The sequence below is a fragment of the Sphingomonas sp. Leaf21 genome, from assembly GCF_916858675.1.
Lineage (GTDB): Bacteria > Pseudomonadota > Alphaproteobacteria > Sphingomonadales > Sphingomonadaceae > Sphingomonas.
Genome location: NZ_CAKASM010000031.1, coordinates 1 through 44,332 on the forward strand (window position 1 = coordinate 1; position 44,332 = coordinate 44,332).

Consider the following 44,332-nt stretch of genomic DNA (forward strand, 5'->3'; position numbering starts at 1 on the left):
CTGGCGAACAGCCGTTGCAACTCCTCTTCCTGAAAGGTCTGGCGAGCGGCGCCGCCGGTCTTGGAATAGCCGAGGATCGGCACATCGCGGCCCTCGTTGCGGCTGATCCACTTCTGGCCCTTGGCGAAGCTCAGCAACGCCTGAATCGCGCCCACCCGTTTCTTGAGCGTCGCGGGGCTGATCCGGGGCGTATCGGAATGCCGATGGCGATCGAGGCGGTCGGTAAAGCTCAGCTCGCGATCCGCGCGCGGCATGGAGGCGGGCAGATGGGCCGCTTCGTCGCGATAATCGAGGAGGTCGTTGTTGACGACCTCCTCGACGGGGATGTCGCCGATGAAATCGATGAAATCGCGTGCGGCACCCTCATACTCGTGCGCGCTCTGCAGGGAGGGCTGCATCACCGCCTGCCAGTCCGCGAACAATTCCATCAGGCGCAGGTCGGGGCGTAGGCGGCCCGAGGTCGGACGACGCTTGCGGGCCTTGGGCGTTTCGACCGGGACCGCGTCGAGATAGGTACTGATCGCGGCCTCGATGCCTTCTGGGAGATCCAATGCTGTCGTGTTATTGTGCCGGGCGATCTGGCTGACGATACGGCCAATCTGTTGGTTTCTGGCGTCGGGACGGAAGCGTTCATCGCCCCAGCGCCAGATCGTACCGGGCGCATGGCCTAGAGTCGGCTTGCGTCCAGGATGATCGCGGAACAGTGCGGCGTTGTTCGCCATTTCCCACCATTGCTGGTCATGCAGTGGGGCAGGGGAGCTGCATCCGGTCGGGGTTGCGTTCCACAGCCCCCGATCGAGTTCCAGCCTGGCCAGTAGCAGCCGTTCTTCACCATCCAGTCCGCCAGTCTTGAATTCGGGCCCCTGGAAATAGGCGAATACCATTTCGTCGGCACGGTCGCGCGCGGAAGGGCAGGGGCTGCCCGTTGCCTTGAGCCGGGTCCGTGCCTCTTCGAACCGCTGTTCGAGTGCGGCATTGGCTTGAAGGAATAGCACCGTGGCTTCGTTGCTATTCTTCGTGCCGAGCGAAACCTTCCACAGCGCCTTGCCGTCGAATGCGGGGCGCAGCTTCTCGGGGATCTGTCGGCGCAGGTAATAAACGCCGGTCGCAGGGTGTTTCCAGGGTGTCGCCATGAGGGCCATAAAATGCTCGCTGTACCTATGTGCTGTACCAGCGAGCGGCAAAGAATGGCTTAATCGCGCAATTCTGCGCTCTTGAGCACAGATGGTGACCCCTACGGGAATCGAACCCGTGTTTCAGCCGTGAAAGGGCCGCGTCCTAACCGCTAGACGAAGGGGCCGCCGGGTGGCGTGGAGGGGCCTCTAAGGGAGGGGGTGGATGGGGTCAAGGGCTTTTTTCAATTCCATTTCAGTCGGCCCAGGCGGCGTCCTCCACGTGCAGTTCGGCGACGTCGCGGCCCGACCAGTCGTCGACCTTGGCGCGCCCCGCGAGCCACAGTCGACGTGTGCCGCCCGCGCCCAGGAGAGCCTGGCCCAGAGCGGTGTCGGCCTGGCGGAAGGCCATGGCCTTCAGGCTGCGACCATCGGGGCCGGCGACGATCGCGCGGACGTGATTGGTGCCGACCAGGTCCGCGCGGATGACGCGGAAGGGGCCGGCGGCGACGCGCGGGGCGGGCCAGCCCATGCCATAGGGACCGCCCGCATCCATCGCACCGACCAGCGCCGGGTTCACGCCACCGGGCGCCAGCACCGCGTCGACGAGCAGCGCGCGACCTGCGCTCGCCTTCACCACGGCTTCGGCGAGCCGTTCCTCGAGGAAATCGGCGAGTTCGGCGATCCGTGCCGCCTCGACCGTAAGGCCCGCCGCCATGGCATGGCCGCCGCCCGCGATCAGCAGGCCATGCTCCCTGGCCGAGAGGATCGCGGCGCCCAGATCGACGCCGCTGATCGAGCGGCCCGAGCCCTTGCCGACGCCGTTCTCGTCGAGTGCAATGACGATGGCGGGGCGGTCGAGCTTTTCCTTCAGGCGCCCGGCGACGATGCCGATGACGCCGGGATGCCAGCCCTGGCCGGACACGATGGCGACCTGGCGCGCGCGGTCGACGCCGGTTTCCGCGACGGCCTGGACCCCGGCCTCGATCGCGCGGCGTTCGTCGTTGAAATGGTTGAGCTCTTCGGCGATGGCGCGCGCTTCGGCGGGATCGTCGGTGGTGAGCAGGCGAACCCCCAGATCGGCGCGGCCGACACGCCCGCCCGCGTTGATGCGCGGCCCCAGCGCAAAGCCGAGGTCGGTGCAGGTCGGCGCGCGGGTCAGCCGTGCCGCGTCGATCAGCGCGGCGAGCCCGACATTGCGACGCTGCGCCATCACCTTCAGGCCCTGCGCCACGAAGGCCCGGTTGAGGCCGCGTAGCGGTGCGACGTCGGCGACCGTGCCCAGCGCCACCAGGTCGAGCAGGTCGAGCAGCCGGGGCTCGGGCCGATCGGCAAAGTAGCCGCGCGTGCGAAGCGTCCGGATCAGCGCCGCCCCCAACAGGAAGCAGACGCCGACCGCCGCCAGATGGCCGTGGGCCGCGCCCTCCGTCTCGTCCAGCCGGTTGGGATTGACCACGGCATGCGCACGCGGGAGCTCGGTCGCGCATTTGTGATGATCGACGACCAGTATCTCGATCCCGGCGGCGTGGGCGGCGGCGAGCGGTTCGAAGGCCTGCGCGCCGCAGTCGACCGTGACGATCAGGTTCGCACCCTCGGCCTGCAGCCGCAGCAACGCCGCCTCGGTCGGGCCATAGCCCTCGGTCATGCGATCGGGGATATAGGCGCGGGGGGCGAGGCCGAGGTCGCGGAGCAGCCGGACCATCACCGCCGCCGAGGTCGCCCCGTCGACATCGTAATCGCCGAAGATCGCGACGGCCTCGCGCGCGATCACCGCGTCGGCCAGCCGCTGTGCGGCGCGGTCCATGTCGCGGAAGATCGACGGGTCGGGCATGAAGGCGCGGATCGAGGGCGCGCGATGCGCCTCGACCGCATCGGGCGGACAGCCACGCGCGAGGAGCAGCTGCGCCACGAGGTCGTCATGCGCCATGCCGTCGCGCGCGTCGGCGGCGAGCGCGCGCCAGCGCCAGGGTTGGCCCAGGATCGACTGGGCGATGCCGAGAACCTCGGTCATGGGCGGATCACGAGAAGCGGGAACGTCACGCGAACGCCATGCCATGCGAGGCGGAGTCGCGACAAGGGGGAGGCTTCGGGTGCCGCAGCCGCAGATGGGGCGTGGTTACTGGACCCAATTGCCTTCGCGAAACCATTTGGTGATGACGTACTTGGTGCCTTCGACCACCGGCATCCCCTCGTGCAGCGTCATCTCATTGGGGCTGCCATCGGGTTTCATGTTGTTCCAGGCGAGCAGCAATCCCCGTCGCGGTGCGACGCGGATGCCCGCCTGCGGGAACCAGGTCGCGCCCCCCTCCGCCACGTCGTTGAGGTAGATCATCGCGGTCCAAGTCCGCTGTCCGCCATGGACGCGGACCTTCTCCCAGTATTTCTCGGTTTCATGGAAATAGTCGTGATGCGCGCGAAACTGCTGGCCGGGGGCGTAGCGCTGCCCCTGCATCGTCTCGCCCTGTTCGGGCGAGATGCCGAGCAACGCGGCGATCGACTCGTCGATCGGCTGCACGTCGGGGGACCAGCGCGCCATGTCGCAGCTTTCCGAGGTGCGAAAGCCGTAATCCGGCCGGTCGGACAGCAGGGTCGAGGGCCGACGATTGGAGTCGATCATCGCCATCAGCTTGTCGCACTGCGCGGGCGTCAGGAAGTCGGCGTGGTAATAGATTTGCGCCGCATCGGTCGTCACCCGCGTGACCGCCGGATTGGCGTCGAGATGCTGCGCGACGCTGACCGCGAATCGTGCGCGGACGGGGGAGGCGGCGGGGTTGCCCTTGGGCTTCCTCGAAAAGAACGACATGGCATCGGATGTGCGACGACACAGCGCCAAAGACAAGAGGCTTGCGACGCAGGGGGGGAAGGGGGGGAGGGGGCACGAGACCCCCTCCCACGCGCGCTCACCAGAATATGTCGTAGACCACGTCGACGACCAAGCCGCTGCGCAGGTCGACCAGGATCGCGTCGTTATAATAACGGACCCAGCGATAGGAGCCATAGGCGGGCGGCAGGCGATAGGCGAAGGGATCGTCCAGCCAGTAGCTCTGGCCGAAGAAGATCGGATCGATGATCACCCCGCTGGAGAAGCGTTGATAGTCATATCCGCCATAGGGCGCGTAATAGCGGGGCAGGTGATAGGCACCGCGATTCATCGAGCGCCAGCTCAACCAGTCGTAACGCCGGTCCTGCCGCCAGCCGCGATTCCACTGGTTCGCCCAGGCGCGACGCTCGGCAAAGCCATAGGCCTGGTCCGAATGGTCGCGCCAGTCGCCGAAGCTGCGCTGCCAGCGGTCGCGATCCTCACGCTGGCGGCGGGGGTCGTCGCGCCAGCCGCGATCGACGCGCACGCCGTCCGGACCGCGATCGGGACGGACCTGATCCGGGCGGCCCTGATCCGGGCGGGGCGCGGGACGCGGATCACCGGCATAGCCACCGGGGCGGTTCCAGCCTCCCCGGTCGTCCGGGCGTGGCTGATCCTGGCCGGGGCGGGGGCCGCCGCCAAAGCCGCCGCCACGACCGCCCCATTGCCCGCGATCGCGCCATTCGCCCCGATTGACAGGTGCGGCCTGGGGCGGCGGGGCGGGCTGGGGCGCGCGAGGCGCCTCGGCATGGTCGGGGCGGAAGGCGGGGCGGTTCTCCGGAAAGGCCTCGCGACTGTTGAAGACCGGGCGACCTTCATTGCGCTCCAGACGTCCGGCCGGGCCGCCGGGCCCGCCGCGCGGGGGCCCCTCATGCCGTCCGTGCGGGGCCTGGTCGATCGCCTGCTGCGCCCGCGCCACGGCGGGCATCGCGCCCGCCACCATCGTCGTCGCGGCCAGTAGAGCCGCCATCATGTGCCTGTTCATCTCCGCCATCCCCAAGTGTCGGCGCACGAGCCGACCCCGATCATGCGATGGACCCTGCCATGCTTGCGTTGAGCGGATGCTGAACCCGTCTGTCAGCTTGGTGAAAGAATCGTGGCGATGGACACTCACCGCTCCTCGCGCGGTGCTGGCCGGGGTGCCAGCGCCGGGACGGCGCGCGCGGCGTCGACAGGATCCGTCCCCGGCAGTGGCGCGGCGGGAATGGTTTCCTCGCCGCGAGCAGCCCGCGCGGCGCGCTGGATCGCCTCGACCAGCCGCGGATAGATACCGCAGCGGCAGATATTGGTGATCGATGCGCGGATCACCGCTTCGGAAGGGTCCGGGATATGATGGATCAGCGCGGCGGCAGCCATCACCATCCCGGGAACGCAATAGCCGCATTGGCCGACATTGGCGGCGAGGAACGCCTGTTGCACCGGATGGGAGCGATCGCGCGACAGCCCCTCGATCGTGGTTACGACGCTGCCTTCGATCCGGCCGATCGGCACCTGACAACTCCGCACCGCGCGCCCGTCGACATCCACCGTGCAGGCGCCGCAATCACCGGTGCCGCAGCCATATTTGGCGCCGGTCAGGTTCGACCCGTCGCGCAGCGCCCATAACAGCGGCGTATCGGCGGGAAGGCGATAGCGGACGGGTTGATTGTTGACGGTCAGGCTGGTCATCGCCGCCGGTTCATAGCGGATCACCGCGAGGAAGCCATCTCGCACGGTCGCCGCAACGCAGACGGGGGCCTTTCTCGGGGGGCGTCAGGCGTCTCCGTTGCCCAGCATCGGCGCGGCCTTGTCGAGCGTCAGCCCGGCATCGGAAAAGCGGATGGGCGAGCGTACCCCCGGTACGGCCGAGCCGTCGGGGCGTTGCGGCGCGATGGCGAGGCCCCGCGCGACGATTTGCGGATCGGCGAAGGCCTGTTCCACCGTGTTGATCGGCCCCGCCGGAACGCCGGCCCCCTCCAGCGCCGCGAGCAGATCGTCGCGCCGCCAGCGCTTGGTCGCCGCCTCGATAACGGGCGTCAGCACGGCGCGGTGTTCGCAGCGTAGCGCATTGGTGGCGTAGCGCGGATCGTCGCCCTCGATCCCGACCACCGCTGCGAAGCGCCGGAACTGGGCGTCGTTGCCGACCGCCAGGATGAACCAGCCATCGCTCGCCGGGAATGCGGCATAGGGCACGATATTGGGATGCGCGTTGCCCAGCCGGGTCGGCGTCACCCCCGATGCCAGATAGTTCATCGCCTGGTTGGCGAGCACGCCGGTCATCGTGTCGAGCAGCGCCATGTCGATCTGCTGCCCGCGCCCGGTCCGGTTCCGCATGTGCAGCGCCGCCTGGATCGCGATCACCGCATAGAGCCCGGTCATGATGTCGGCGAGCGCGACACCGATCTTCTGCGGCGCGCCGCCGGGCTCGCCGGTCAGGTCCATGATGCCGCTCATCCCCTGCACGATGAAGTCATATCCCGCGCGCGGGGCATAGGGACCGTCCTGTCCGAAGCCGGTGATCGAGCAATAGACGAGGCGCGGATTGAGCGCCGACAGGCTGGCATAGTCGAGGCCATAGCGGACGAGGCCGCCCAGCTTGAAATTCTCGATGACGACATCGGCGTCGGCGATCAGCGCGCGGACCCTGGCCTGCCCCTCGGGCGTGGTGAAGTCGGCGACGATCGACGCCTTGCCGCGATTGGTTGCATGGAAATAGGCGGCGTCCCGGCTGCCGTCCGGATTGGCGATGAAGGGCGGCCCCCAACGGCGGGTGTCGTCGCCGTCCGGGCTCTCGACCTTGATCACTGTCGCGCCGAGATCGGCCAGCACCTGCCCGGCCCAGGGACCGGCGAGGATGCGGGCGAGCTCGACGACCTTCAGGCCGGTGAGAGGGGATGGGTTCGCCATCTTCAATCCTCCCCATCGTCAGATGGGGAGGGGGACCATTGCGCCAGCAATGGTGGAGGGGCGTGACGGACTGGCCATGCCCCTCCACCACGCCCTGCGGGCGCGGTTCCCCTCCCCAAGCGGTGCTTGGGGAGGATTAGGGACGGCCTCAAAACGCCGGTATCCCGGTGATGGCCCGCCCCAGGATCAGCGCATGAACGTCGTGCGCGCCTTCATAGGTGTTGACCGTCTCCAGGTTCAGCAGGTGGCGCATCACCTGATATTCGCCCGAAATCCCGTTGCCGCCATGCATGTCGCGCGACGCCCGCGCGATATCCAGCGCCTTGCCGACATTGTTGCGCTTGACGATCGAGATCATCTCGGGCGCGAACCGGCCCTCGTCCATCAGCCGCCCGATGCGCAGCGACGCCTGAAGCCCGAGCGCGATCTCGGTTTCCATATCGGCCAGCTTCTTCTGGAAGAGCTGCGTCGCGGCGAGCGGCCGCCCGAACTGCTTGCGGTCGAGGCCATAGCTCCGCGCGGCGTGGAAACAGAATTCCGCCGCGCCCAGCGCCCCCCAGCTGATCCCGTAGCGGGCGCGGTTGAGACAGCCGAACGGCCCCTTCAACCCCTCGACATGCGGAAGCAGCGCGTCCTCTCCCACCGCCACCTCGTCCATCATCACCATGCCGGTGATCGAGGCACGCAAGGACAGCTTGTTGTCGATCTTGGGGGTGGCGAGCCCCTTCATCCCCTTTTCCAGCACGAAGCCGCGGATGGCGCCGCCATGCGCGTCCGACTTGGCCCAGATCACGAAGACATCGGCGATCGGCGAATTGGAGATCCAGGTCTTGGCGCCCGACAGGACATAGCCGCCGTCCACCTTCCTGGCGGTGGTACGCATCCCGCCGGGGTCGGAGCCCGCGTCGGGCTCGGTCAGTCCGAAGCAGCCGATCCATTCGCCGCTCGCCAGTTTCGGCAGATAGCGACGTTTCTGATCCTCCGAGCCATAGGCATGGATCGGATACATGACGAGGCTCGACTGCACGCTCATCATCGAGCGGTAGCCGCTGTCGATGCGCTCCACCTCGCGCGCGATCAGGCCATAGGCGACATAGGATGCGCCGACGCCGCCATATTCCTCCGGAATGGTCGGTCCGAGCAACCCGAGCCGACCCATCTCGCGGAATATCTCGGGGTCGGTATGCTCGTTGGCGAACGCCTCGATGATGCGCGGGGCCAGCCGGTCGTCGGCATAGGCGCGCGCGGTATCGCGGATCATCCGCTCGTCATCGGTCAGCTGGTCGTCGAGCAGAAACGGATCCGCCCAGTCGAACTTGCCCATTCGGGACATCGGTATCTCTCCTTATGTCCCCGCTTCTCCCGAAGGCCGGAGGCTTTGTCCACCCCCGGCCTCGGCAATCGCGTTACAGCTTGAAGCTGAGCGTCGCGCGCAGGTCGCGACCGTTGAGCGGTGCGAAGTCCTTGAGCACGCTGGCATGGCGACGCGCGTCGACATCGAGGATGTTGTTCGCCGACAGGGTCAGCGTCGTCGGATTGCGTGTCCCCCAGGGCTTGAGCTGAACCGACGCGTTGACCAGGGTGAAGCCGTCGGTCGGCGTTTCCAGGCCGAGCACGCGGGTCTGCCTGAAGCTGCGCTCCACCTCGACGCGGGCATTGACGCTGTCCGACTGCGCTTCCAGCCCGCCGAGCAGGCGGAGCGGCGGGATGCGCGGCGCGGGGCCGGTGCCGATGATCTGGGCATGGACGTAATCGCCCAGCAGGTCCGCGTTGATCGCATAGCGCCCGATCGTCGCGAGGCGCAGCGACCCTTCCGCCTCCAGGCCATAATAGCGGGCATCGGCCTGCGCATAGGTGAAGCAGGGCAGGTCGACGTCGCGGCCCGACGGGGCGGCGGCGGCCTCACATGCACCCTGGGTGACCAGCGCGTCATAGATATAGTTGGAGAAGCGGTTGTAATAGGCCGAGGCGTCGAAGCTATAGCCGTCGCCGTGCCCGTGGACGGTCGCCTCGATCCCCCAGCTCGCTTCCTTCTTGAAGTTCGGATCGCCCAGCTCATAGGCCTCGGTCCCGGCATGAGGGCCGTTGGCGAACAATTCCTCGGCGGAGGGGGCGCGTTCGGTGCGCGACAGATTGAGGCCAGCGCGCCAGTCGGGCGCGAAGCCGTAGCTGGCGCCGATCGAGCCCGAAAAGGCGTCGAAGCTGCGCTGGCCCCGGAAGAAGCGGTCGTCGGCCACCGCGGTGCGCGCGGTCAGCGTCGTGTGCTCGAAGCGGGCGCCCGCCTCCATCTTGAATGCGCCGCGATCGAGCTGTTGCAGGGTGAAGAGGCCGACCTGCGCGGTGTTGTTGCGCGGCAGGAACGCCTCGTCCCCGCGCACGTCGAAATCGCGGTTGACGAACTGGACGCCCGATGCGCCCTGCCAGCCGTTCCGCCTGGACTGGATCAGCTCGAGGCGACCCTCCAACCCCTTGTTGTAGAAGGCGGTGCCGATGCCGCCATCCTCTTCCAGCTCGTAATGCCGATATTGCGCGGCGCCCGCGCGCAGGCGGATGCGCTCGAGGAACCCGCCACCCGTCTCGATCTCGCCGCGCAGGTCGAGTCGATTCTGGACGAGGCTGAGGCGCGGGGCCTCGGGCTCTTCGCCGCCGGGCGTCAGCGTGTAGCGGACCGGCACGCCGTAGAGGCTGTCATAATGGCTATAGGCGATGCCGAGCGAGCCCGTATCGGTGATCAGCGCGCCGCCGACGCCCGCCGTCCATGTCTCGCTGGCGGTGTTGGGCAGGCGACCGCGCAGATTGGCGACGCCCGCGAAATCGAGCGGATCGTTGGGCGCCGCCTGTGCCGACGCCAGCGCTTCCGCACGGGCGCGCGGAGAGAGGACATAGCCGCCGATCTTCAGGTCGTCGGTCTTCAGATAGGACCCGTCGGCATGGACGACGAACTGCCGACCGACCGCCACATCGGTTGCCGCCGCGACCGAGCGTTCATTGGCCGCCGAACCATAGGATGCGATGCCCGACAGGCGGTAGCCCTGTTCCGGCACGGTGCGCGGGATGCGCGTGTCGATGACGTTGACGACGCCGCCCACCGCCGACGAGCCGAACAGCAACGCGGAGGGCCCTCGCAGGACCTCGACCCGATCGGCGAGCAGCGGATTGATGACGACCGCATGGTCGACACTGGTGTTGGATACGTCGATCGAGCCGATCCCGTCGGTCAGGACGCGGATCCGCTCGCCCTGGAAACCGCGCAGCACGGGGCGTGAGGCGTTGGGGCCGAAAGATGTCGCCGAAACGCCCGGCTGCCGCGCCAGCGTCTCGCCGATGGTCGGACGGATTGACCGCTGCAGTTCGTCGCCCGTGACGATCGAGGTTCCCGACAGGACGTCGGTTTCCGACTGCCGGACCGGTGCGGTCACCACGATTTCCCGCCCGCGATTGGCCGTCGACGGGGCATTCTGGGCAAGGGCGGGGGCGGCGAACTGGCTGGTGAGCGCGGTAGCCGACAGCAGAACGAACTTGAACACGACAGGGCTCCGATCAGTGAAGCCCTGCCGAGTACAGTAGTGATACAACATATCAAGTGTAAAATGACGCACGGCTGACAGGCGTGTCACCCATTGGCGGCGTCGAGGCAGAGCAGGACGCGGAGGGTCCGGCCGCCCGCGATCCGCTCTGCCGCGATGTCGGCGATCAGGTCGCGGCCGAGCGGTATCTCCGCCTCGGGCAAGCTCTTCAACCAGGCGGACAGGGCGTTGCCGGGAGCGGCGGCCAATCGAAGGGTGACGACCGATCCGGTGAACGTCACCGACGACCAGGGCTCCACATTCTCCACGGTCAGCAGCACCGTGCAGCCCGCGCGTGCCGCATGTGCCGTCAGCGCCCTGGCGAGCCGTCCGCCGCGATCCGACGGGCGACGCAGTGGCGCGAAATGGGGTGCGACATGCCCGGGCCGGTCGCAACGGGTCAGCGGCGCGCTCATGCCGAACGACCCGCGATGAAGCCGGTCACGCGCCGGATCATGTCGGCCCCCGGCTCGCGCCCCCTGCGGAGATCGCCGACCAGCCGCGGGTCGTTGACCGCCAGTCGCCCGAATTTGGTCTCCGGCATCCGGCTCTTCCTCAGATAGCGCTCGATCACGCCCAGCAATTCCATGGACTGTCTCCCATTGTCCGATTCTCGACTGATGTTCATGATCTGTTCTGATTTCCAACTTGTCTAGGAAAAATCCTACGGCTATGGTGAGTGTCATGTCGGAGACGGAAATCAGGACGGTTCTGCAGGAGCTTGCGGCACGGGCGGGGGTCAGCCTCGCGGCGCTGTCACGTATGCTGGGGCGTAACGATGCCTATCTCCAGCAGTTCGTCCAGCGCGGAACGCCGCGCGTCCTCGCCGAACGGGATCGCAAATCACTGGCGGAGTTTTTCGGGGTTCCCGAAACGCGGCTCGGTGCAGCCTCGATAGCGGGGCCGATGCTGGTCCGGCGGCTCGCGGTGGCGGCGTCGGCGGGGCCGGGCGCGACCGTCTATGACGAGGTGATGATCGGGGTGGAGGCGCTGGACCGCCAGCTCGCCCGGCGGCTCGGGCTGAGCGATGGTGCAGCCTCGGTCATACGGGTGCGTGGCGACTCGATGGCGCCGGGGCTGATGGATGGCGATCATCTGGTGGTCGACCAGACGGATGTGCAGCCGGGCGCGCGCGGCGGTCTCTACGTGATCCGGATCGGCGACGCGCTGATGGTCAAGCGGGTGCGCGCGGACAGCGGCGGATTGGTGGCGTCGAGCGACAATCCCGCCGCGCCGCCCTTGCCCGACGGACCGATCACGGTCGTCGGGCGGGTTGTCTGGCAGATGCGGCTGCCGAGCTGATCGCCTATCGTCCGCGCCACCATAGCAGCAGCGCGATCACGACGCCGATCGCCAGGCCGATCAGCACGCCCGGCGTCACCTGTCCGGTCGCGAGCCCCGCGACGATCCCGCCGATCACGCCGAGCGCGATGAAGATGCCACCCGCCGGAGTGGCGGAGCGCGACGGGCGAGGGGGTGGATCTTGGCGCATGTCGCTGGTCTGCCACGCTCGGCGCGGGGAGGCCAGCCACGACGAAATTCTCTGTTGTCGGCGCGCGTTAACCACTTCCGGGGATGGTCTGTTTTCCGATCTGGGCCTAGGGGGCTGGCTTTCGGAACTGGGGCAGGGGCGAACATGCACGATCGCGGCGGTGAGACTTACATGGCGCCCTTCGTCACCGGGACCGATGTCGAGACTGCGGCCGACCTGATCGAGACCTTCGGCGAATCGGCGGGCGGCGAAGCGGCGGCGCGCGCCAGGCGGAGCCGTGACATGGGCAATCACATCCACTTCTGCCGCTGGCGCCAGATCGAGCGGCTGATCGATTTGCTGGCGAGGGAGGCGGCGGTCGGCACGGTCCACTGACGGCGTCCGCCCGAACTCCTTCCTTGCGGTAGACTTTTTGCGGGCCTCCGGTCGCCGACCTCACTGTTCCCCCGCGAAGGCGGGGGCCCAGTGTTCTTCGCGCAAGCGGTTTTCCGCTTGGACCCCCGCCTACGCGGGGGAACGGTGATCATGTGGTCACGGCCGGGATGTTTCCTTGCAGCGGAGGTATGGCGCGCCAAGCCGTCGACCGGGCCCGGAAACGTGAGGCGCACCGGGCCGCGACGAGCGGGCTGGCAAATCTGTTCGATCGAGCATGCTTTGGGGTGTCGCAATCGCCTGCGCACGGCTAGGGATTGGCGATGATGGTCCGCGTCGGGCGGCCGTGCCGCTCGGTCGCCATCTTGGTCTTCGCAATGGGTTTCGGCGGCACGGGGCTGGCCGGGCGTGCGCTCGCCCAGGCGACGGGCCCCGCCACGACGACGCCATCGCCACGGGTGCAGGCCGTGCCCGGCACCGTTCCGCCGGGCGACGCGGAGGATCCGACGATGCTCGATCCGACCGCGCCCCTGGCGCCGCTGCCGGAGATCGGCGTCGCCTGGCCCGATCTGTCGCAGGCGCCGGGTGATCCGGCGGGGGCGATGGCCGCCACCGTCGATGCCGCCGCCGAGCGTCGCTATCACTGGCGGGTCGACGGGATCGATGGCGCGGGGGCACTGGTCCGCCAGCGTTTCGACCAGCTCTCCACGCTCGATGCCAATGACGAGGATCCCGCCAATGCCGCGCAGCTCGACCGCCGCGCGCGCGAGGATGCCGCGCTGCTGACCAACTTGCTGCGCGGGGCGGGCTATTATGACGCGCAGGTCTCGACCCGGATCGAACCCGGTAACGAACCGACCGTCGTGCTGGAGGCGACGCCGGGCAATCTCTACCGCTTCGCCGACGTCACCCTGGCGGGCGTGCAGGCGGCGGGGGCCAAGGCCGCGCCGCTGGAAAAGGCGTTCGGGATCAAGCCCGGCGATCCCGTCAACGCCGACACGATCGTCGCGGGCGAGGCGGCGCTGAAGACCGCCGTCGGCGTCGCGGGTTTCCCCTTCGCCAAGGTCGGCGATCCGCAGATCGTCGTCGACCATGCGACACGGACCGCGACCATCGACCTGTCCGTCGATCCGGGCACGGTGCGGCGCTATGGTCGGATCGTCATGGCCAATGACCGGCTGTTCGACGCCCGCCACGTCCAGGATATCGCGCGGTTCAGGCCGGGGCAGCCCTATGACGCCACCGGACTGGAGGATCTGCGCCGGGCGCTGGTGCAGACCGGGCTCGTCTCGTCGGTGGAGGTCAAGCCCGTGCCGGGCGATACGCCGGAGACGGTCGATATCGCCGTCGCACTGGAACCCGCGCCGCCGCATACGATCGCGGGCGAACTGGGCTATGGCACCGGCGAAGGCGCCCAGGCGTCGGTCAACTGGACCGACCGCAATCTCTTCCCGCCCGAGGGCGCGCTGACCCTTCGCAGCGTGCTGGGGACGCGTGAGCAGCTTGGCGCGGTCGTCTTCCGGCGCAACAATTTCGAGGGCCGCGACCGTATCCTGACCGCGCAATTCTCGGCCGCGCACCTGCTTCGGGACGCCTATGAGGCCAAGACGCTGTCGCTGTCGGGCAGCCTGGAGCGGCAGACCAACATCTTCTTCCAGAAGACCTGGACCTGGTCGCTGGGCGCCGAACTGCTGACTTCGGACGAGCGCGACGTGATCGCGGCGACCGGCGAGCCGCGTCGCCGTACCTTCTTCATCGGCGCACTGCCGACCAGCCTCAATTATGACGGGTCGGACGACCTGCTCAATCCGACCCGCGGGTTCCGGCTGGGCGGGCGGATCAGCCCGGAATTGTCGTTGCAAGGCAGCGTGTTCAGCTATGCCCGAACGCAGGTCGACGCCAGCATCTATCATCCCTTCGGCGACCGGGTGGTGCTGGCCGCGCGGACGCGGCTGGGCACGATCGTCGGTGCGCCGCGCGACGAGATCGCACCGTCACGGCGTTTCTATGCGGGTGGCGGCGCGTCGGTGCGCGGCTACAGCTTCCAGGCGATCGGGCCGCGCGATGCGAATAACGACCCGATCGGCGGACGCAGCCTGGCCGAATTCTCGATCGAGGCGCGGGTGCGCACCTTCGGCCATTTCGGCGTGGTGCCGTTCCTCGACGCCGGCAATATCTCGACCACGCCGCTGCCGCGCCTGACGGGACTGCGCTTCGGCACCGGGCTCGGCGTTCGCTATTACTCCAATTTCGGACCGATCCGCCTGGATGTCGGCACCCCGCTCAATCCGCAGCGCGGTGACAGCCGGGTCGCGGTCTATGTCTCCTTGGGACAGGCATTTTGACCGAGGAAGCGCCGCTGCCCGCGCCAAGGCGTCGGCGCGTTCGCTGGATGCGTGCGCTGGGCGTCGGGCTGGCCATGCTCGTCGCGATCCTGGCGACCGCGCTGGCGATCGTCGATACGTCGATCGGGCACCGCTGGGTCGCCGATCGGATCGGCACCATCCGCACCGAGACGGGATTGCGCTTCACGGTCGGGCGGATCGACGGCTCGCTCTATTCGGACATGCGGCTGGTCGACCTGCGCGTCTATGATCTCGATGGCCTTCTGGTGCAGGTGCCCGTCGCGCTGCTCGACTGGCGGCCGTGGAAATGGACGCAGGGGACGCTGGATATCCGGCGGGTCGAAGCGCCGCTGGCCATGCTCTATCATGTTCCGCGTACCAGGCGCACCGGACGACAGGGGCCGATCCTTCCCGATTTCGACATTCGCATCGACCGACTGACGCTCCAGAAGCTCATCCTCGCCAGGCCCGTGCTGGGCCGGGCGCGGGTGGCGCGGGTCGAGGGGCGCGCGGACATTCATGACGGCCGCGCGCTGGTGACGCTCGACGGGGGCGTGGCGGGGACCGATCGGTTGCGGTTGAAGCTGGATGCGCAACCCGATCGCGACCGCTTCGACCTTGCCGTCTCCGCGCGGGGCAGGCGCGACGGCGTGCTGGCGCGAATGGTCGGCGTCCGCGCGCCCGTCGCGCTCACCGTGGATGGCGAAGGCCGCTGGTCGCGCTGGACGGGCCGCGCGCAAGGCACGGTCGGTACGGCGAACGCGGTCGACCTGTCGCTGTCGGCGCAATCGGGGCGCTACGCCCTGTCGGGTTATGTCGCACCCTCGCTGGTCCTGCGCGGCCGGTTGCAACGACTGACCGGCCCGCGCGTGATCGTCGCCGGACAGGGCGATTTCGCCGACCGGCGGCTGAACGGCGCACTGGTCCTGCGCTCGCCAGCCCTGCGCGTCCGCGCACGCGGGCTGGTCGATCTGGGCGCGAGCCGGTTCGAGGGGCTGCGCGTCGATGCACGATTGCTCCGCCCCGAGGCGCTGTTCGGCAACATGACCGGACAGGCCATCGGCCTGACCATGCGGCTGGATGGCCGGTTCGATCGCGCGGCGTTCGACTATCGGCTCGCGGCGCCGCGCTTCGCCTTCGGGCGCACGGGGTTCGAGCAGGCGGTGGCTCTGGGCAAGGGGCATGTGTCCGGCGGATGGCCGGTGACGCTGCCGTTGCGCTTCACGGCGGAACGGGTGACCGGCGTCGGAGAGGCGGCGGGTGGCATCCTCCACCGGCTTTCCGTCGCGGGCGATCTGCGCATCACCCGGCGCGAGATCGCGGGGCAGGGGCTCAGCTTGCGCTCCGACAAGCTGGCAGGACGGCTCAACCTGCGGATCGACCTGACCAACGGGCGCTATGATGTCGGCCTTGACGGTGCGTTGAAGCGCTACCTGATTCCCGGCCTCGGGATCGTCGATGTCCGATCGCGCCTCAGCGCCGTCCCGGGCGCGGACGGGCATGGCACGCGGATCGTCGGACGGGGAGAAGCGCAGGTCCGACGGCTCGACAACGGCTTCCTGCGATCGCTTGCGGGCGGGTTGCCGCATCTCACCACCGATCTGGAGCGTGGCGCCGACGGGGTGTTTCACTTCCATCGCCTGGTGCTGACGGCGCCGGGCATCCGGCTGACCGGGGAAGCGATTCGCCGGACCGATGGCATGTTCCACTTCGTCGGCGGTGGACGCCAGGCGCGCTACGGTCCCGTGCAGATGGTTCTCGACGGCAAGATCGACCGGCCGACGCTCGACCTGGTGCTGGCCGCGCCCAATGCCGCGCTGGGACTGAGCGATGTGCGCGCGCATCTCGATCCGACCGTGCCGGGCTATGCCTTTCGGGCTACCGGGGGATCGCGACTGGGGCCGTTCCAGGCGGGCGGGGCGATCCTCCTCCCCAAGGGGCAGGACGCGGTCGTCCAGATCAACCCGCTGATCGTCGCGGGTACGCGTGCGACGGGGGCGCTGACGGTGGCGCAGGGCGGGCTGGCCGGTCGGCTCGACGTGGCGGGCGGTGGCCTGTCGGGCGAGCTGCTGTTCCGACCGGTCGGCACCGTCCAGCGGATCGAGAGCCATCTCGCCGCGCGCCAGGCGCAGATAGCCGGGATCACCGTCCGCCAGGGACGGCTCGACCTGATCGCCCTGCTCGATCCCACGGGCGCATCGGTCGAGGGCACCGCCAATGCCCAGGGGCTTCGGCACGGCGCGTTCAACATCGCGCAGTTCGACGGCAGCGCGCGGCTGCGCGACGGCAGCGGTGAGGTGCGGGTCGGCATTTCCGGTTCGCGCGGGCGCGCCTTCTCCATCCAGACGGTGACGCAGGTTACGCCCGGCCGGTTCGCGGTGACCGCCAAGGGGACGCTCGATCGCCGCCCGCTGGAGTTCGTATCGCCCGCGATCGTGACGCGCGAGGGCGATGGCTGGACGCTCGCGCCGACCCAGTTGCGCTTTGCCGGGGGCGAGGCGAAGCTCGCCGGGCGGCTGGACCCCGACGGGACCGAGGTGCAGGCCAGCCTGACGCGGATGCCGCTGGCGGTGCTCGATATCGGCTATCCCGGATTGGGGCTTGGCGGCAGCGCGACGGGCACCTTGACCGTTCGGCAGGGCAAGGGGGCGCCGACGGGCAAGGCGGATCTGACCATCCGGGGGCTGACCCGCGCCGGGCTCGTCCTGACCTCGCGCCCGATCGACATGGGGGTGGCGGGCGTGCTGTCCGCCGATCGGCTGGGCGTTCGGTCGGTCATGGCGTCGGGCGGCCGCATCATCGGGCGGGCGCAGGCCTTGCTGGTCCCCGCCGCGCAGGGAGATTGGGCAAGCCGGATGCAGACCGGGCGGCTGATCGCGCAGCTCCGCTATGCCGGGCCCGCCGATACGCTGTGGCGGCTGACCGGGGTGGAGATGTTCGACCTGTCCGGCCCCGTCGCGATCGGCGCGGACGTCAGCGGATCGCTCAACCAGCCGGTCATTCGCGGCGCGGTGAAGGCGGTCGGCGCGCGGATCGAGAGTGCGACGACCGGCACCGTCCTGACCGATGTGCAGGCAAGCGGGCGGTTCGGCGGATCGCGACTGGTCATCGATCGCTTCGCGGCACAGGCGGGGCGTGACGGCCGGGTCAGCGGCACCGGCCAGTTCGAATTCGCGGCGGCCAACGGCGTCGGGCTGGACCTGTCGCTGCAGGCGAGCAACGCGGTGATGATCGCCCGCGACGATATCGGCGCGACGGTGACGGGGCCGCTGACCTTCCACTCGGACGGCACCGGGGGCACGATCGCGGGCGACGTGGTGCTCAACCGCAGCCGCTATCGCCTGGGCCGCGCGTCGGCGGCGACGGCGGTGCCGCAACTCAACATCCGCGAGATCAACATCCCCGGCGGCGGCGAGGAGGACGATGTCCCCCGCAAGCCATGGACTCTGGCCATCCGTGCCAAGGCGCCGGGCGGCCTCATTGTGTCCGGCCTCGGGCTGAACAGCGAATGGTCGGCGGACCTGAAGATCGGCGGCGCGCCCGACAATCCGGCGATCACCGGACAGGCGACGCTGATCCGCGGTGATTACGACTTTGCGGGCCGCGAATTCGACCTGTCGCGCGGTGTCATCCGCTTTGGCGGCGAGGTGCCCGCCAATCCGGCGCTCGACATAGCGGCCAATGCCAATGTCCAGGGTTTGAGCGCATCGATCCGCGTGACCGGCACCGCGCTCAAGCCCGAAATCGGCTTCTCCAGCACGCCCGCGCTTCCCAATGACGAACTTCTCTCGCGGCTGCTCTTCGGCACCTCGATCTCCAGCCTGTCGGCGCCCGAGGCGTTGCAACTGGCGGCGGCGGTGGCGGCATTGCAGAATGGCGGCGGCGGGCTGAACCCGATCAACGCGGTGCGGTGGGCGGCGGGGCTCGACCGGCTCCGCGTCCTGCCCGCCGACGTGCAGCAGGGGCGCGCCACCTCGGTCGCGGCCGGGAAATATGTCACCCGCAAGCTCTATGCGGAGATCATCACCGACGGGCAGGGCTATTCCGCGACGCAGGTGGAATTCCAGGTCACCCGCTGGCTATCGTTGCTCTCCAGCATCTCGACGCTGGGGCGGCAGAGCGTGAACGTGCGGATATCGAAGGACTATTGAGGCGTTGCCGCCGGAAACCGGACAGGAACACTGCATGGAAAACATCGCCTTCATCGCCCGGACCGGCGGTCCCGAGGTCATCCAATGGCGGGAGGCCCAGCTGCCTTCGCCCGGCGCCGGTGAGGTTCGGATGCGCCACCATGCGGTCGGCCTGAACTATATCGATACCTATCATCGCAGCGGGCTCTATCCGATCGATCTGCCCGGCGAACTGGGCTCCGAAGCGGCGGGCGTGGTCGAGGCGGTGGGTGAGGGCGTCACCGACTTCGCTGTCGGGGACCGGGTCGGCGTGTTCGGTCCGGCGCGGGGCGCCTATGCCACCGCGCGAAACGTCGCCGCCGACCTGCTCGTGCCGTTGCCCGATGGCGTCGACGACCGGACGGCGGCGGCGATCCTCCTGAAGGGCGCGACGACCGCGTTCCTGGTCGAGGATTGCGCGCGCGTGCAGCCCGGCTGGACCGTGCTGGTCCATGCGGCCGCGGGCGGCGTCGGGCATCTGGCGGTCGGCTGGCTCAAGGCGATCGGCGCGACGGTGATCGCCACGGTCGGCAGCGAGGCCAAGGCGGAGAAGGCCCGCGCGGAAGGGGCGGATCACGTCATCCTCAATCGGCAGGACGATGTTGCGGCACGCGTGCGCGAGATCACCGGCGACGCGGGTGTGCCGGTGGTGCTCGACGGGGTCGGCAAGGCGACATGGACCGGCTCGCTCGACAGCGCGGCGCGCCGTGGCCTGGTGGTCAGCTTCGGCAATGCCTCGGGGCCGGTCGACGGGGTCAATATCGGCATATTGGCGGCCAAGGGATCGCTGTTCGTCACGCGCCCGACGCTGTTCGACTATGCGGTGACGGCGGCGGAGAAACGCAGCCTGATCACGCGCGTGTTCGCGATGCTGGAGAAGGGCGCGATCACGCCGGAGATCGGCCAGACCTTCGCACTGACCGATGCGGCGGAGGCCCACCGCGCGATCGAGGCGGGGGAGACGGTGGGGAGTACGGTGCTGATCCCGTGAGCTGCGGGGCGTGGCCTTCGACTTCGCTCGGGCGGTACGGGTTTCAGCACCCGGGTCCGAAAGCCCGGGGATTCACCCCGTCCCAAAACCCCGCTAGCCTGAAAGCCGATCCCAACCGGAGGCCCCGATGATCCCGTTCCTGTCCATCGCCCTGCTCGCGGCCCAGGCCGCCCCCGCCCCTGTCCCCGTGGCGCCCGCGCCAGCCGCCCCCGTCGAAGCCGCAAAGCCCGTCATGGTCCGCGTCGCGATGCAGACCAGCCTTGGCCCGGTCGTCCTCGACCTCGACCGAACCCATGCGCCGATCACCACCGCCAATTTCCTGCGCTATGTCGACCAGCATCGGCTGGATGGGGTGACCTTCTACCGCACGGTCCGGCCCGCCGCCAATTTCGGCTTCGTCCAGTTCGGTATCCAGAACGAACCCAAGCGCATCCTGCCGCCCATCGCGCATGAGCCGACCACCAAGACCGGGATCAAGCATACCGACGGCACGATCTCGGTCGCGCGGCTGGCCCCCGGTTCGGCACGCGGCGACTTCACGATCATGGTCGGGGACCAGCCCTCGCTCGACGCCGATCCGTCCAAGCCCGGCGACAATCTGGGCTATGCCGCATTCGGTCATGTGGTCGAGGGGATGGACGTGATCCACAAGATCCTCGACGCCCCCGCCGATCCCGCCAAGGGTCCGTTCAAGGGCGAGATGCTTGCCGCGCCGGTGAAGATCGTGTCGGCGAAGCGGATAGCCATGACGCCCTGACACGCGCTCAAAAAGAAAGGGGCCTCGCGGCCCCTTTCCCCGTAGTGACATCGGTGCAGGGGCTGGATCAGCCGCTGTAATACATGTCGTATTCGACCGGGCTGGGGGTCATTTCCCAGCGCATCACTTCGCTCATCTTCAGCTCGATATAGCTTTCGATCTGGTCCTTGGTGAACACGTCGCCCTTCAGCAGGAAGTCGTGATCGGCGGCCAGCGAGTCGAGTGCCTCGCGAAGCGAACCGCAGACGGTCGGGACCTGCGCCAGTTCGGCGGGCGGCAGGTCATACAGGTTCTTGTCCATCGCCTCGCCCGGATGGATCTTGTTCTGGATACCGTCCAGGCCCGCCATCAGCAGCGCCGCATAGGCGAGATACGGGTTCGCCAGCGCGTCGGGGAAGCGCACTTCGACGCGCTTCGACTTCGGGCCGGTGCCGTAGGGGATGCGGCACGAGGCCGAGCGGTTGCGCGCCGAATAGGCGAGCAGCACCGGCGCCTCGTAACCTGGCACCAGGCGCTTGTAGCTGTTGGTGGTCGGGTTGGTGAAGGCGTTCACCGCCTTGGCATGTTTGATGATGCCGCCGATGAAGTACAGGCAGGTTTCCGACAGACCCGCATAGCCGTTGCCGGCGAACAGCGGATTCTTGCCTTCCCAGATCGAGAAGTGGGTGTGCATGCCCGAGCCGTTATCTTCCTTGATCGGCTTGGGCATGAAGGTCGCGGTCTTGCCATAGGCATGGGCGACCTGATGCACGACATACTTGTAGATCTGCATACGGTCGGCGGTCTGGGTCAGCGTGCCGAAGGTCAGGCCCAGTTCGTGCTGCGCGGCGGCGACCTCGTGGTGGTGCTTGTCGCAGGGCAGGCCCATCTCGAGCATGGTCGAGACCATCTCGCCACGGATGTCGACCGCCGAGTCGACCGGCGCGACGGGGAAATAACCGCCCTTGGCGCGCGGACGGTGGCCGAGATTGCCGCCCTCATATTCGCGGCCGGTGTTGGTCGGCAGCTCGATATCGTCGATCTTGAAGTAGGAGGACGAGTAGTTCGTGTCGAACTGCACGTCGTCGAACATGAAGAATTCGGCTTCCGGACCGACATAGACGGTGTCGCCGATACCGGTGGTCTTCACGAACGCCTCGGCGCGCTTGGCGGTCGAGCGCGGATCCCGGGCGTACAGCTCGCCGGTCGACGGCTCGACGATGTCGCAGAACACGATCAGCATCGGGGTGGCCGAGAAGGGATCGGTGTACACGGCGTCGAGGTCGGGCTTGAGGACCATGTCCGACTCGTTGATCGCCTTCCAGCCCTCGATCGACGAACCGTCGAACATCAGGCCGTCGGTCAGCTCATCCTCACCCAGGATCGAGGCGACCATGGTCAGGTGCTGCCACTTGCCCTTGGGATCGGTGAAACGCAGGTCGATCCACTCGATCTCCTCGTTCTTGATCTTGCTCAGGATATCGCTGGCCGTATTCGCCATGTGCCGTTCTCTCTCTGCTTAAGGCCGTGCCCCGTAATCCGGGGCCGGTGGAAAAGGTCTAGTCGGGCTGGGTGTCAGCCCGGTGACGATGAGGGGGCGGGTGCGTCAGATCGCCGCGTCGTCGCGTTCGCCCGTTCGGATGCGCAGCGCGGTTTCGACCGGGATGACGAAGATCTTGCCGTCGCCGATGCGGCCGGTCTGCGCGGCGGCGGCGATCGCCTCCACCACGCGTTCGGCCAGCCCGTCCTCGACCACCACTTCCAGCTTCACCTTCGGCAGGAAGTCGACGACATATTCGGCGCCCCGATAGAGCTCGGTATGGCCCTTCTGGCGGCCGAAGCCCTTGGCCTCGGTGACGGTGATGCCGGACACGCCGATCTCGTGCAGCGCTTCCTTCACCTCATCGAGCTTGAAGGGCTTGATGATCGCCTCAATCTTTTTCACGACGTTGACTGTCCCCGATGATGTTCGAACCCTCGCCCGACCGCACGCGTCGCATGGATCGTGCCAATTGCATCACCCTCCTGCGAGGGTAAGATTCCGGTAAGGATCGCGCCCGAAAACAAGGCAGATAGCTGCGCACTGCTCAATTTATGGGCAGCGATCACAATATGCGCCACACGGCTTCCGGGGGCCGACCGATGACGACGCCCTTGTCGGTCTCGACCAGCGGGGGCTCGATCAGGATGGGGTTGGCGGCCATCGCGGTGAGTACCGTCGCGTCGTCGGCTCCCGACAACAGCTTCGCTTCCGCCTCGCCCTTGCGCACGCCGTCACGGGGCGAGAGGCCGGCCTTGGCATAGAGACGCGCCAGTTCGTCGGTGCCGGGGGGCGTCTTGAGATACTCGATCACTGTCACCTCGGCGCCTGCCTCGGTCAGCAGCGCGAGCGCCTCGCGCGACTTGGAGCAGCGCGGGTTGTGGAGGATCGTCGCCTTCATCGCCGGTGCTTGTGCCACGGGCGGCGGGGAATGTGGAGGGGGATTCGGGAAATTTGGGGGGAGGGGGAAGGCCCCTCCACCACCCGGCTTTGCCGGGCGGTCCCCCTCCCCAAGCGCAGCTTGGGGAGGAATGCGTCTTCCAAATCCTCCCCAAGCGAGCTTGGGGAGGGGGATCGCCGGGCGTCAGCCCGGTGGTGGAGGGGCTGAAGGGCTTACGCGCCCTGCTTGGCCAGCCATTCCTCCAGCCACTTGATCGTATAGTCGCCCTTCTGGAACTCGGGGTCGTCGAGCAGCGACTGGTGGAGCGGGATGGTGGTCTTCATCCCTTCGATCACGAATTCCTCCAGCGCGCGGCGCAGGCGGCGCAGCGCACCGTCGCGGGTGGTGCCGTACACGATCAGCTTGGCGATCATGCTGTCATAGTAAGGCGGCACCTTATAGCCCTGGTACAGCCCGCTATCGACGCGGACATGCATTCCGCCCGGCGCGTGGTACATCTTCACCGTGCCCGGCGAGGGGGCGAAGGTCCGCGGGTCTTCCGCGTTGATGCGACACTCGATGGCGTGGCCCCGGAACTGCACGTCCTGCTGGCGAAGCGTCAGCGGATGGCCCTCCGCCACACGGATCTGTTCGCGGACCAGGTCCAGGCCGGTGATCATCTCGGTCACGGGATGTTCGACCTGCAGGCGGGTGTTCATTTCGATGAAATAGAACTCGCCGTCTTCCCACAGGAACTCGATGGTGCCCGCGCCGCGATAGCCCATATCGGCCATCGCCTTGGCGACCACGCCACCCATGCGCGCGCGTTCCTCGGCCGAGATGATCGGCGAGGGGGCTTCCTCCAGCACCTTCTGGTGGCGGCGCTGGAGCGAGCAGTCGCGCTCGCCCAGATGGATCGCCTGGCCGTTGCCGTCGCCGAACACCTGGAACTCGATATGCCGGGGGTTGCCCAGATATTTTTCCATGTAGACGGTGGCGTCGCCGAACGCCGCCTTCGCCTCGGAGCCCGCCTGCTGCATCAGCGTTTCGAGCTGGTCCTCGGAAGACACGACCTTCATGCCACGTCCGCCGCCACCCGAGGCCGCCTTGATGATCACCGGATAGCCGATCTCGGCCGCCAGCGCCCTGGCCTCTTCGAGATCCGAAATCGCGCCGTCCGAACCGGGCACCAGCGGCAGTCCCAGCGCGCCCGCTGTCCGCTTCGCCTCGACCTTGTCGCCCATCACCCGGATATGCTCGGGCTTGGGGCCGACGAAGATCAGGCCGTGCGCCTCGACGATCTCGGCGAACTTGGCGTTTTCCGACAGGAAGCCGTAACCGGGGTGGATCGCGTCCGCGCCGGAAATTTCGGCGGCCGAGATGATGTTGGGGATGTTGAGATAGCTGTCGGTCGCCGCGGGCGGGCCGATGCACACCGCCTGGTCGGCGAGGCGCACATGCATGGCATCGGCGTCGGCCGTGGAATGCACGGCGACGGTCTCGATCCCCATCTCGTGACAGGCGCGGTGGATGCGAAGCGCGATCTCACCGCGATTGGCGATCAGGAGTTTCTTGATCTGCGCCAAGGCGGCTTACTCGACGACGACCAGGGGCTGGTCGAATTCGACCGGCTGGCCATTCTCGACCAGCACGGCGGTGACGGTGCCCGCCGCCGTCGCGGTGATCGGGTTCATCACCTTCATCGCCTCGACGATCAGCAGCGTGTCACCGGCGGCGACCTTCTGGCCGACGGCGGCGAAGGGCTTGGCGCCCGGCTCGGCCGACAGATAGACGGTGCCGACCATCGGCGACTTCACGGCATTGGCCGACACGGCTGGCGCGGCGGCTTCGGCAGGCGCGGCGGCCACGGGGGCGGCGGCGGCCGGAGCAGGCGCGGCAGCGGCGGGCGCATAGGCCATCGGCGCAGCCGGAGCCGCCTTGCGCGCGACGCGGATCTTGCGGTCGCCATGCTCGACCTCGATCTCGGTCAGGGCGGTGGCGTCGAGCAGCTCGGCGAGCTGGCGGACGAGGTCGACATCGACCTTCATCGCTTGTTCAGTCTTTTCGGTCATGGGCAGCGCTCCTGTCAGAACCGGGCGGCGGCTTCAAGCGCGAGCAGATAGGATTGCGCGCCAAAACCCGCGATTGTGCCTTTTGCGGCACGCCCGACATAGCTTTCATGGCGGAAGGGTTCCCGCGCATGGGGGTTGGAGAGGTGAACCTCGATCACCGGCGTCTTCACCGACTTGATCGCGTCGTGAATCGCGATGGACGTGTGGGTGAAGCCTCCGGCGTTGAGCAGCACGGCTTTGGCATCATAGGCCTGCGCCTCGTGCAGCCAGTCGATCAGATGGCCTTCATGGTTGGACTGACGCATGTCGATCGTCAGGTCGAGCGCCGCCGCCCGATCCTCCAGCATCCCCGCGATATCGTCCAGCGTATCATGGCCATAGATATCCGGCTCGCGCAGGCCGAGCAGGTTCAGGTTCGGGCCGTTGAGGACATAGACGGTCGCGGGCATCCGCACTCCCATGGTTGCGGCCCGGGGTGGCCGGGCCTAGATCGAGGCTCCTCCTTAACCGCTTACCCCATCCCGCGTCGAGATTGGCCAGGGAGATCGGGTCGGCGACACCATGGTAAGTGACGATCCTATGCCCCACACCGACGGAACCGTGACCATCACCGTGAATGGCGAGCATCAGCGCGTCGCCGCCGGACTGTCGCTTGCCGACCTGGCGAGCCAGCTGGGGCTGGTGCCCGAAAAGGTCGCTGTGGAGCGCAATCTGGAGGTCGTGCCCCGCTCGACGCTGGCGCAGGTGCAGGTCGAGGATGGCGACGAGATCGAGATCGTCCATTTCGTCGGCGGTGGCGACCATGGCGTCGCGGTGGATGACGATTCGTGGGAGGTCGCGGGGCAGCGCTTTCGTTCGCGCCTGATCGTCGGGACGGGTAAATACAAGGACTTCGCGCAGAATGCGGCGGCGGTCGAGGCGGCGGGTGCGGAAATCGTCACCGTCGCGGTGCGCCGGGTGAACGTGTCGGACCGAAACGCGCCGATGCTGACCGACTATATCGACCCCAGGAAGGTCACCTATCTGCCCAACACGGCGGGCTGCTTCACAGCCGAGGACGCGATCCGCACGCTGCGGCTGGCGCGCGAGGCGGGCGGTTGGGAGTTGGTCAAGCTGGAGGTGCTGGGGGAGGCGAAGACGCTCTATCCCGACATGGTCGAGACGCTGCGCGCCACCGAGATCCTGGCCAAGGAAGGCTTCAAGCCGATGGTCTACTGCGTCGACGATCCCATCGCGGCCAGGCGGCTGGAGGATGTCGGCGCGGTCGCGATCATGCCGCTCGGCGCGCCGATCGGATCGGGGCTGGGCATCCAGAACAAGGTGACGATCCGCCTGATCGTCGAGGGGGCCAAGGTGCCCGTGCTGGTCGATGCGGGTGTCGGCACCGCGTCGGAGGCGGCGGTGGCGATGGAGCTGGGCTGCGACGGCGTGCTGATGAACACCGCGATCGCCGAGGCCAAGGACCCCGTGCTGATGGCCCGCGCCATGCGCGTCGGGGTCGAGGCTGGGCGCATGGCATACCGCGCGGGCCGAATGGGGATGCGCCGCTACGCCGACCCGTCGAGTCCGCTTGCCGGGTTGATCTGAAGTTAATTTCAGGGAACCCGCCGCGTAACGAAGTGTTTTACCTCCGAGTGTTCAACGGGATCATTCGATCCCCTGTAAATGGAGGCCGCGATGGGTGAGCTCACCGACAAGATCAAGGGCAACGTCAACGAGCTGGTTGGCAAGGCCAAGGAAGCGATCGCCGATCACAACCACGACGCCGATCTGAAGGCGGAAGGCCAGGCCCAGCAGGTCAAGGGCAAGGGCCAGGAAATGAAGGGTTCGGTGAAGGGCGCCCTTGGCGACAACATCTGATCCTGCTAGTCGTTTTTGACTAAAGCAATCAGCAACGACTTCGCCGCCCCGGTTAACGCCGGGGCGGTTTTCTTTTGGGCGTGAAACATAAGCCAGGATGCTACTGGTAGCGTTACCTGCGCGTCATTCCGGCAAAGGCGGGAATCTTCGACCTTCCGTTCCAGCCAGGTCGCCGGAGGCCCCAGCCTTCGCTCGAGGCGATGGCTGGGGCGTGCGATCACCGTCCGGCGATGCGCGACAGGGTCGTGGCGGGCGTGATGACCTCGATATCGGTCTTTAGGTGCAGCAAGCGCACGCCCCTCTCCGTCATTGCGCGCACCAGGGCAGGGGCGAAGTCCTCGGTCCGCGTCACCGTCTCGCTCCAGCAGCCATAGGCGCGCGCCAGCGCCGCGAAATCGGGATTGGCGAGGCCGGTCCCCGCCACACGTCCGGGATATTCGCGCTCCTGATGCATGCGGATCGTGCCATAGCCGCTATTGTCCACCACGATCACCAGCATCGCTGCGCCATGCTGTACCGCGGTCGCCAGTTCCTGTCCGTTCATCAGGAAGCAGCCATCGCCAGCCAGCGCGACGACCATCCGCTCGGGGTGGCGCAGCGCGGCGGCGGTGGCGGCGGGCACGCCGTAGCCCATCGCGCCGCAGGTCGGCGCAAGCTGGCTTCGCGGTTCGTAGCGCCAATAGCGGTGCCACCAGCCCGAATAATTGCCTGCGCCGTTGCAGATGATCGAGTCGGCGGGCAGCGTGTCGCGCATCGCCGCGACGCATCGGCCCAGGTCCAGCGTCACGCCCTCGCGCGCGGCGGGATCGGACCAGGCGAGATACTCGGCATGGGCCTCCGCGCCGGACGGACGCGGTTGGCCATCGCCTGCCGGTGCTTCCAAGGAGCCAAGCGCCCGACCGACATCGCAGCACAGGGCCAGGTCGGTGCGATAGACGCTGTGCAATTCCTCCGGGTCGGGATGGATATGGATCAGCGTCTGCCCCGGATGGTCGGGCGTGATAAGGGCATAGCCGTCGGTCGTCGCTTCACCCAGCCGCGCGCCGAGCACGATGAGCAGATCGGCTTCGCGCACTCGCTTCACCAGCGCGGGGTTGGGGCCATAACCCAGATTGCCCGCATAGACCGGGCAGTTCGCCGAAACCGCATCCTGCCGCCGGAACGCCGCGACCAGCGGCACGCCCGCCGCTTCGCCCCATTGCTCGGCCAACGCGACCGTTTCGGCATTCCAGTGGGCGCCGCCGATGATCGCGACCGGGCGTTCGGCCCTGGCGATCAATTCCTGCGCCGAACGGATATCCTCGATCGCCACGTCCTGCACCGGCCGTTCGATCCGGGGGCGGGGGGTGCCATCGACCAGATCGCACAGCATGTCCTCGGGCAGCGCCAGCACCACCGGGCCGGGGCGTCCGCTCATCGCGGTGGCATAGGCGCGCGCGACATATTCGGGGATGCGCGTGGCATCGTCGATCCGCGCGGCCCATTTGGCGAGGGGGGCGAACATCGCCTGGAAGTCCACCTCCTGAAAGGCTTCGCGGTCGCGGGTGCTTCGGTCGACATCGCCGATGAACAGGATCATCGGTTGCGAGTCCTGCTTCGCCACATGCACGCCGATCGCCGCATTGGTCGCACCCGGTCCGCGCGTGACGAAGGCGATGCCCGGCCGCCCGGTCAAAGTCCCGTCGGCGCAGGCCATGAAGGTGACGCCCCCCTCCTGTCGACAGGGGACGAGGTCGATCGCGGGCGTGTCGTGCAGCGCGTCGAGTACCGCCAGGAAGCTCTCGCCCGGCACGGTGAAGATACGGTCGCACCCCTGTTCGAGAAGCGCATCGACAAGCAGGCGTCCGCCGGTGATCTGGGTCATCGCGGCGAGCCTAGCCCCGCTTGCCATCCCAGCGCAAACGCCGGGTTGACCCGGCTCCGTCGCTCCGCCTAACGCTGGCCGCAATCATAGGGAGGACGCCCATGCAGAAGCTTTATCGTGACGCGGCGGACGCGCTCGACGGCCTGTTGTTCGACGGCATGACGATCTGTGCCGGCGGCTTCGGCCTGTGCGGCATTCCCGAGCGGCTGATCGATGCGATCGAGGCGGCGGGGACCAAGGACCTGACCATCGCCAGCAACAATGCCGGCATCGACGGTGTGGGGCTGGGCAAGCTGCTCCGCTCGCACCAGGTCAGGAAGATGATCTCCTCCTATGTCGGCGAGAACAAGGAGTTCGAGCGGCAATATCTGAGCGGCGAGCTGCAGGTCGAGTTCTGCCCGCAGGGCACGCTGGCCGAGCGGTGCCGGGCGGGGGGCGCGGGCATTCCCGGCTTTTATACCAAGACCGGCGTCGGTACGAAGGTGGCCGAAGGCAAGGAAGTGAAGAGCTTCGACGGGGAGGATTATATCCTCGAGCGCGGCATCCGCGCCGATCTGTCGATCATCAAGGGGTGGAAGGCCGACGAGGCCGGTAACCTGATCTTCCGCAAGACCGCGCGCAACTTCAACCAGCCCATGGCGACGGCGGGCCGCATCTGCGTCGCCGAGGTCGAAGAGGTGGTGCCGGTCGGCAGCCTCGATCCGGATCAGATCCATCTGCCCGGCATCTATGTGAAGCGGATGATCGTCGGCGCGCCCTATGAGAAGAAGATCGAATTCCGCACGGTGCGCGAGCGGGCTTGATCGATGGGGCAGGGGGTGGGGCAGGCCCTCCCCCGACCCCCTCCCGCCTGCGGGAGGGGGAGCGTGCTTGGTGGAGGGCATGGCTTTGAGACGCATGAGAATGACGCAGTGCGGTAGCCCCGCAACCTCTCCCCTCCCGCAGGCGGGAGGGGTTGGGGGAGGGCACTTCGGCCTGAGGTCAGCCCTGACTCTAGCCACCACCGCCCTGACCCTATCCGGATGCGTCGTCGCCGTCGGCAACAGCACCCCATCCCCGGCGCCCACGGCCGCGATCAACCCCAAGCTGGCGGCCATGCAATATCTCTACGGCTCGGCCGAGGCCGACGCGATCTCGCGGCAGGCGTGGAATGCGCTGGTGACCTACGCCGCCGACAAGGTCCGCCGCCCGCCGCGCGACAGCGTCGTGCTGGACGAGGACGCGACCCTCGACAATCCGCGCTTCGTATCTTGCGCGGGCAAACGCCCGGCGGCGGTGTTCGATGTCGACGAAACCGTGCTGCTCAATCTCGGCTTCGAACATGACGACCTGACCGGCCGCGCCGACCGCGCGTTTCCCGGCCGCTGGAGCGCCTGGGAGAAGAGCAATGGACATGCCGTCCTGCCCACCCCCGGCGCGGCGGCGGCGATTGCCGAGCTGCGCACCATGGGCGTCACCGTGGTCTTCAACACCAACCGCGACGATGCGGCCGGAACCGCACGTGCGATCGAGGCGGCGGGGCTGGGCCCAGCGGTGCATGGCGACACGTTGTTCGTGCGCACCGACACCAATACCGGTGACATTAAGGACGCACGGCGTTGGCGGATCGCGGATCGCTATTGCGTGATCGCCATGGGCGGCGACCAGCTGGGCGATTTCAGCGAGTTGTTCAACGATCCTGCGAGCGTATCCCAGCGCCGTGCCCGCGCGGACGGTCCGCGCATCGCCGCGCTGTGGGGGCGTGGCTGGTTCGTTTTCCCCAACCCCGTCTACGGCAAGGCGCTGAAAGGCGCCGCCGACGACATCTTCCCCGCCGACCGGCGGTGGCATCCGACAGGAGAGCAGTGACCATGGCCTGGACCCGCGACGAAATGGCCGCCCGTGCGGCCAAGGAACTGAAGGACGGCTTCTACGTCAATCTGGGGATCGGCATTCCGACGCTGGTTGCCAACCATATCCCGCAAGGCGTTGAAGTCACGTTGCAATCCGAAAACGGGATGCTGGGCATCGGGCCGTTTCCCTATGATGACGCGGTCGATCCCGACCTGATCAACGCGGGCAAGCAGACGATCAGCGAACTGCCCCATTCGGTCTATTTCTCCTCGGCCGACAGCTTCGCGATGATCCGGGGCGGGCATATCGACCTGACCGTGCTGGGCGCGATGGAAGTGTCGGAGGGCGGCGACATCGCCAACTGGATGATCCCCGGCAAGATGATCAAGGGCATGGGCGGCGCGATGGATCTGGTCGCGGGCGTCAAGAAGATCATCGTCGTGATGGAGCACAACGCGAAGGACGGCAGCCCCAAGTTCATTCCCGAATGCACCCTGCCGCTGACGGGACGCAATGTGGTCGACATGATCGTCACCGATCTGGCGGTGTTCCAGCGGCCCGATCACGACAGCGCTTTCCGCCTGATCGAGTGCGCGCCGGGTGTGACGGCGGATGAGGTCGCGGCGAAGACCACGGCGAAGTTCGATCGCTGATGACCTACACCCTCGTCACCGCCAACCGGAACTATTCGAGCTGGTCGCTGCGTCCGTGGCTGCTGATGAGGGCACTGGGGATCGTCTTCGCCGACCGGATCGAGCCCTTCGAGGGTGCGGAGAATTACACGGCGTTCCGCGCCTTCTCGCCGACGGGCCAGGTGCCCGTTCTGATCGACGGTCAGCGGACGGTTTGGGATTCGCTGGGCATCGCCATGTATCTCGCCGAGCGGCATCCGGGCGTCTGGCCGGATGACGAGGCGGCGCGCGCCTGGGCGATGTGCGCGGTGGCCGAAATGCATGGCGGCTTTGCTGCGCTTCGGTCCGAGCGGACGATGAATGTCGGCGTTCGTGTCGATCCGAAGCCGGGCTCGGCGCGGCTTGAGCGCGATGTCGCGCGACTGGTCGAATTATGGGGCGAGGGGGTGTCCCGCTTCGGCGGCCCCTGGCTGGCGGGCGAGCGCTTCTCGGCGGTGGATGCCTTCTTCGCGCCCGTCGCCTTCCGGGTGCGGACTTATGGCATCGATGTCGGTCCGGCGGGTGCGGCCTGGGTCGACACGGTGCTGGCGCATCCGGCGGTCAGGGACTGGGAAGCGCAGGCCCTGGCCGAGACGTGGCGCGATCCGGATCATGAGGCCGAACTGCTGGAATGCGGCGGTGTGACGGCGGATCACCGCGCCAAAGGGTAAGGACCGGGGGCGAGCGAGACCTGAGCCCCGCGCCGTCTCCGGCATCACCAGCCGGTACAGCACCAGCCCACCCCCCGCGATCGCCGCGAGCAACCAGAAGGCGGCGTGATAGCCGGCCCCGACGATCATCACGCCCGCCAGCGACGTGCTGAGCGCGCCGCCGATGCCCTGGACCGTCGTCACCGCGCCTTGCGCCACGTTGAACCGTCCCGAACCGCGCATGATCGAGGCGACGATCACCGGGCCCAGCGCGCCGAGGATGCCCGCGCCGACACCATCGAGCAACTGGATCGCGAGCAGCCATGCCGGTGCGTCGGATAGGGTGTAGAGCAGCCCGCGTGCCGCGAGGACCGCGAAGGCGACCAGCATGATCGGGCGGTGCCCCCAATCGTCAGCCTTGCGCCCGACGATCATCGCGACGGGCACCATCACGAGCTGAGCCCCCACGATACATGCGGAGGTCAGCGAGGTCGCCTTGTCGCCGCCCACCTCGCGCGCGAGCAATTGTCCCACCGAAGGGAGCATCGCGGCGTTCGACAGGTGGAAGAGAAATCCGGCGACCGCGAACCAGGCCAGCGTCGGTGTTCCCGTCAGCGTCTGCCAAAGCGATGGCGGGTCACAATCCTCCTGCCCGTCGTCTTCGTCGGAGCAACCGCGCGCCATGGCGTGGTCGATGCGGCTCGGGTCGAGGGACAGGGTCGCCCCGATGCTGAGCACCGCCAGCCCCGCCATCAGCCAGAAGACCACGACCGGCCCGAACGTCCAGGCCAATATCCCGGCGAGCGCCGCCGAAACGGCATTGCCCGCATGGTTGAACGCCTCGTTCCGGCCGATCCGTGCGGTGAAGGCCTTGGGCCCGACGATGCCGAGCGAGATGGCGGCGATCCCCGGCGCGAAGACCGACGCGGCGATGGCGGCCAGCGACTGTCCCGCCGCCACCGCCCAGAAGCCGTGGACGAAGGGCAGCGAGATCGACGCGAGCGTCACCGCGACGGCGGCGGCGACCAGCACCGCGCGCTTGCCGTGCAACCGGTCGATCAGCGCACCGGCGGGCGCGTTGGCGATCAGCCCGGCGATACCGGCGATGGTCATGATGACTCCGGCGCTCGCCTCGTTCCATCCATGGCTCGGTCCACGAACCGCGACCAGATAGATGGCGAGGTAGGGCCCCAGGCCATCGCGCACATCCGCCAGGAAGAAATTCATCGCGTCCAGGGCGGGGAGGCGGTCGCGCTTCGCGTGGGGAGGCCGGGGCAGCGCGGCAGTGGCCATGACGTCATCACCTGGGTTAGGAATTCAAGAGCGGCCGGAACGCGGCGCCAGCCTGTCAGGTTCATGACAAATCCGACATTTGCAGCCGCCCGACGAAATAAGATTGCGCGTGGCCTTTGCGTCGCACATATTTTCGGATAACAGCGCCCGCATCATGGCCCAACGACCCCAGACTCTGTATGAGAAGATCTGGGCCGCGCACGTTGTCGAACGGCGGCCCGATGGCACCTGCCTCATCTATATCGACCGGCATCTCGTTCACGAGGTGACCAGCCCCCAGGCCTTCGAGGGGCTTCGCGTGGCTGGGCGTAGCGTTCGCCGTCCCGAGCTGACGCTGGCGGTGCCCGACCATAACCTGCCAACGACCCCGCGCGTCGACGCCGCCGGAAAGCTCCTGCCGATCACGGACCCGGAAAGCGCGCAGCAGCTTGACGCGCTTCGCCGCAACACCGCCGAATTCGGCATCGACTATATCGACGCGACCGCCGCGGCGCAGGGGATCGTCCATGTCGTCGGCCCCGAACAGGGCTTTACCCTGCCGGGTACGACATTGGTCTGCGGCGACAGCCATACCTCCGCGCACGGGGCACTCGGAGCGCTGGCGTTCGGTATCGGCACGTCGGAGGTCGAGCATGTGCTGGCGACCCAGACGCTCCTGCTGTCACCGTCCAGGACGATGGAGGTGCGTGTCGACGGCACACTGGGGCACGGCGTGTCCGCGAAGGACGTGGTGCTGGCCATCATCGGCAGGATCGGCGCGGCGGGCGGCACCGGCCATGTCATTGAGTTCACCGGCAGCGTGATTCGCGGCCTCTCGGTCGAGGGTCGCCTGACCATCGCCAACATGTCGATCGAGGGCGGCGCGCGCGCGGGGCTGATCGCGCCGGACGAGACGACCTTCGCCTATCTCAAGGGGCGCCCGATGGCACCCAAGGGCGCGGATTGGGACAGGGCGGTCGCCTGGTGGCGGACGCTGCCCAGCGATCCGGGGGCGGTCTACGACAAGGTCGTGACGCTCGACGCCGCCGAGATCGCCCCCAATCTGACCTGGGGCACCAGCCCGGAGGACGTCGTGCCGATCACCGGCGTGGTGCCCGATCCGGACAGCTTCGCCGATCCGTCGAAGCGCGAGGCGGCGCGCAAGTCGCTGGCCTATATGGGGCTGGAGCCGGGCACCGCGATGCGCGACGTCGCGATCCAGCACGTTTTCATCGGTAGCTGCACCAACAGCCGGATCGAGGATCTTCGCGCCGCCGCCGCCGTGGCGCGCGACCGCAAGGTTGCGGACGGCGTCCGGGCGCTGGTCGTACCCGGCTCGGGCCTGGTCAAGCGTCAGGCCGAGGCGGAGGGGCTGGACCGCGTCTTCGTCGAGGCGGGCTTCGAATGGCGCGAGCCCGGCTGCTCGATGTGCCTGGCGATGAACCCGGACAAGGTGCCCGCGGGCGAACGCTGTGCGTCCACGTCCAACCGCAATTTCGTGGGACGGCAGGGACCGGGCGCGCGCACCCATCTCCTGTCCCCGGCCATGGCGGCCGCAGCGGCCGTGACCGGGCGCCTTTCCGATGTTAGAGAGTTGATGTAACACAATTTTGATCGTCAGCGGCTTTGATCGGCAAGACGCGCGACAGTCGAAGCAGGGGAGAAGCTCATCATGAAGCACGTATTGGTCATGCTCGTCGCTGGTGCGGTTCTGTGCGGCGCCGCCGCCTATGCCGCTGGAATCGCCGCACGCCCCGCCGTTGCGGAACAGCCCCGCTGACGCGGACGCCTTGAGGACAGGATGAATTCATGAATCCGGTTACGACCGTTTCCGGCACCGCCTATCCCTGGGGTGCCAAGAATATCGACACCGACGTCATCATCCCGGCACATTGGTTGAAGACCATCACCCGCGCCGGTCTGGGCCGCGGCGCGTTCGAGACGGTACGGGCGCAGCCGGGCAATATCTTCGACGACCCCGCTTATGCCGGTGCGCCCATCCTGATCGCGGGCGATAATTTCGGCTGTGGGTCGAGCCGGGAACATGCGGCCTGGGCCCTGGCGGACATGGGCATCAAGGCGGTGATCGCGCCCAGCTTTTCGGACATTTTCTCGGGCAACGCGTTCAAAAACGGCATCGTGCCCGTCGTCCTGCCACAGGATGCGGTCGACCGGTTGCTCGACGTCGCGAAGGATCAGCCGATCACCGTCGATCTTGAGACGATGACCGTGACCACGCCCTATCAGGATCGCTTCACTTTCGCGCTGGATCCCTTCCGCCGCGAATGCCTGATGAACGGGCTGGACGAAGTCGGGCTCACGCTCGCGCGCGATGCGGCGATCGGGGCGTTCGAACATGCCATGACGGCCGGGCGACCCTGGGTGGAGGGCCGTGCCCGACTGACGGCGGACGTCGTGCCGACCATATAGGGCCGATTGAGATTCAACTATGCCTGTCCTTCCCCCGCCCCCCGTAGAGGGGAGAGGGTTGCGCAGATTTGGTCTTTGCGTAGCAAAGGCTTAGTCGGAGCTGGGTGAGGGGTGAAGCGCTCGAAGAGCGCGCGAGCCTTGAGGCTCGCTCAACCCCTCACCCAAGCTACGCTAGCCAGCACGCTGGCAAGCTTCGCTAACCCTCTCCCCTGTCCAGGGGAGAGGGCGGAATAACCTGAATGTCGATCCGGCCTAAGTCCTCAGGACGCGGCGAGGATGGCGGGCGTCGCAGAGCGGGTGCGGGCCATCGGTTGCGCCTTTCGCCTGTGCGTCCTATCTCGGGCCCGTGCTTTAGTGCCTCAAGCGGGCGGGGATGGCGAACCGATGGACAGTTTTGACGAGCGCAGGCGTGGATTCGAGGCCAAGTTCGTGGCGGATCAGGACATGATGTTCCGTATCACCGCGCGCCGCAACCGGCTGGTCGCGCAATGGGCCGCCGAGCGGATGAAGCTGACCCCCGCCGAGACCGACGCCTATGCCAAGGCGGTCGTCCAGGCCGATTTCGAGGAAGCCGGGGACGAGGACGTCATTCGCAAGCTGCTGGGCGACCTGACCGCCGCCGGGATCGACGCGGACGAGGCGGAGATCCGCCGTGCGCTCGACGAACAGATGGTCGAGGCACGCCGCCAGTTGCTGGAGAGCCGCTGACCATGCCGATGGCCGCCGACGATATCGCCGCGATGATCCGCGCCGCCATTCCCGACGCACAGGTCGACATCACCGATCTGGCCGGGGACGGCGATCATTATGCCGCGCATGTGACTGCCGCCAGCTTCGAGGGCATGAGCCGCGTCGCACGAACCCGTGCCGTTTACGCCGCTTTGGGGGGGCGCATGGGTGGCGAACTCCATGCGCTGCAACTGACGACCGCAGTACCCGCTGCCTGACCCCTTTTTCCGAGGAACACCGAAGATGACCGACGATACGAATGCGCGGATCGACGCGCTGGTAAAGGACAACAGCGTCCTGCTGTTCATGAAGGGCACGCCGCTGTTTCCGCAATGTGGTTTCTCCAGCCGCGCGGTGGCGATCCTGAACCATCTGGACGTGCCGTTCGAGAGTGTCGACGTCCTCCAGGATCAGGGTATTCGACAGGGTATCAAGGCCTATTCGGATTGGCCGACCATTCCGCAGCTCTACGTAAAGGGCGAGTTCGTCGGCGGCTCCGACATCATGATGGAGATGTACGAAAGCGGCGAACTGGCGGAATTGGTTCAGGACCTGAAGACGGCTTGACCGCCGCTTTGCGGGAATAGGAAGAGGAGGCCGGGTCGCGATCCGGCCTCCTTTTTTTATGCCGTCCTCCCCGAAGCGAGAAAGGATGTGCCCTATTGACTACAGGTGTAATCGAAATAGGATTACATTTGTAATCATTGAGAGGGCGAGTCGATGGCCGAGCGTATCAGCGATGCCGAGCATGCGGTGATGGAGGTGCTGTGGGACGACGCCCCGCTCACTGCGCAGGACGTGGCGGAGCGGGTCGACCCCGAGCGCGGCTGGAGCACCAATACCGTCAAGACCTTGCTCGGTCGGCTGCTCGCCAAGGAAGCCATCGCGCATGAGGAACAGGGGCGGCGTTATCTCTATCGCCCGCTCGTCGCGCGCGATGACTATGTGGTCGGTGAATCCCGCCGCCTGATCGACCGGTTGTTCGGCGGTCGCCTGACCCCGCTGGTCGCGCATCTCGCAGAGCGTGACGAACTGACCGCGCAGGATATCTCCGAGATCGAGGCGCTGCTCAAGGAGTTGAAGGCGTGAGCGGCGCGCAACTCGGCTGGGCGGTGGAGGCGATGATCGCCTCCACCCTCCTCATGGTGCTCGTGCTGCTCGCCCGCCGCCATGTCCGCGAGGCCTTCGGGCCGCAAATCGCCTATGCGCTCTGGGCGCTGCCCTTGCTCCGTCTGGTTCTGCCCCGTCTGCCGCATCAGATCGCCGAGCAGGCGACGCCGCCGCTGTCCGCGATGGGGGATACGCTCAACGCCTATGTCGTCATGCCGGTGGCCATGCAGTTGCCCACGCCGGTCGCGACGTCGAGCATCTGGCCGAGCCTGGGGCAGGGGCTTGCGCTGTTCTGGATCGTCGGGGCCGGCGCGTTCCTGACGTTCCAGTTGTTGCGTCATTGGCGGTTCCGCACGCGGCTGCTCGCGACCGCGGAGCCGATCGAGGCGATCGAGGGCGTTCGCGTGGTCGCCAGCGATGGCGCGCCGGGGCCGCTCGCCTTCGGTATCTGGCATCGCTACGTCGCCTTTCCTCGGGATTTCGCGGAGCGGTATGACGCCGACGAGCGTGACCTGGCGCTGGCGCATGAGCTGGGCCATCACGCGCGGGGCGACCTGATCGCGAACTGGATCGCGCTCGCCGTGCTGGCGCTTCACTGGTTCAACCCGATCGCCTGGCGAGCCTTCCACGCGTTCCGCGCCGACCAGGAGCTGGCCAATGACGCGCGGGTCCTGAAGGGGCGCAGCCGCACCGATCGGCACGTCTATGCCTGCGCCATCGTCAAGGCGGCGCACGGCCGCGCGCTGTCGGGCGCCTGTCACCTGCACACCATCGATGATTTGAAAGGGAGGCTGAAGATGTTGACCACTTCTCCGAAATCGCGTCGTCAATTGGCGCTGGGCGGAGCGACGGTGTCGCTGCTGGTGCTCGGCGGGCTGGGCGCAACCGCTTCGGGCACCCCGGCGGCGGCGGCACTGACCAAGAAAGTCGAACGGACGCTGGGCGTCGACCTGACCACGGTGGCGGCCCCGGAACAGGCCGAGGCGCCGCAATCGCCCGCGCTTCCCGCCACCGCCGCAGCGCCGATGCCGGCATCCGCGCCGATACCGGCGGACCATGCGATCGCCATGGCCCCCGCCGAGCCGATGGCGCCGATCGCGGCTCCGATGGAAGAGGCGCCGCCGGTCGCCGAAACCCCCAGGGCGCGCGTCTATACCATACGTAACGGGCGGACGATTCAGGTGGTCGACGGCTCGACCCCGATGCCGGTCATGCCCCCGATCCCGATGGTCCGCTCGGAGACCTGCGGGACGGCCGGTAGCGATGTCCGGACCAGCTATACGATCAACGGCCGGACGAAGCAGCAGGTGACGGTCATCTGCACCGACCGGATCGAGCGTATGGCGCGTCAGGCGGCGCTCTCGTCGGCGCAGGCCGCGCGCACCGCGGTCGACGCCAAGCATATGGCAGGGCAGAACATGGCCATCGCGCTCGCCAGCATCGCGACCGCGCGCAACAGCATCATGGCCGATCGCAACCTGTCCGACGAGGCGCGTCGCGATGCCCTGCAGGGCCTGAACGAGGCCACCGAGGAACTGAAGGCCGAGATGGCCGATCCCGAGCAGGACTGATCGCCTGCCGCTCGCTCTTCCCTCTCCCCTGTCCAGGGGAGGGGGGAGTAAGCCGGTCGTCGCGGGCCGGGGCCATCAGCTCTTGCCTATCGCGCATCGCCTGCCCACATAACCGACGATGGCTGAGCACCCGACCGGCATTCCGATCCTGCTTGAGCCGCTGGTTTCCCGCGTGCTCGCACCCAATCCGTCGCCTTTCACCTATACGGGGACGCAGACGCATATCGTCGGCGATCGGGACGTGGCGGTGATCGATCCCGGACCCGATGATCCCGCGCACCTCGACGCGCTGCTGCGTGCGATCGGCGGACGCCGGGTCGAGGCGATCCTGATCACCCATCACCACCGCGATCACAGCCCGGCGAGCCGACCGCTGGCCAGCGCCACCGGAGCACCGATCATCGGGGCCGCCCCCTTCGCGCCCGATCATATGGGCGGTCGCGTGGATGCGGCGTTCGACCGCGACTATGCCCCCGACCGCGTTCTGGCGGAGGGGGAGGGCGTCGCCGCGGACGGCTGGACCCTGACCGCGCTGGCGACGCCGGGCCATACCTCCAACCACCTGGCCTTTGCATTGCCGCAGACCCGTGCGCTGTTTTCGGGCGATCATGTGATGGGCTGGTCGACCAGCATCGTCTCGCCTCCCGATGGCGACATGGCCGACTACATGGCGAGCCTCGAAAAGCTGATGGGTCGCGACGACCGCGTCTATTATCCCGGTCACGGCGAAGCGGTCGACAATCCGCAGCGGCTGGTGCGCGGGATGCTGGGGCATCGCAAGCAGCGCGAGGGGCAGATATTGCGCCTGTTGTCCAGGGACGACGCGCTGACCATCCCCGCCATGACCGCGCGCATGTATGTCGGCCTCAACCCGAAGCTGTTGCCCGCGGCGGAGCGTTCGGTCATGGCCCATCTCTACGACCTGCGAACGCGCGGCCTCGTCCGCGAGGAGGGAGCATCATGGACGAGCGCGGCGTGACGCCACCGCCCCCCACGGTCCGCCAGCGCGGCGGCGTCGGCCTGTTCCTGACCAAGGTCGCCGGGGTTTTGATCCTGATCGTCCTGGCGGGGCTGATCGCGGCCTGGGGCGTGCAGCGCTATGTCGCCGACCGGCTGACGCCGGACCCGACGACGATCGCGCGCGCGAGCCTGGACGGACTGCGCGAGCAGAACCGCCTGTCCGCCTTCGCCGCGCGCTATGTCGCGGTGGTCAGTTCGCGTCAGTCGCAACTGGGCTTTTCGACCGAGCGGACGCTGATCATGCCGGGCATGGTCCGCTACGAGGTCGATCTGGGCAAGCTGCGTCAGCAGGATGTGCGCTGGGATGCGGGCAGCCGGACGCTGTCGGTGACGCTGCCACCGGTCGAGATCGACGGGCCGCAGGTCGATCTGTCGGCGATCCGCGAATATGGTTCGGGCGGCGTGCTGACGAGCTTTACCGATGCCGAACAGCGGCTTGACGCGGCCAATCGCACCGCCGGGCAGGTCGAGCTGATGCGTCAGGCGCGCGGGCCGTCGCCGATGAAGCTGGCGCGCGACGCGACCCGGCGGGCGGTCGAGCGCAGCTTCGCCATGCCGTTGCGCGCCGCCGGGGTGGACGCATCGGTGCGTGTCCGCTTTTCGGACGAACCGTCGAGCGACGAACATTGGGACACCACGCGTTCCGTCCAGGAGGTGCTGGGCAACGCGGGGTGACGTGGATGATTGTCGGCGCCCGCCGGTGCGCCTAGGGGAAGCTGCATGACCATCCAGACGAATCTGACGGGCCTAGACCTGCGTGCCGAGATCGACCGGCTCCGCCGCGAGCGCAACGCCGTCATCCTCGCCCATTATTACCAGAAGCCCGAGATTCAGGACCTGGCCGATTTCGTCGGCGACAGCCTGGACCTCAGCCGCAAGGCGCAGGCGACCGACGCGGACGTCATCGCCTTTTGCGGCGTGCGCTTCATGGCGGAGACGGCCAAGATCCTGTCGCCCGAGAAGATCGTCGTCCTGCCCGACATGGCCGCCGGATGCAGCCTGGAGGATAGCTGTCCGCCCGAGCAGTTCGCCGAGTTCCGCGCGAAGCATCCCGACCACATCGCGCTGACCTATATCAACTGCTCGACCGAGGTGAAGGCGCTGTCCGACATCATCGTGACCTCGTCGTCGGCCGAGCAGATCCTGGCGCAGATCGACCCGGCGCAGAAGATCATCTTCGGTCCCGATCGCAATCTCGGCGGCTATCTGGCGCGCAAGACGGGCCGCGACATGCTGCTGTGGCCCGGCGTGTGCATCGTGCACGAGGCGTTCAGCGAGACCGAGTTGCTGAAGCTTCGCGCGCAACATCCCGACGCGCCGATCGCCGCGCATCCCGAATGCCCGGCGGTGATCCTCGACCACGCCGATTATGTCGGTTCGACGCGCGGCATCCTGGAGTTTGCGCAGGCGATGACCGGCGACACGCTGATCGTCGCGACCGAGCCGCACATCATTCACCAGATGCAGAAGGCGATGCCGGGCAAGAACTTCATCGGCGCGCCGGGGGCGGACGGGAACTGCAACTGCAACATCTGCCCCTATATGGCGCTCAATACGATGGAGAAGCTGTATCTCGCGCTCCGCGACCTGACTCCGCGCGTGGAGATCGAGGAAGGGTTGCGCCTCCAGGCGAAGAAGAGCCTCGACGCGATGCTGACGCTTGCCAGCGGGACGGTCGGGAAAGGCGATCTGGGCCCGCGCTCGTGATCGAGGGTTTCGACCTCGACGGGTTCGTGACCGCGACGCTGGCCGAGGATATGGGCGCTGCCGGGGATATCACCTCGGCCGCCGTGATCCCGGCCGATGCGCGTTTCGTCGGGACGATGGCCAGCCGCGACGCGATCACGGTCGCCGGGCTGCCGATCGCGGAGGCGTTCTTCCGTCGCCTGGACGCGCAGGTCGTCATCGAACGGCTGGTCGAGGACGGCGCGACCGTTGCCCCCGGCACCGCGCTGCTGCGTCTGTCGGGCGCTGCCCGCGCGATGCTGACGGCGGAGCGGTCCGCGCTGAATACGGTCCAGCACCTGTCGGGTATCGCGACGATGACCTCGGCCTATGTCGCGGCGATCGCTGGCACGGGGGCGACGCTGCTCGACACGCGCAAGACGATTCCGGGCCTTCGCCTGATCGAGAAATATGCCACCCGCATGGGCGGCGCGCAGAACCATCGCATGGGGCTGTGGGATGCGGCGATGATCAAGGACAATCATGTCGCGGTCGCGGGCGGCATCGGTCCTGCGGTCGCGGCGGCCAAGGCGGCGGGGATCGCGCGGATCATCGTCGAGGTCGATCGTCTCGACCAGATCGAACCCGCACTGGCCGCCGGCGCGACCCACTTGCTGCTCGACAATATGGGCCCGGCGCAACTCGCCGAGGGCGTCCGTGCGGTCGCCGGACGCGTGCCGACCGAGGCTTCGGGCGGTGTCCGGCTGGACACGATCCGAGCGCTCGCGGAAACCGGCGTCACCTATATCAGCGTCGGCCGCTTGACCCAGTCGGCTCCGGCGGCCGATATCGGGCTGGATTTCGCCGCCGCGTGACGATGGCGGACTGAGAGGGGGTATGCACGTGCGACCGAAGTCGGTGATATTGGGTGAGCGACTGTCGTTCCTCGCCATCCTGCTGCTGCTGGTACTGGCGGTGCTCGGCTGGGGCGATACGGTGGCGCAGGCCGGGGTGGCGATCGCGGTGATCGCCAACGCATTGCTGATCGGGCTCTTCACGCTGGCGACCTTGCTCGTCACGCGGACCGCGAGCCGGGGCGGCCTGATCTTCCTCATCATCCTCACCGTGCTCAACCTTCTGGGCTTTCTGTATCAGGTGTCGGAGGGGGCGCTGGCCCAGGGGCTGTTCGGCGTGCTGACGGCGGTCCAGGCGGCATCGTCGCTCGTCGCGGTCGTCATGCTGATGCGACCCAATGCGCTGGCCTGGTATCGCGCGATGGCGGAGGAGATCGAGGCATGAAGACGATCCTGATCGGGCTGGCGATGCTCGCCGTCCCGCAACTGGCGGGCGCGCAGACGCTGCAATGTTCCGCACCCGTGGGGGCGCAGGCCATTCGCCCCGACCTGCCGACGGACAGCCAGCCCGCTCGCGTCCTGCCGATCGGCGGCTACACGCTCGCGATCACCTGGAGCCCGCAATATTGCCGCGACCCCAAGGGGGACAGCCGCTTCCAATGCGGCTCGGGCAACCGTTTCGGGTTCACCCTCCATGGCCTCTGGCCCGATGGCGTGGGCAAGGACTGGCCGCAATATTGCCGCCCCACGGCGATCCTGCCCCAGCCGGTCGTCCGCCGCCATATCTGTGCGACACCCTCGGCACAGCTCATGCAGCATGAATGGTCCAAGCACGGCACCTGCATGGCGGGCTATAGCCCGTCGCGTTACTTCAGCCAGTCGAACGCGCTCTATTATCGGCTGCGCTTCCCCGACATGAACGCGCTGTCGCGGCGTGACACGCTGACCGCAGGGGATGTGGCGCGTGCGGTGGCGGCGGCCAATCGCGGCATGACCGCCGACATGATGCGCGTGACAGCGACGCGCGAGGGCTGGCTGGACGAGATCTGGATCTGCCTGAACAAGGCCTTCCGCTACAATCGCTGCCCGGTCCACCAGGGCGGCCTGTCGCCCAGCGCGCCGATCAAGATCTGGCGCGGCGCGCGCTGATCCGGCTTATCCCTCCACCGTCACGGTGGAGGGATGATGTTTGTCGAGATGCTTGCGGATGATCCGCAGATTGCGGGTGTTCGAGCGGAACAGCACGTCCGCCGCATCGCCGATGAACGGCACGAAGCCCAGCACCGCGTCGAAGCCGACATTGCCCATCATCCGCATCATCTGGAACCTGGACAGCCCCAGGTTGCGCGCTTCCCAGATGATATAGCTTCCCAGCGCGGCGGCCGCGATGTCGCCCACGACGGGAACCAGCCCCAATATCACGTCGAGACCGATCGGACGGTTCAGGCCGGGGAGCACGACCACACGCTCCAGCAGGGCTTCCATCGCCTCGATCCGCCGACGGCTGGCGACGATCCCCTTGTCGAGTGGAAGCGCGTCGAAGGCGCCGGGGTCGATACGCGAAGCAGTGGCCATAGCCGTTAGTTGGGGGCGCCCCGCAGATGGTTCAATGGATGCCAGGCGCGGTTGTTCGCCTGATATTGCCGCAGCCTGTTGGTGACCAGCGACCAGCGAAGCGGGCGGGCGAGCGGGATGAACGGCGCGTCGGCGTTGACCGCCGCATCGGCGAGCGCCAGCGCCCGGCTTCGCTCGGCCAGCGAGGGCGCGAGGCGCGCCTGCTCG

General features: G+C 67.6%; 44 protein-coding genes, 1 tRNA gene and 2 pseudogenes. 25 read left to right on the plus strand and 22 right to left on the minus strand.

The genetic code is table 11. The features are described from left to right. The 11 genes from LRP66_RS16505 to LRP66_RS16555 form a co-directional block, all read right to left on the minus strand. Positions 1–1,133: DUF6538 domain-containing protein (locus LRP66_RS16505; protein WP_329959292.1), on the minus strand; the 1,133-nt coding region annotated here is incomplete at its 3' end. Positions 1,134–1,225: 92 nt separating this feature from the next. Beyond that, positions 1,226–1,300: transfer RNA gene (locus LRP66_RS16510), tRNA-Glu, on the minus strand. Between the two features lie 68 nt (positions 1,301–1,368). Next, positions 1,369–3,123, minus strand: a complete 1,755-nt coding sequence (recJ, locus tag LRP66_RS16515; protein ID WP_230483697.1) for a single-stranded-DNA-specific exonuclease RecJ — start codon at positions 3,121–3,123, stop codon at positions 1,369–1,371. A 105-nt stretch (positions 3,124–3,228) separates the two neighbouring features. Beyond that, on the minus strand, positions 3,229–3,915 hold the full coding sequence (locus LRP66_RS16520; RefSeq protein ID WP_230483698.1) for a prolyl hydroxylase family protein: 687 nt from the start codon (positions 3,913–3,915) through the stop codon (positions 3,229–3,231). 97 nt (positions 3,916–4,012) lie between these two features. Beyond that, positions 4,013–4,957: an RcnB family protein gene (locus LRP66_RS16525; protein WP_230483699.1), complete on the minus strand. Its 945-nt coding sequence runs from the start codon at positions 4,955–4,957 to the stop codon at positions 4,013–4,015. Between the two features lie 125 nt (positions 4,958–5,082). After that, positions 5,083–5,640 (minus strand): (2Fe-2S)-binding protein, encoded by a 558-nt coding sequence (locus LRP66_RS16530; RefSeq protein ID WP_230483735.1) that lies wholly within the window; start codon positions 5,638–5,640, stop codon positions 5,083–5,085. 84 nt (positions 5,641–5,724) lie between these two features. Then, the gene (locus tag LRP66_RS16535) at positions 5,725–6,858 is read right to left on the minus strand and encodes a CaiB/BaiF CoA transferase family protein (protein ID WP_230483700.1); all 1,134 of its coding nucleotides are present in this window, start codon (positions 6,856–6,858) and stop codon (positions 5,725–5,727) included. Positions 6,859–7,006: 148 nt separating this feature from the next. Continuing rightward, positions 7,007–8,191 (minus strand): acyl-CoA dehydrogenase, encoded by a 1,185-nt coding sequence (locus LRP66_RS16540; RefSeq protein ID WP_230483701.1) that lies wholly within the window; start codon positions 8,189–8,191, stop codon positions 7,007–7,009. Between the two features lie 73 nt (positions 8,192–8,264). After that, positions 8,265–10,436 (minus strand): TonB-dependent receptor, encoded by a 2,172-nt coding sequence (locus tag LRP66_RS16545; protein ID WP_230483702.1) that lies wholly within the window; start codon positions 10,434–10,436, stop codon positions 8,265–8,267. A 35-nt stretch (positions 10,437–10,471) separates the two neighbouring features. Further along, a complete protein-coding gene (locus LRP66_RS16550; RefSeq protein ID WP_230483703.1) occupies positions 10,472–10,840 on the minus strand; it encodes a hypothetical protein in 369 nt (122 codons plus the stop codon). Further along, positions 10,837–11,013, minus strand: coding sequence for a hypothetical protein (locus tag LRP66_RS16555; RefSeq protein WP_230483704.1), 177 nt, complete (start codon positions 11,011–11,013; stop codon positions 10,837–10,839). Before LRP66_RS16555 ends, LRP66_RS16550 begins: the two co-directional genes overlap by 4 nt. A gap of 95 nt (positions 11,014–11,108) precedes the next feature. Here LRP66_RS16555 and LRP66_RS16560 point away from each other — a divergent pair, with 95 nt between their 5' ends. Then, entirely contained in the window at positions 11,109–11,726 is a 618-nt protein-coding gene (locus LRP66_RS16560; protein ID WP_230483705.1) for a S24 family peptidase, read from the plus strand. A 4-nt stretch (positions 11,727–11,730) separates the two neighbouring features. Here LRP66_RS16560 and LRP66_RS16565 read toward each other — a convergent pair whose 3' ends face one another. Then, positions 11,731–11,916, minus strand: a complete 186-nt coding sequence (locus LRP66_RS16565) for a hypothetical protein (RefSeq protein WP_230483706.1) — start codon at positions 11,914–11,916, stop codon at positions 11,731–11,733. 144 nt (positions 11,917–12,060) lie between these two features. On the opposite strand from LRP66_RS16565, the gene LRP66_RS16570 reads away from it, so the two are divergent. The 5 genes from LRP66_RS16570 to LRP66_RS16590 all read left to right on the plus strand — a co-directional run bounded on the left by LRP66_RS16570 (position 12,061) and on the right by LRP66_RS16590 (position 20,550). After that, positions 12,061–12,291: a hypothetical protein gene (locus LRP66_RS16570; protein WP_230483707.1), complete on the plus strand. Its 231-nt coding sequence runs from the start codon at positions 12,061–12,063 to the stop codon at positions 12,289–12,291. 320 nt (positions 12,292–12,611) lie between these two features. After that, positions 12,612–14,633, plus strand: coding sequence for an autotransporter assembly complex protein TamA (locus tag LRP66_RS16575; protein WP_230483708.1), 2,022 nt, complete (start codon positions 12,612–12,614; stop codon positions 14,631–14,633). A gap of 47 nt (positions 14,634–14,680) precedes the next feature. Continuing rightward, complete coding sequence (locus LRP66_RS16580) at positions 14,681–18,784, plus strand: translocation/assembly module TamB (protein ID WP_230483736.1); 4,104 nt, start codon at positions 14,681–14,683, stop codon at positions 18,782–18,784. Positions 18,785–18,818: 34 nt separating this feature from the next. Then, on the plus strand, positions 18,819–19,793 hold the full coding sequence (locus LRP66_RS16585) for a quinone oxidoreductase family protein (RefSeq protein ID WP_230483709.1): 975 nt from the start codon (positions 18,819–18,821) through the stop codon (positions 19,791–19,793). 127 nt (positions 19,794–19,920) lie between these two features. Continuing rightward, complete coding sequence (locus LRP66_RS16590) at positions 19,921–20,550, plus strand: peptidylprolyl isomerase (RefSeq protein ID WP_230483710.1); 630 nt, start codon at positions 19,921–19,923, stop codon at positions 20,548–20,550. Between the two features lie 67 nt (positions 20,551–20,617). Here LRP66_RS16590 and glnA read toward each other — a convergent pair whose 3' ends face one another. The 6 genes from glnA to aroQ all read right to left on the minus strand — a co-directional run bounded on the left by glnA (position 20,618) and on the right by aroQ (position 25,470). Beyond that, on the minus strand, positions 20,618–22,030 hold the full coding sequence (gene glnA / locus LRP66_RS16595) for a type I glutamate--ammonia ligase (RefSeq protein WP_230483711.1): 1,413 nt from the start codon (positions 22,028–22,030) through the stop codon (positions 20,618–20,620). Positions 22,031–22,135: 105 nt separating this feature from the next. Then, positions 22,136–22,474 carry a P-II family nitrogen regulator gene (locus LRP66_RS16600; protein WP_007405799.1) on the minus strand — a complete coding sequence of 113 codons (339 nt, stop codon included), beginning with the start codon at positions 22,472–22,474 and terminating at the stop codon, positions 22,136–22,138. A 160-nt stretch (positions 22,475–22,634) separates the two neighbouring features. After that, on the minus strand, positions 22,635–22,970 hold the full coding sequence (locus LRP66_RS16605) for an arsenate reductase family protein (protein ID WP_230483712.1): 336 nt from the start codon (positions 22,968–22,970) through the stop codon (positions 22,635–22,637). Between the two features lie 212 nt (positions 22,971–23,182). Further along, on the minus strand, positions 23,183–24,535 hold the full coding sequence (gene accC, locus LRP66_RS16610) for an acetyl-CoA carboxylase biotin carboxylase subunit (RefSeq protein WP_230483713.1): 1,353 nt from the start codon (positions 24,533–24,535) through the stop codon (positions 23,183–23,185). Positions 24,536–24,541: 6 nt separating this feature from the next. Continuing rightward, on the minus strand, positions 24,542–25,021 hold the full coding sequence (gene accB / locus LRP66_RS16615) for an acetyl-CoA carboxylase biotin carboxyl carrier protein (RefSeq protein ID WP_230483714.1): 480 nt from the start codon (positions 25,019–25,021) through the stop codon (positions 24,542–24,544). 14 nt (positions 25,022–25,035) lie between these two features. Next, the gene (gene aroQ, locus LRP66_RS16620; RefSeq protein WP_230483715.1) at positions 25,036–25,470 is read right to left on the minus strand and encodes a type II 3-dehydroquinate dehydratase; all 435 of its coding nucleotides are present in this window, start codon (positions 25,468–25,470) and stop codon (positions 25,036–25,038) included. 130 nt (positions 25,471–25,600) lie between these two features. Between aroQ and thiS the strand changes: the two genes are divergently transcribed. Next, positions 25,601–26,608: a sulfur carrier protein ThiS gene (thiS, locus tag LRP66_RS16630; RefSeq protein WP_329959296.1), complete on the plus strand. Its 1,008-nt coding sequence runs from the start codon at positions 25,601–25,603 to the stop codon at positions 26,606–26,608. Positions 26,609–26,698: 90 nt separating this feature from the next. Next, the gene (locus tag LRP66_RS16635; RefSeq protein WP_230483716.1) at positions 26,699–26,881 is read left to right on the plus strand and encodes a CsbD family protein; all 183 of its coding nucleotides are present in this window, start codon (positions 26,699–26,701) and stop codon (positions 26,879–26,881) included. Between the two features lie 217 nt (positions 26,882–27,098). Here the strand turns inward: LRP66_RS16635 and LRP66_RS16640 are convergent, their stop codons facing one another. Beyond that, complete coding sequence (locus tag LRP66_RS16640; protein WP_230483717.1) at positions 27,099–28,745, minus strand: thiamine pyrophosphate-binding protein; 1,647 nt, start codon at positions 28,743–28,745, stop codon at positions 27,099–27,101. A gap of 101 nt (positions 28,746–28,846) precedes the next feature. On the opposite strand from LRP66_RS16640, the gene LRP66_RS16645 reads away from it, so the two are divergent. The 4 genes from LRP66_RS16645 (at position 28,847) to LRP66_RS16660 (ending at position 31,920) form a co-directional block, all read left to right on the plus strand. Beyond that, a complete protein-coding gene (locus tag LRP66_RS16645; protein ID WP_230483718.1) occupies positions 28,847–29,548 on the plus strand; it encodes a CoA transferase subunit A in 702 nt (233 codons plus the stop codon). Between the two features lie 292 nt (positions 29,549–29,840). Further along, the gene (locus tag LRP66_RS16650; RefSeq protein ID WP_230483719.1) at positions 29,841–30,593 is read left to right on the plus strand and encodes an HAD family acid phosphatase; all 753 of its coding nucleotides are present in this window, start codon (positions 29,841–29,843) and stop codon (positions 30,591–30,593) included. 2 nt (positions 30,594–30,595) lie between these two features. Further along, positions 30,596–31,231, plus strand: coding sequence for a CoA transferase subunit B (locus LRP66_RS16655; protein ID WP_230483720.1), 636 nt, complete (start codon positions 30,596–30,598; stop codon positions 31,229–31,231). Next, positions 31,231–31,920, plus strand: coding sequence for a glutathione S-transferase family protein (locus LRP66_RS16660; RefSeq protein ID WP_230483721.1), 690 nt, complete (start codon positions 31,231–31,233; stop codon positions 31,918–31,920). Before LRP66_RS16655 ends, LRP66_RS16660 begins: the two co-directional genes overlap by 1 nt. A gap of 9 nt (positions 31,921–31,929) precedes the next feature. On the opposite strand, the pseudogene LRP66_RS16665 reads toward LRP66_RS16660, so the two are convergent. Further along, positions 31,930–33,192, minus strand: a pseudogene (locus LRP66_RS16665) (MFS transporter); the annotation flags it as partial. A 154-nt stretch (positions 33,193–33,346) separates the two neighbouring features. Between LRP66_RS16665 and leuC the strand changes: the two are divergent. The 13 genes from leuC (at position 33,347) to LRP66_RS16730 (ending at position 43,699) form a co-directional block, all read left to right on the plus strand. Further along, positions 33,347–34,774 (plus strand): 3-isopropylmalate dehydratase large subunit, encoded by a 1,428-nt coding sequence (gene leuC / locus LRP66_RS16670; protein ID WP_230483722.1) that lies wholly within the window; start codon positions 33,347–33,349, stop codon positions 34,772–34,774. A 206-nt stretch (positions 34,775–34,980) separates the two neighbouring features. Further along, positions 34,981–35,601: a 3-isopropylmalate dehydratase small subunit gene (gene leuD, locus LRP66_RS16675; RefSeq protein WP_230483723.1), complete on the plus strand. Its 621-nt coding sequence runs from the start codon at positions 34,981–34,983 to the stop codon at positions 35,599–35,601. Between the two features lie 384 nt (positions 35,602–35,985). Continuing rightward, a complete protein-coding gene (locus tag LRP66_RS16680; protein WP_230483724.1) occupies positions 35,986–36,309 on the plus strand; it encodes a DUF1476 domain-containing protein in 324 nt (107 codons plus the stop codon). A 2-nt stretch (positions 36,310–36,311) separates the two neighbouring features. Further along, complete coding sequence (locus tag LRP66_RS16685; RefSeq protein ID WP_230483725.1) at positions 36,312–36,548, plus strand: BolA/IbaG family iron-sulfur metabolism protein; 237 nt, start codon at positions 36,312–36,314, stop codon at positions 36,546–36,548. Positions 36,549–36,573: 25 nt separating this feature from the next. Further along, positions 36,574–36,897 carry a Grx4 family monothiol glutaredoxin gene (gene grxD, locus LRP66_RS16690; protein ID WP_230483726.1) on the plus strand — a complete coding sequence of 108 codons (324 nt, stop codon included), beginning with the start codon at positions 36,574–36,576 and terminating at the stop codon, positions 36,895–36,897. Positions 36,898–37,050: 153 nt separating this feature from the next. Further along, a complete protein-coding gene (locus LRP66_RS16695; RefSeq protein ID WP_230483727.1) occupies positions 37,051–37,419 on the plus strand; it encodes a BlaI/MecI/CopY family transcriptional regulator in 369 nt (122 codons plus the stop codon). Continuing rightward, entirely contained in the window at positions 37,416–39,011 is a 1,596-nt protein-coding gene (locus LRP66_RS16700; RefSeq protein ID WP_230483728.1) for a M56 family metallopeptidase, read from the plus strand. Before LRP66_RS16695 ends, LRP66_RS16700 begins: the two co-directional genes overlap by 4 nt. A gap of 118 nt (positions 39,012–39,129) precedes the next feature. Further along, entirely contained in the window at positions 39,130–39,990 is an 861-nt protein-coding gene (locus tag LRP66_RS16705; RefSeq protein ID WP_230483729.1) for an MBL fold metallo-hydrolase, read from the plus strand. Continuing rightward, positions 39,972–40,706 carry a DUF4230 domain-containing protein gene (locus LRP66_RS16710; protein ID WP_230483730.1) on the plus strand — a complete coding sequence of 245 codons (735 nt, stop codon included), beginning with the start codon at positions 39,972–39,974 and terminating at the stop codon, positions 40,704–40,706. Before LRP66_RS16705 ends, LRP66_RS16710 begins: the two co-directional genes overlap by 19 nt. A 45-nt stretch (positions 40,707–40,751) precedes the next feature. Next, complete coding sequence (gene nadA / locus LRP66_RS16715) at positions 40,752–41,738, plus strand: quinolinate synthase NadA (RefSeq protein WP_230483731.1); 987 nt, start codon at positions 40,752–40,754, stop codon at positions 41,736–41,738. Next, the gene (gene nadC / locus LRP66_RS16720) at positions 41,735–42,571 is read left to right on the plus strand and encodes a carboxylating nicotinate-nucleotide diphosphorylase (RefSeq protein ID WP_268992468.1); all 837 of its coding nucleotides are present in this window, start codon (positions 41,735–41,737) and stop codon (positions 42,569–42,571) included. The genes nadA and nadC overlap by 4 nt, the downstream gene beginning before the upstream one ends. 22 nt (positions 42,572–42,593) lie before the next feature. Then, positions 42,594–42,995, plus strand: coding sequence for a hypothetical protein (locus tag LRP66_RS16725; protein ID WP_230483732.1), 402 nt, complete (start codon positions 42,594–42,596; stop codon positions 42,993–42,995). Further along, entirely contained in the window at positions 42,992–43,699 is a 708-nt protein-coding gene (locus LRP66_RS16730; RefSeq protein WP_230483733.1) for a ribonuclease T2 family protein, read from the plus strand. The genes LRP66_RS16725 and LRP66_RS16730 overlap by 4 nt, the downstream gene beginning before the upstream one ends. Before the next feature lie 6 nt (positions 43,700–43,705). On the opposite strand, the gene LRP66_RS16735 is transcribed toward LRP66_RS16730, so the two are convergent. After that, a complete protein-coding gene (locus tag LRP66_RS16735) occupies positions 43,706–44,125 on the minus strand; it encodes a DUF4112 domain-containing protein (protein ID WP_230483734.1) in 420 nt (139 codons plus the stop codon). 5 nt (positions 44,126–44,130) lie between these two features. After that, positions 44,131–44,332, minus strand: a pseudogene (locus LRP66_RS16740) (ABC transporter substrate-binding protein); the annotation flags it as partial.

What these genes read in the sequence shown, in the direction of transcription:
- LRP66_RS16605 (WP_230483712.1), bottom strand. Translation starts at nt 22,970, where the DNA reads ATGAAGGCGACGATCCTCCACAACCCGCGCTGCTCCAAGTCGCGCGAG.
- leuC (WP_230483722.1), top strand. Translation starts at nt 33,347, where the DNA reads ATGGCCCAACGACCCCAGACTCTGTATGAGAAGATCTGGGCCGCGCAC.
- LRP66_RS16710 (WP_230483730.1), top strand. Translation starts at nt 39,972, where the DNA reads ATGGACGAGCGCGGCGTGACGCCACCGCCCCCCACGGTCCGCCAGCGC.
- LRP66_RS16705 (WP_230483729.1), top strand. Translation starts at nt 39,130, where the DNA reads ATGGCTGAGCACCCGACCGGCATTCCGATCCTGCTTGAGCCGCTGGTT.
- accB (WP_230483714.1), bottom strand. Translation starts at nt 25,021, where the DNA reads ATGACCGAAAAGACTGAACAAGCGATGAAGGTCGATGTCGACCTCGTC.
- LRP66_RS16590 (WP_230483710.1), top strand. Translation starts at nt 19,921, where the DNA reads ATGATCCCGTTCCTGTCCATCGCCCTGCTCGCGGCCCAGGCCGCCCCC.
- thiS (WP_329959296.1), top strand. Translation starts at nt 25,601, where the DNA reads ATGCCCCACACCGACGGAACCGTGACCATCACCGTGAATGGCGAGCAT.
- aroQ (WP_230483715.1), bottom strand. Translation starts at nt 25,470, where the DNA reads ATGCCCGCGACCGTCTATGTCCTCAACGGCCCGAACCTGAACCTGCTC.
- nadA (WP_230483731.1), top strand. Translation starts at nt 40,752, where the DNA reads ATGACCATCCAGACGAATCTGACGGGCCTAGACCTGCGTGCCGAGATC.
- LRP66_RS16530 (WP_230483735.1), bottom strand. Translation starts at nt 5,640, where the DNA reads ATGACCAGCCTGACCGTCAACAATCAACCCGTCCGCTATCGCCTTCCC.
- LRP66_RS16685 (WP_230483725.1), top strand. Translation starts at nt 36,312, where the DNA reads ATGCCGATGGCCGCCGACGATATCGCCGCGATGATCCGCGCCGCCATT.
- LRP66_RS16635 (WP_230483716.1), top strand. Translation starts at nt 26,699, where the DNA reads ATGGGTGAGCTCACCGACAAGATCAAGGGCAACGTCAACGAGCTGGTT.
- LRP66_RS16650 (WP_230483719.1), top strand. Translation starts at nt 29,841, where the DNA reads ATGCAATATCTCTACGGCTCGGCCGAGGCCGACGCGATCTCGCGGCAG.
- LRP66_RS16725 (WP_230483732.1), top strand. Translation starts at nt 42,594, where the DNA reads ATGCACGTGCGACCGAAGTCGGTGATATTGGGTGAGCGACTGTCGTTC.
- recJ (WP_230483697.1), bottom strand. Translation starts at nt 3,123, where the DNA reads ATGACCGAGGTTCTCGGCATCGCCCAGTCGATCCTGGGCCAACCCTGG.
- LRP66_RS16640 (WP_230483717.1), bottom strand. Translation starts at nt 28,745, where the DNA reads ATGACCCAGATCACCGGCGGACGCCTGCTTGTCGATGCGCTTCTCGAA.
- LRP66_RS16555 (WP_230483704.1), bottom strand. Translation starts at nt 11,013, where the DNA reads ATGGAATTGCTGGGCGTGATCGAGCGCTATCTGAGGAAGAGCCGGATG.
- LRP66_RS16545 (WP_230483702.1), bottom strand. Translation starts at nt 10,436, where the DNA reads ATGTTGTATCACTACTGTACTCGGCAGGGCTTCACTGATCGGAGCCCT.
- LRP66_RS16535 (WP_230483700.1), bottom strand. Translation starts at nt 6,858, where the DNA reads ATGGCGAACCCATCCCCTCTCACCGGCCTGAAGGTCGTCGAGCTCGCC.
- grxD (WP_230483726.1), top strand. Translation starts at nt 36,574, where the DNA reads ATGACCGACGATACGAATGCGCGGATCGACGCGCTGGTAAAGGACAAC.
- LRP66_RS16735 (WP_230483734.1), bottom strand. Translation starts at nt 44,125, where the DNA reads ATGGCCACTGCTTCGCGTATCGACCCCGGCGCCTTCGACGCGCTTCCA.
- LRP66_RS16730 (WP_230483733.1), top strand. Translation starts at nt 42,992, where the DNA reads ATGAAGACGATCCTGATCGGGCTGGCGATGCTCGCCGTCCCGCAACTG.
- LRP66_RS16655 (WP_230483720.1), top strand. Translation starts at nt 30,596, where the DNA reads ATGGCCTGGACCCGCGACGAAATGGCCGCCCGTGCGGCCAAGGAACTG.
- LRP66_RS16550 (WP_230483703.1), bottom strand. Translation starts at nt 10,840, where the DNA reads ATGAGCGCGCCGCTGACCCGTTGCGACCGGCCCGGGCATGTCGCACCC.
- LRP66_RS16645 (WP_230483718.1), top strand. Translation starts at nt 28,847, where the DNA reads ATGCAGAAGCTTTATCGTGACGCGGCGGACGCGCTCGACGGCCTGTTG.
- LRP66_RS16565 (WP_230483706.1), bottom strand. Translation starts at nt 11,916, where the DNA reads ATGCGCCAAGATCCACCCCCTCGCCCGTCGCGCTCCGCCACTCCGGCG.
- LRP66_RS16680 (WP_230483724.1), top strand. Translation starts at nt 35,986, where the DNA reads ATGGACAGTTTTGACGAGCGCAGGCGTGGATTCGAGGCCAAGTTCGTG.
- LRP66_RS16580 (WP_230483736.1), top strand. Translation starts at nt 14,681, where the DNA reads ATGCGTGCGCTGGGCGTCGGGCTGGCCATGCTCGTCGCGATCCTGGCG.
- LRP66_RS16540 (WP_230483701.1), bottom strand. Translation starts at nt 8,191, where the DNA reads ATGTCCCGAATGGGCAAGTTCGACTGGGCGGATCCGTTTCTGCTCGAC.
- LRP66_RS16695 (WP_230483727.1), top strand. Translation starts at nt 37,051, where the DNA reads ATGGCCGAGCGTATCAGCGATGCCGAGCATGCGGTGATGGAGGTGCTG.
- LRP66_RS16575 (WP_230483708.1), top strand. Translation starts at nt 12,612, where the DNA reads ATGATGGTCCGCGTCGGGCGGCCGTGCCGCTCGGTCGCCATCTTGGTC.
- LRP66_RS16520 (WP_230483698.1), bottom strand. Translation starts at nt 3,915, where the DNA reads ATGTCGTTCTTTTCGAGGAAGCCCAAGGGCAACCCCGCCGCCTCCCCC.
- LRP66_RS16560 (WP_230483705.1), top strand. Translation starts at nt 11,109, where the DNA reads ATGTCGGAGACGGAAATCAGGACGGTTCTGCAGGAGCTTGCGGCACGG.
- LRP66_RS16570 (WP_230483707.1), top strand. Translation starts at nt 12,061, where the DNA reads ATGCACGATCGCGGCGGTGAGACTTACATGGCGCCCTTCGTCACCGGG.
- LRP66_RS16585 (WP_230483709.1), top strand. Translation starts at nt 18,819, where the DNA reads ATGGAAAACATCGCCTTCATCGCCCGGACCGGCGGTCCCGAGGTCATC.
- glnA (WP_230483711.1), bottom strand. Translation starts at nt 22,030, where the DNA reads ATGGCGAATACGGCCAGCGATATCCTGAGCAAGATCAAGAACGAGGAG.
- LRP66_RS16525 (WP_230483699.1), bottom strand. Translation starts at nt 4,957, where the DNA reads ATGAACAGGCACATGATGGCGGCTCTACTGGCCGCGACGACGATGGTG.
- leuD (WP_230483723.1), top strand. Translation starts at nt 34,981, where the DNA reads ATGAATCCGGTTACGACCGTTTCCGGCACCGCCTATCCCTGGGGTGCC.
- LRP66_RS16660 (WP_230483721.1), top strand. Translation starts at nt 31,231, where the DNA reads ATGACCTACACCCTCGTCACCGCCAACCGGAACTATTCGAGCTGGTCG.